The 57,671-nt window shown below is 72.5% G+C and carries 48 protein-coding genes (1 of these 48 running past the window's edge); 8 read left to right on the top strand and 40 right to left on the bottom strand.

Annotated elements, in window-relative coordinates; all coding sequences use genetic code 11:
* Both ABZ635_RS18270 and ABZ635_RS18265 read left to right on the top strand, forming a co-directional pair.
* Window positions 1-579 carry the 3' portion of a TetR/AcrR family transcriptional regulator gene (locus ABZ635_RS18270; RefSeq protein WP_357766261.1) on the top strand. It extends 15 nt beyond the left edge of the window, so the window shows 579 of its 594 coding nt (coding positions 16-594); its start codon lies beyond the left edge, outside the window; the stop codon is at window positions 577-579.
* A gap of 184 nt (window positions 580-763) precedes the next feature.
* Window positions 764-1,504: an HNH endonuclease family protein gene (locus tag ABZ635_RS18265; RefSeq protein ID WP_357766259.1), complete on the top strand. Its 741-nt coding sequence runs from the start codon at window positions 764-766 to the stop codon at window positions 1,502-1,504.
* 254 nt (window positions 1,505-1,758) lie between these two features.
* Here ABZ635_RS18265 and ABZ635_RS18260 read toward each other — a convergent pair whose 3' ends face one another.
* From ABZ635_RS18260 to ABZ635_RS18220, 9 genes are all read right to left on the bottom strand, one after another.
* Window positions 1,759-2,265, bottom strand: coding sequence for a hypothetical protein (locus tag ABZ635_RS18260; RefSeq protein ID WP_357766257.1), 507 nt, complete (start codon window positions 2,263-2,265; stop codon window positions 1,759-1,761).
* Window positions 2,266-2,465: 200 nt separating this feature from the next.
* Complete coding sequence (lhgO, locus tag ABZ635_RS18255; protein WP_357766255.1) at window positions 2,466-3,683, bottom strand: L-2-hydroxyglutarate oxidase; 1,218 nt, start codon at window positions 3,681-3,683, stop codon at window positions 2,466-2,468.
* A gap of 74 nt (window positions 3,684-3,757) precedes the next feature.
* Window positions 3,758-4,216, bottom strand: a complete 459-nt coding sequence (locus ABZ635_RS18250) for a DUF742 domain-containing protein (RefSeq protein WP_357766253.1) — start codon at window positions 4,214-4,216, stop codon at window positions 3,758-3,760.
* Window positions 4,206-6,692, bottom strand: coding sequence for a nitrate- and nitrite sensing domain-containing protein (locus tag ABZ635_RS18245; RefSeq protein WP_357766250.1), 2,487 nt, complete (start codon window positions 6,690-6,692; stop codon window positions 4,206-4,208). The genes ABZ635_RS18250 and ABZ635_RS18245 overlap by 11 nt, the downstream gene beginning before the upstream one ends.
* Before the next feature lie 267 nt (window positions 6,693-6,959).
* Entirely contained in the window at window positions 6,960-7,877 is a 918-nt protein-coding gene (locus ABZ635_RS18240) for a cobalamin biosynthesis protein CbiX (protein WP_357766247.1), read from the bottom strand.
* Between the two features lie 147 nt (window positions 7,878-8,024).
* On the bottom strand, window positions 8,025-8,645 hold the full coding sequence (locus ABZ635_RS18235; RefSeq protein ID WP_357766244.1) for an ATP/GTP-binding protein: 621 nt from the start codon (window positions 8,643-8,645) through the stop codon (window positions 8,025-8,027).
* A complete protein-coding gene (locus ABZ635_RS18230; RefSeq protein ID WP_357766286.1) occupies window positions 8,626-9,084 on the bottom strand; it encodes a DUF742 domain-containing protein in 459 nt (152 codons plus the stop codon). The genes ABZ635_RS18235 and ABZ635_RS18230 overlap by 20 nt, the downstream gene beginning before the upstream one ends.
* 47 nt (window positions 9,085-9,131) lie before the next feature.
* On the bottom strand, window positions 9,132-9,566 hold the full coding sequence (locus ABZ635_RS18225; RefSeq protein WP_357766241.1) for a roadblock/LC7 domain-containing protein: 435 nt from the start codon (window positions 9,564-9,566) through the stop codon (window positions 9,132-9,134).
* A gap of 1 nt (window position 9,567) precedes the next feature.
* Complete coding sequence (locus ABZ635_RS18220; protein WP_357766238.1) at window positions 9,568-12,219, bottom strand: nitrate- and nitrite sensing domain-containing protein; 2,652 nt, start codon at window positions 12,217-12,219, stop codon at window positions 9,568-9,570.
* Between the two features lie 285 nt (window positions 12,220-12,504).
* Here ABZ635_RS18220 and ABZ635_RS18215 point away from each other — a divergent pair, with 285 nt between their 5' ends.
* Window positions 12,505-13,092 (top strand): XRE family transcriptional regulator, encoded by a 588-nt coding sequence (locus ABZ635_RS18215; protein WP_357766235.1) that lies wholly within the window; start codon window positions 12,505-12,507, stop codon window positions 13,090-13,092.
* A gap of 104 nt (window positions 13,093-13,196) precedes the next feature.
* Window positions 13,197-14,147 carry a class I SAM-dependent methyltransferase gene (locus ABZ635_RS18210; RefSeq protein WP_357766232.1) on the top strand — a complete coding sequence of 317 codons (951 nt, stop codon included), beginning with the start codon at window positions 13,197-13,199 and terminating at the stop codon, window positions 14,145-14,147.
* Between the two features lie 21 nt (window positions 14,148-14,168).
* Here ABZ635_RS18210 and argH read toward each other — a convergent pair whose 3' ends face one another.
* The 25 genes from argH to ABZ635_RS18085 form a co-directional block, all read right to left on the bottom strand.
* The gene (argH, locus tag ABZ635_RS18205; RefSeq protein ID WP_357766229.1) at window positions 14,169-15,587 is read right to left on the bottom strand and encodes an argininosuccinate lyase; all 1,419 of its coding nucleotides are present in this window, start codon (window positions 15,585-15,587) and stop codon (window positions 14,169-14,171) included.
* A gap of 81 nt (window positions 15,588-15,668) precedes the next feature.
* Window positions 15,669-16,202 carry an arginine repressor gene (locus ABZ635_RS18200; RefSeq protein ID WP_357766226.1) on the bottom strand — a complete coding sequence of 178 codons (534 nt, stop codon included), beginning with the start codon at window positions 16,200-16,202 and terminating at the stop codon, window positions 15,669-15,671.
* Window positions 16,199-17,152: an ornithine carbamoyltransferase gene (gene argF / locus ABZ635_RS18195; protein ID WP_357766224.1), complete on the bottom strand. Its 954-nt coding sequence runs from the start codon at window positions 17,150-17,152 to the stop codon at window positions 16,199-16,201. Before argF ends, ABZ635_RS18200 begins: the two co-directional genes overlap by 4 nt.
* On the bottom strand, window positions 17,149-18,357 hold the full coding sequence (locus ABZ635_RS18190) for an acetylornithine transaminase (RefSeq protein WP_357766222.1): 1,209 nt from the start codon (window positions 18,355-18,357) through the stop codon (window positions 17,149-17,151). Before ABZ635_RS18190 ends, argF begins: the two co-directional genes overlap by 4 nt.
* Window positions 18,354-19,304 (bottom strand): acetylglutamate kinase, encoded by a 951-nt coding sequence (gene argB, locus ABZ635_RS18185; protein WP_357766284.1) that lies wholly within the window; start codon window positions 19,302-19,304, stop codon window positions 18,354-18,356. Before argB ends, ABZ635_RS18190 begins: the two co-directional genes overlap by 4 nt.
* Window positions 19,305-19,342: 38 nt before the next feature.
* Entirely contained in the window at window positions 19,343-20,146 is an 804-nt protein-coding gene (locus tag ABZ635_RS18180; protein WP_357766221.1) for a bifunctional ornithine acetyltransferase/N-acetylglutamate synthase, read from the bottom strand.
* Between the two features lie 15 nt (window positions 20,147-20,161).
* The gene (gene argC, locus ABZ635_RS18175; protein WP_357766218.1) at window positions 20,162-21,190 is read right to left on the bottom strand and encodes an N-acetyl-gamma-glutamyl-phosphate reductase; all 1,029 of its coding nucleotides are present in this window, start codon (window positions 21,188-21,190) and stop codon (window positions 20,162-20,164) included.
* A 173-nt stretch (window positions 21,191-21,363) separates the two neighbouring features.
* Entirely contained in the window at window positions 21,364-22,785 is a 1,422-nt protein-coding gene (locus tag ABZ635_RS18170; protein ID WP_357766215.1) for an FAD-binding oxidoreductase, read from the bottom strand.
* A 197-nt stretch (window positions 22,786-22,982) separates the two neighbouring features.
* Window positions 22,983-23,378 (bottom strand): MarR family transcriptional regulator, encoded by a 396-nt coding sequence (locus ABZ635_RS18165; RefSeq protein WP_357766281.1) that lies wholly within the window; start codon window positions 23,376-23,378, stop codon window positions 22,983-22,985.
* A gap of 340 nt (window positions 23,379-23,718) precedes the next feature.
* Entirely contained in the window at window positions 23,719-24,945 is a 1,227-nt protein-coding gene (locus ABZ635_RS18160) for an aminotransferase class III-fold pyridoxal phosphate-dependent enzyme (protein ID WP_357766278.1), read from the bottom strand.
* Between the two features lie 478 nt (window positions 24,946-25,423).
* Window positions 25,424-27,913 carry a phenylalanine--tRNA ligase subunit beta gene (gene pheT, locus ABZ635_RS18155; protein WP_357766212.1) on the bottom strand — a complete coding sequence of 830 codons (2,490 nt, stop codon included), beginning with the start codon at window positions 27,911-27,913 and terminating at the stop codon, window positions 25,424-25,426.
* Window positions 27,913-29,031 carry a phenylalanine--tRNA ligase subunit alpha gene (pheS, locus tag ABZ635_RS18150; protein WP_357766211.1) on the bottom strand — a complete coding sequence of 373 codons (1,119 nt, stop codon included), beginning with the start codon at window positions 29,029-29,031 and terminating at the stop codon, window positions 27,913-27,915. The genes pheT and pheS overlap by 1 nt, the downstream gene beginning before the upstream one ends.
* Before the next feature lie 184 nt (window positions 29,032-29,215).
* On the bottom strand, window positions 29,216-30,271 hold the full coding sequence (locus tag ABZ635_RS18145; protein ID WP_357766276.1) for an ATP-binding protein: 1,056 nt from the start codon (window positions 30,269-30,271) through the stop codon (window positions 29,216-29,218).
* An 850-nt stretch (window positions 30,272-31,121) separates the two neighbouring features.
* The gene (locus ABZ635_RS18140; protein ID WP_357766208.1) at window positions 31,122-31,970 is read right to left on the bottom strand and encodes an RNA methyltransferase; all 849 of its coding nucleotides are present in this window, start codon (window positions 31,968-31,970) and stop codon (window positions 31,122-31,124) included.
* 30 nt (window positions 31,971-32,000) lie between these two features.
* Complete coding sequence (gene rplT, locus ABZ635_RS18135; RefSeq protein WP_357766205.1) at window positions 32,001-32,372, bottom strand: 50S ribosomal protein L20; 372 nt, start codon at window positions 32,370-32,372, stop codon at window positions 32,001-32,003.
* 166 nt (window positions 32,373-32,538) lie between these two features.
* Window positions 32,539-32,733, bottom strand: a complete 195-nt coding sequence (gene rpmI / locus ABZ635_RS18130) for a 50S ribosomal protein L35 (protein WP_017583949.1) — start codon at window positions 32,731-32,733, stop codon at window positions 32,539-32,541.
* Window positions 32,734-32,918: 185 nt separating this feature from the next.
* The gene (gene infC / locus ABZ635_RS18125; RefSeq protein ID WP_357766274.1) at window positions 32,919-33,485 is read right to left on the bottom strand and encodes a translation initiation factor IF-3; all 567 of its coding nucleotides are present in this window, start codon (window positions 33,483-33,485) and stop codon (window positions 32,919-32,921) included.
* A 410-nt stretch (window positions 33,486-33,895) separates the two neighbouring features.
* Entirely contained in the window at window positions 33,896-34,735 is an 840-nt protein-coding gene (locus ABZ635_RS18120) for a shikimate dehydrogenase (protein WP_357766202.1), read from the bottom strand.
* Complete coding sequence (mltG, locus tag ABZ635_RS18115; protein WP_357766199.1) at window positions 34,732-37,047, bottom strand: endolytic transglycosylase MltG; 2,316 nt, start codon at window positions 37,045-37,047, stop codon at window positions 34,732-34,734. The genes ABZ635_RS18120 and mltG overlap by 4 nt, the downstream gene beginning before the upstream one ends.
* On the bottom strand, window positions 37,044-37,532 hold the full coding sequence (ruvX, locus tag ABZ635_RS18110; protein ID WP_357766196.1) for a Holliday junction resolvase RuvX: 489 nt from the start codon (window positions 37,530-37,532) through the stop codon (window positions 37,044-37,046). Before ruvX ends, mltG begins: the two co-directional genes overlap by 4 nt.
* A 528-nt stretch (window positions 37,533-38,060) precedes the next feature.
* Window positions 38,061-40,727, bottom strand: a complete 2,667-nt coding sequence (gene alaS / locus ABZ635_RS18105) for an alanine--tRNA ligase (RefSeq protein WP_357766194.1) — start codon at window positions 40,725-40,727, stop codon at window positions 38,061-38,063.
* Between the two features lie 317 nt (window positions 40,728-41,044).
* Entirely contained in the window at window positions 41,045-41,677 is a 633-nt protein-coding gene (locus tag ABZ635_RS18100; RefSeq protein ID WP_357766191.1) for a hypothetical protein, read from the bottom strand.
* A 123-nt stretch (window positions 41,678-41,800) separates the two neighbouring features.
* A complete protein-coding gene (locus ABZ635_RS18095) occupies window positions 41,801-42,358 on the bottom strand; it encodes a hypothetical protein (RefSeq protein WP_357766189.1) in 558 nt (185 codons plus the stop codon).
* A 147-nt stretch (window positions 42,359-42,505) separates the two neighbouring features.
* Complete coding sequence (locus ABZ635_RS18090; RefSeq protein ID WP_357766187.1) at window positions 42,506-42,784, bottom strand: DUF6167 family protein; 279 nt, start codon at window positions 42,782-42,784, stop codon at window positions 42,506-42,508.
* Window positions 42,781-43,173 (bottom strand): DUF948 domain-containing protein, encoded by a 393-nt coding sequence (locus ABZ635_RS18085; protein ID WP_357766184.1) that lies wholly within the window; start codon window positions 43,171-43,173, stop codon window positions 42,781-42,783. Before ABZ635_RS18085 ends, ABZ635_RS18090 begins: the two co-directional genes overlap by 4 nt.
* A 410-nt stretch (window positions 43,174-43,583) precedes the next feature.
* Between ABZ635_RS18085 and ABZ635_RS18080 the strand changes: the two genes are divergently transcribed.
* Window positions 43,584-45,155 (top strand): serine/threonine-protein kinase, encoded by a 1,572-nt coding sequence (locus ABZ635_RS18080; protein ID WP_357766181.1) that lies wholly within the window; start codon window positions 43,584-43,586, stop codon window positions 45,153-45,155.
* Window positions 45,156-45,186: 31 nt separating this feature from the next.
* Here the strand turns inward: ABZ635_RS18080 and ABZ635_RS18075 are convergent, their stop codons facing one another.
* Window positions 45,187-46,524 carry a replication-associated recombination protein A gene (locus ABZ635_RS18075; protein ID WP_357766179.1) on the bottom strand — a complete coding sequence of 446 codons (1,338 nt, stop codon included), beginning with the start codon at window positions 46,522-46,524 and terminating at the stop codon, window positions 45,187-45,189.
* A 98-nt stretch (window positions 46,525-46,622) separates the two neighbouring features.
* Window positions 46,623-48,671, bottom strand: coding sequence for a SpoIIE family protein phosphatase (locus ABZ635_RS18070; protein WP_357766177.1), 2,049 nt, complete (start codon window positions 48,669-48,671; stop codon window positions 46,623-46,625).
* 578 nt (window positions 48,672-49,249) lie between these two features.
* On the opposite strand from ABZ635_RS18070, the gene ABZ635_RS18065 reads away from it, so the two are divergent.
* Window positions 49,250-49,390 (top strand): hypothetical protein, encoded by a 141-nt coding sequence (locus ABZ635_RS18065; RefSeq protein ID WP_357766174.1) that lies wholly within the window; start codon window positions 49,250-49,252, stop codon window positions 49,388-49,390.
* Window positions 49,391-49,450: 60 nt separating this feature from the next.
* Here the strand turns inward: ABZ635_RS18065 and ABZ635_RS18060 are convergent, their stop codons facing one another.
* From ABZ635_RS18060 to ABZ635_RS18050, 3 genes are all read right to left on the bottom strand, one after another.
* The gene (locus ABZ635_RS18060) at window positions 49,451-51,094 is read right to left on the bottom strand and encodes an ABC-F family ATP-binding cassette domain-containing protein (RefSeq protein ID WP_357766271.1); all 1,644 of its coding nucleotides are present in this window, start codon (window positions 51,092-51,094) and stop codon (window positions 49,451-49,453) included.
* Window positions 51,095-51,426: 332 nt separating this feature from the next.
* Window positions 51,427-53,193: an aspartate--tRNA ligase gene (aspS, locus tag ABZ635_RS18055; protein ID WP_357766171.1), complete on the bottom strand. Its 1,767-nt coding sequence runs from the start codon at window positions 53,191-53,193 to the stop codon at window positions 51,427-51,429.
* Window positions 53,194-53,345: 152 nt separating this feature from the next.
* Entirely contained in the window at window positions 53,346-54,023 is a 678-nt protein-coding gene (locus tag ABZ635_RS18050) for an MBL fold metallo-hydrolase (protein ID WP_357766169.1), read from the bottom strand.
* Between the two features lie 460 nt (window positions 54,024-54,483).
* Between ABZ635_RS18050 and ABZ635_RS18045 the strand changes: the two genes are divergently transcribed.
* A complete protein-coding gene (locus ABZ635_RS18045; RefSeq protein ID WP_357766166.1) occupies window positions 54,484-55,716 on the top strand; it encodes a DUF349 domain-containing protein in 1,233 nt (410 codons plus the stop codon).
* Between the two features lie 128 nt (window positions 55,717-55,844).
* Window positions 55,845-56,744: a hypothetical protein gene (locus ABZ635_RS18040; RefSeq protein WP_357766163.1), complete on the top strand. Its 900-nt coding sequence runs from the start codon at window positions 55,845-55,847 to the stop codon at window positions 56,742-56,744.
* Window positions 56,745-56,798: 54 nt separating this feature from the next.
* On the opposite strand, the gene ABZ635_RS18035 is transcribed toward ABZ635_RS18040, so the two are convergent.
* Window positions 56,799-57,458: a hypothetical protein gene (locus ABZ635_RS18035; RefSeq protein WP_357766160.1), complete on the bottom strand. Its 660-nt coding sequence runs from the start codon at window positions 57,456-57,458 to the stop codon at window positions 56,799-56,801.
* Window positions 57,459-57,671 lie beyond the last annotated feature (213 nt).

Here is a 57,671-nt window from a genome sequence, read left to right as displayed (position 1 = left end):
CTGACCCCCTCGGTGGTCACCGCCGACGCCGCCGCGTTCGCCGACGAGCACGGGTTCGAGGCCCTGACCCTGGCCGCGCTGGCCAAGCGGTTGGGGGTGGCCACCCCGAGTCTGTACAAGCACGTCGACGGCTTGGACGGCCTGCGGCGGGCGGTGTCCCTGCTCGCCGTGGCCGAACTCGCCGAGCGCCTACAGGCGTCGGCGGTCGGCCGGTCCGGTCCCGAAGCCCTGCGCGCGGTGTTCGCCTCCTACCGGCGGTACGCGCTGGAGCACCCCGGGCGCTACTCCTCGATCCAACGGTCGCCGTCCCCGTCGGACACCGAGGCGCAGAGGCTCTTCGCGCGTCCCGTCGAGGTGATCACCGCGGTGCTGCGGGGGTTCGCGATCCCCGATGAGCGGATGGTGCACACGATCCGCGCCCTGCGCAGTGCCCTGCACGGGTTCGTCGACCTGGAGACCCGGGGCGGGTTCGGCCTCCCGGAGGACGTCGACGCGAGCTTCGCCCTGCTCACGGACGGCTTCCTCCGTCAGTTGGAACCCGTTCCCGACGGCGGGGGGCCGATCGGGACCGGCGCCTGAGGTCGGGGACGCCCCACGCGGACGTCCTCCCCCGGCCCCGGGGCCCGGTCGCTCGGGGCCCGGCCGCCAGGAAGAACTCACCCCGGACACCGTTACGGACCGGTTCTCCGATGGGTCAAGCTTGAGGGACCCGAACCGGACGACCCGCCCGTGTCGGCAGGCACCACAGTGTTGGAGTTCCCCGATGGCCCAGAAGTCCTCCCCCCGACCCCCCGCCAAGGGCGGGAAGAAGCCCGCCTCACGGCTGACCGCGGTCGTCAGCACCGTCATCGGCGTCGTCGTGCTGGCCGCCTTCGTGTTGCAACAGCTGGGCGTGATCGACCTGGAGTTCGGTGATCCCGCCGATCCGCAGGGCTCCCCCGGAGGGGGTTCCTCCTCGGCGGGCTCCTCCGACGTCGACCAGGCCAGGGAGCGGTTGGAGGAGATCCGGATCGAGGAGGAGGACGACCCGCCCGGGTACGACCGCGCGCTGTTCCCCCACTGGGACTCCGGAGTCCAGGACAACTGCTCCACCCGTCAGGTGGTACTGCTCCGCGACGGCGAGGACGTCCAGACCAACGACAACTGCCAGCCGGTGTCCGGTTCCTGGTACAGCCCCTACGACGGTGAGACCTTCACCGAGGCCCAGGACATCGACATCGACCACATGGTGGCGCTCAAGGAGGGGTGGCGTTCGGGCGCCCACTCCTGGTCGACCGAGGAACGGCAGAAGTTCGCCAACGACCTCGACTCGTCCCAGCTGTGGGCGGTGAGCGCGTCGACCAACCGTGCCAAGGGTGACGCGGACCCCGCGAACTGGCTGCCGCCCCTGGAGTCCTCGCACTGCGACTACGTGGTGTCCTGGATCGAGGTCAAGCACAAGTGGGACCTCACCGCGGACCCCGACGAGGAGGCCGCCCTGCGCGAGGTCCTCGCGGGCTGCTGAACCGGTTCCGACCCGACGGCGGCCCCCGTTGTCCTGGGGGCCGCCGTCTTGTCATGTCGTGCCACCAGGGTCGCCGCCGCGATCGATGGGGCGGCCCCCGCGTCCTTTCGGTCACCCGTGGCCAGGCCCTCGCGAGGGTGGCCGAACGCGGTCCCCGGTTCACGACGCGCGGGGCCCTGGACGCACCCGCCCCGGAAGCTCCCCGCCCCCGGAGGTTCCCCGACCCGGGGCGCCCGGGCACCCCGGGGCCGACCCTAGAGCGGGTTCTCGTGACGCACGCCCCGGGCCGTGGCCAGGAGTTCCTCCTCACCGAGGCGGCCGAAGGGGTCGCGGACCTCGACCGCCACTCCCGGTTCGGGGCTCCAGAAGGCCTCCGAGCCGCCGTGCAGTCCGGCGGTGCCGTTGTTGTCGAACTCCCCGAGCTCCCAGGAGTCCGGGTCGCGCTCGTGGTAGTCCGTGAGGAAGGCGCGGACCGCCTCCAGGTCCGTCAGCCCCTCACCGCGTAGGACCAGGACCTGGAGCAGCACCTCGAAGCCGCCGCCCTCCTTGGCCTGCTCCCAGGCCCTCTGGGTGAAGGAGACCTCCCCCCACTCGTAGGTGAAGTCCGAGGCCGAGGCCTGGGGGCCGACCTGGGCGGGCAGGTGGCCGATGGTGAATCCGTCCAAGGGGCCTCCTCGGGGGCCGACGGCGGACGCGGCCGCCGTGAGAACGAGTACGAGCAACGTGGCGAGGGCCACCGGGGCCCAGCTGGTCAGACGCATGGTCACCTCCGCCGGTGACCTCGGGACCCTCCCGGGTGACCGGTGATTCCATGCTCCGCCGGGCGGACGCCCGGTACCAGGGTGTCCTCGAACCTGTGGATAACTCCGCTCCGACACACCGGAGACCGTGCCCCGGCGCCCCGTGCGTCGCGGTGGCCCCCGGGGACCCCGTGCGTCCGGCTCCGCGCCGCGTCACGGGGTCAGGCCCCCTCGACGTGGTGGTCGTAGAGGAACTCGGCGATGGCCAGGGACGAGGTCGCCGCCGGTGAGGGGGCGTTGCGCACGCACACGACCCGACCGTGGGTGTCCACGTGGAAGTCGTCCAGCAGCTCGCCGTCGCGTCCCAGGGCCTGGGCGCGCACGCCGGCGGGAGCGGGGCGCAGGTCGGCGGCGGTCAGCTCGGGGAGCAGGCGTCGGGCCTGCCCCGCGAACACCGCTCGGGAGGCCGAGACCAGGGTCTCCCTCGCCCCCACCGCCCAGTGCCGCCGGGCCAGCCGCCAGAACCCCGGCCAGGCGAGCGTCTGCGCGAGCTCGCGCGAGCGCAGGTCACGGGCGCGGTATCCCTCGCGGGCCAGGGCGAGGATGGCGTTGGGGCCGGCCATGACCTCGCCGTGTACGTGACGGGTCAGGTGCACGCCCAGGAACGGGTACCGGGGGTCGGGGACCGGGTAGATCAGCCCCCGGACGAGGTCACGACGTTCGGGGACGAGCTCGTGGTAGTGGCCCCGGAAGGGGACGACCCTGGGATCGTCGCCCCCGCCCGCCATACGTGCGAGCCGGTCGCTCTGGAGCCCGCCGCACAGGACCATCCGGTCGAACCGGTGGATGACCCGCTCTCCCCGGGGATCGCCGGTGAGGGCCTCCGCGCCGTCGTGGACCTGACGGATGTCGATGACGGGGGTGTTGAGCAGGACCCGGCCGCCGGAACGGCGCACGTCGTCGGCGATCTGCTCGGCGACCGCGACGAAGTCGGTGATGGCGGTGGCGGGCGAGTGCAGGGCCGCGATCCCGGCGGCGTGGGGTTCGATCTCCCGCAGGCCGTCGGGGCCGAGCCGGGTGACCCCGGGAACACCGTTCTCCCTGGCCCGGGCCTCGATGTCGTCGAGGCGCGCCTCCTCCTCCGCGTTCACCGCGACGAGGAGCTTGCCCGCCTCCTCGTAGGGCAGGCCGTGCTCCGCGCAGTAGTCCCGGAGCAGACCGACCCCCCTGCGGCACAGGGTCGCCTTGAGCGATCCCGGCCGGTAGTAGAGCCCGGCGTGGACGACGCCGCTGTTGTGGCCGGTCTGGTGCGCGGCGACCCGGTTCTCCTTCTCCAGGACGGTGACGCGGGTGCCGGGGCGGTGGAGGGTGATGTGGCGGGCCAGGGCCAGTCCGACGATCCCCGCTCCGATGATGCCGATGTGTTCGGTGCTGCGCATGGGCGCACGCTAGCAAGCGCCCACCCGGCGCTCCGGCACCGGGTGACGAGGAACACCGAGCCCACCGGCCGGGATCACAGCGAACGCAGCCCGACCAGCACGGCGTGCAGGATGTCGTCGCGCCCCAGCGGCCGGGAGGGCCCGCACCTTTGGAGCGCGCCCTCCGCGACCATGTCCGTGACCATCGAGCGCACCTGCCCCATGGGGAGGCCGACCTCGGCGGCCAGCTCGGCCACGGTGCGGGCGCGCACGGCGTGGTGGAGGATCGCCTCGCGCTCGGGACGCAGCCATTCCCGGTGCCCGGGGGTGCGGGCCGCCACGACCAGGGTGAGCAGGTCGAGTTCGGCGGAGGCCGCCGCGGGTTCGGTGAGGGCGGCCCGCTCCGGGGTGCCGACGTCGACGGCGTAGGGACGCAGGAACCGCTCGTTCAGCGCGTCCTCCCCCTCGTCGACGTGTCCGGGACCGCGGTCGGCGGTGCGGTCGGCTGTGCCGTGCTCCGTCAGCCGACGGGCGTGGCGGCCCTCAGCGCTCACTGTGTCCTCCTGGCGGTGTCGGGAAGGGCGCGGTTCCGGGCGGAGCGGAACCGGACGGTTCCTGCTCGCCGGAGTCGCCGAACCGGACGGGCGGCCGGGCTGAGCCGTCGCGGTTCCTCGGTCCCGGGGGGAGGTGGGGGCGCTGCGCCCCGGAGGGGGTGTGCGGCCACCGCGGGTCGGTGGAACCGCCCCGGTGCTGCGGGTTGCGCTGGGGCAGGGGCCCGGCGGGGGCCTGGGGGCCGCTCCTCGGCTGCGGTCCGCTCGCCTGTTGGACGCCCTGCCGGGGCGCGACACCCGTCCGGGGCTGCGGGCCGCTCCTGGGCTGCGGTCCGGTCCGAGCCTGCGGTCCGGTCCGTGGGCTCGGGTCGTGGCGCTCGGGGACCCCCTGCGGTCCGGACCGGCCGAACGGCCCCTGGGCGCCCGTCCCCCGCCCCTGGTCGGCGAGGTGCCCCAGGGCGCCGGGGAAGGCGGGCACCCCTGAGGGGGCGCCGGTGACCGGGACGGGGTTGTCCACGGGCTCCAGCAGGCTGTCCGGGATGAGGGCGGTGGCCAGGGTCCCCCCGTACGGCGAGGGGTGCAGCCACACGCGGATGCCGTGCCGTTCGGCCAGGCGCGCCACGACGAACAGCCCCAGGCGGGGGTCGTCGGGCAGGGCCATGACGTCGAACTCCGGCGGCTGCGTGAGGGTGCGCTCGGCCGCCGCGTACCCCTGTTCGGACATGCCCAGCCCCCGGTCCTCGATCTCCACGACCAGCCCCCCGCCGACCGGGCTGCACCCGACGTCGACGGTGGTTCCGGCCGGGGAGAACTGGGTGGCGTTCTCCACCAGTTCGGCCAGGAGGTGGACGACGTCGGCGACCACCTGCCCGTGCATGAGCACCCTGGGCGCGGAGGTGAGGCGTACGCGCTCGAAGTCCTCGGTCTCGGCGACGGACGCCCGCAGTACGTCGACGAGGGGGCGGGGCTGGCGCCACCGGCGGGCGGACTGGCCGCCTCCCAGGATGATGAGGTTGTCCGCATAGCGGCGGGCCCGGGTGGCCAGGTGGTCCAGGCGGAAGAGCCGGCGCAGCGCCTCGGGGTCCTGTTCCTTGTACTCGATCTCGTCGAGGAGCCGCAGTTGGCGCTGGACCAGGGTCTGGTTGCGGAAGGCGATCCCGAGAAAGGCACGGTTGGCGCCCCGACGGATCTCCGCCTGGCGGACGGCCGCCTCCACCGCGGTGATCTGGGCGGTGTCGAAGGCGTCGGCGACCTGGCCGATCTCGTCGTCGCCCTCCTCGTCCAGGGCGGGGAGCTCGTCGACGACGTCGACCTTGTCGCCCCGCTGGGCCCGCTCGATGATGGCGGGCAGGTCGGCGTCCCGGTCGAGGATCTGTTCGCGCAGGCAGGTGAGGCGTTCGGTGAGACGGCGGGAGGAGCGGCCCACGAGCGCGATGGCAACCACGCCGCCGAGCAGGGTGACAGCCGCGGCGGCCACCCCGAGGGCGACCCGCAGCAGCGCGGCGCTCCAGGCCAGGTCGACGGTGCGTGCGATCTGGGTCCGGGCGATGTCGTCCAGGGAGCTGGCGGCGACGGCCGAGGAGGTGTCCCACTCCTGCGCCTCGATGTCGATGGCGGAGTTCCACTCGGTGAGGGGTGCCTGGCCTGGGGGCAGGTCGTCGCTCTGGGCGACCGGCGGGCGGGTGACGACCCTGCGGCTGAAGCCCTCCGCGCGGGTCCAGGTGTCGTCCTGGGTCAGGGCCTCGTGGGCGGCCCGGACGCTGGGGTGCATGGCGTGGCCGACGGTGTCCAGGGTGGCGCGGTAGGAGGCGGTGAGGAAGGTGAAGTGTGCGGTCTCCTCGTAGGTCATGCGTTCCGCCGCGATGACCCCGGCGAGCAGTGCGTCCGCCGTGGCGTAGTCCTCACGCGCGGCGAGCATCTCCCTGGTCAGGACCGCGTCGGTGAGGTTCTCGCCGCCGTCGGTGGTGTGCAGAAGCGCGATCACGGTGTCGGTGAGGGCGGACAGCAGGTCACCGTAGCCGCCGAGGGCCTCCTCCCGGTTGACGGTGCGCGCGTCGACCATGGTGCGCAGCGCGGCCAGGCGGTCGGGGGCTCCGGAGACCAGGGTGGCGTTGCGGTTCACCTCGGCGTCCCTGCCCCGCTCCATCCTCGTGGCGAGGTCGACGGCCTCGGACAGGGCCGAGTCGGTGGTCTCGCGCTGCTCCAGCAGGTCGTCGGCGCGGGTCGGCTCCCCTCCCCCGTCCTGGACTCCCAGGTGGACCATGGACAGTCGGCGTTCGGCGCGCAGTTCGGTGGCGGCCCTGGACAGGACCTCGGTGCCCTCGCGTGCCTGGCCCACGGCGTTCATGAGCTGCGCGGCCTGCGCGGTTCCCAGCGTGGCCACGATGAGCCAGAGCGCGAGGAAGCACAGGCTCGGGATGAGCACGATCCGGTTGAGCTGCCCGCGGATCGTCCGGTTGGACGCGTGAGTTCTTCGCATGGCCCCTCCAGCCCGTGCGGGTGCCGGGGCGTCCTGAGGAGGAGCCTCGGCGGCTTTCGGTCCTGCCGAGGCTATCGAAAAAACATTGCCGTACGTTGTCAAACGATCACGACTAGTTATAAGTCCTTGTGGGAACCGTGCCCACCGACCCTCCGGACCCAGCGACGCTCCCGTGTAGGAGCAGGTCACACCCGGCGTACGCGACAGGGCCGCCCGGTGGTCCGGGCGGCCCTGTGTGAAGCGGTCCTGGCGGGGCGTGTCGCGGGATCAGGACTCCGGACGGTGACGGGAGCCCACCGGCGCGGGCAGCTCCTCGGCGGTGGGCGGCTGCTCCACCCCCAGCGAGTTGAGCACCTCCGCGTAGCGCAGCGCGGCGATCTTGCCCAGCAGGCTGTCGGCGCCCAGGGGCGCGCCGGGTCGGGCGCCGTGGCGCTCGGCGAGCTCGGCCAGGTACCGGGCCCCGACCTCCGGCCCGAGAGCGCTGGGCGCGACGACGGGACGCTGGCAACCGCCCTGGCGCAGCTGGGAGACGACCTGTTCGACCGAGGCCTCGTTCTCCAGGTCCGCCGGGAGGACCGTCAGCCCGAGCCTGGCCGCGAGCAGCACCGCGGTGACACCGGCGGCGGCCACGGCTTCCTCACCGCCCACGGCACCGACGACGACGCCGTCCGCCATGGTGGTGTTGCGGGCGGTCACGCTGATCAGGCGCATGCGGTCGGCACGGACGAACCCGGCCTCGGCCAGGCGCAGGTGCAGCACCTCGGCGAGCATCGGGTGCGGTCCCAGGCCCTCGGTGACGCGGACGTCGGCGCCCGACTCGGCCACCGCGGCCCGGATCGCCGCGCTGGTGCCCGAGTGCGGCGCGGTGACCAGGGGGACCACGACGCCGGCGAGCGGTCGGCCCTCGGACTTCTCCAGGTCGGCCAGGGCCTCGCCGATACCCAGTTCGTTGCCCTCGGTGTGCCCGAACCTGATGGTGACCTCGGGGCGGTAGGCCCGGACGAGGTCGGCCATTCGGGAACCGATCAACTCACCGTCGGCGTCCCTGGCCTGTTCGGCCGTGCCCGGGACCGCCATGATCAGGGTGGGGGTACCGAACCAGTTGTCGAAGGACAGCGGGTTGCGGTGGCGTCCGGAACGCCGCTTGGGCAGTTCGCGTGGGGGAAGTCGGTCAGAGTTTCGCATACCAGGATTCAGACGAGAAGTGGATGGGGCTCGCTGTCAAAGCGGGTGGTCACTGCCGCGACATTGTAGCGTTCAACACCACATTCACGGGCGTTTCTCCCGAACGTACAACGGACCGACCCGGCTCGGACTGGCGGGGTCACCCGGTCAACCGCTGAGAACCGGACGGCGGCTGTTGATGACGTGGGTCACCAGGCGGACGAGGACGTCCTTGGACGACCCCCGCACCCTGGCGTCCGCCATCAGCAGGGGAACCTCCTCCGGGATGTCCAACGCCTCGCGCACCTCTCCCGCCTCGTAGTGGGCCGCCCCGTCGAACTGGTTGACCGCGACCACGAACGGCACCCCCCGGCGCTCGAAGAAGTCCACCGCGTGGAAGCAGGTGTCCAGTCGGCGCGTGTCGGCGAGCACCACGGCGCCCAGGGCGCCCTCCACCAGCTCGTCCCACATGAACCAGAAGCGGTCCTGTCCGGGGGTGCCGAACAGGTACAGGACGATGTCCTCGTTGATCGTGATCCGGCCGAAGTCCAGTGCCACGGTCGTGGTGGTCTTGTTCTCCACTCCCCCGAGATCGTCGACCCCCTGGCTCGCCTCGGTCATCACCTCCTCGGTGCTGAGCGGGGTGATCTCGCTGACGGAGGCCACCATCGTCGTCTTTCCTGCGCCGAACCCTCCGGCGATGATGATCTTGACCGCTTGGGGTATCGCCTCAGGCGCCTCGCGCGCCGTCTGTGCCCCCGGTCGGATCTCAGAGTCTGCGGATGCCATCGAGTACCGCCTGAAGTACTTTCTTCTCGGGTAGCTGGGTCACGGGCATCGCTGCCCGGGTGTGGACGTCCCCCTGGGCCACCAGGTCTCCGAGGAGGACCTTGACCACCGTCAGGGGGATGTCCAGGCGCGCGGAGATCTCCGCGACCGAAATGGGACGACGGCACAGTGTCAGGATCGCCTGGAGTTCGGGGTCCCGGGGCCGGTCGTCGCGTTCCCGTGCGGCCATGACGATCGTGATCAGGTCCAGCCCGCGGCCCGCGCTGCCGGGCCGCGTCCGGCCCCGCGTCATCGTGTACGGGCGCACCAGCGGGCCGGCCGGGGCGTCGCCAGGGGTGATGCCGGAGGCGGGCCCCTCGGAGGTGGGGTGTCCTCGGCCCCGGTGCCAGGTGGGGTGCGTGCGCCGCGCGGGCCCCGCGCCCTCCTGGTTCCCGGTCACCGGTGGCACGCTCGCCAGCGGCCCGCCGTACTGTTCGCCGGAGGTGTTCACGAGCTCCCTCCTCCCATGGCCGTGAGGTGGCCCGGACGCCGGGGCGGCGCGGTGAGGAACTGGCCCACCCGCTTGACCCGGAGGTTCATCTCGTAGGCGACCAGCCCGACGTCGGCGTCCTCCGTGGCCAGGACGGCCAGGCAGGCCCCGGTACCGGCCGCGGTGACGAACAGGTACGAGTGCTCCATCTCGACCACGGTCTGGCGGACGTCTCCGCCGCCGAAGTGGCGGCCGGTGCCCCGGGCCAGACTCTGGAACGCGGAGGCCACCGCGGAAAGATGCTCGGCGTCGTCCGCGACCAGCCCCCGGGAGCGCCCGAGGAGCAGTCCGTCGGCCGACAGCACGATCGCGTGGCTGGCCCCCACGACACGGTCGACCAGGTCGTCCAGGAGCCAGTCCAGGTTGTCCGCGGCCTTGCTCATGCCCACCATCTCAGTCGCTCTCTCCTGTGTGGTCGTCGGCGCCTGCACCGACCTGGTCATCACTGCTGTGCCGGGGCTTTTCGGGGCCGATCTCCTCGGCTCGGCCGCGTCGTGTTCCGGCGCTGAAGGCGTCCATCATGCGACGTGCCTGTTCGGGACTGCGTTGCGACACCGGTTCGGGTCCGCGCGGGACCGCTCCGGTCGAGGGGTCGTCGCGGAGCTGGGGCGCGAGGTTGGCCTGGCGCCTGCGCCGGGGCAGACCGGCCCGGTCCGGCCCGGCCCCGACCCCGGTGTCGTCCGCGCCGCGGCGGGGCAGGGGCGCGTGGCCGGTGCCCCGGGACCGTTGACGGGGCACCGGTTCGGGGGCGGGTTCGGGTGACAGGTCGGGCACCTGGCGCAGGAGCGGTCCGCCGGGGCCGTGGCCGCCCGAGGGGGTGCCGGGGCCGGGCTCGCCCGACACCGGGACGGGGGGCGGGTCGTCGTGTTCGGGCACCGAGCGCAGGACCGGGCGCGCGTGCCGGGAGCCGCCCTCCGTGGCCAGCAGGTCGGCGGGGTCGTCATGGTCGTGGTCCGCGGTCGGTTCGGGGCGTACGCCGTTGGACCGGGCGAGCACGGCCGCGCGGGGGCGCTCGACCGGCGTTCCCCCGCTGGAGACCACGAGTGCGCCCGGGACGAGCACCACCGCGCGGGTGCCGCCGTAGGGCGAGGGCCGGAGCTGCACGCCGATCTCGTGTTTGAGCGCGAGCCGGGCCACGACGAACAGGCCGAGCCGACCGTCCGTCCCGGGGGTCATGACGTCGAACTCGGGCGCCTCGGACAGCGTGGCGTTGTTCTCCTCCAGGACCTCCTCGGTCATGCCCAGGCCCCGGTCCTCGATCTCGATCACCACGCCCTTGGGGACGTTGTCGGTGGCGATGGTGACGTTGGTGTGGGGCGGCGAGTACGCGGTGGCGTTCTCGACCAGCTCGGCGAGCAGGTGGATGACGTCGGCGACGACCGCGCCCACCAGGGAGAGGTCGGGGACGGAGGTGAGCTCGACCCTGGCGTACTCGTCGGTCTCGGAGATGGCGCCGCGCAGGATGTCCACGAGCGGGACGGGGTGGCGCCAGCGCCGACCGGGCTGGGCACCGCCGAGGATGATGAGGTTCTCGGCGTGGCGGCGCCCCCGGGTCGCGAGGTGGTCGAGTTGGAAGAGGTTCTCCAGCAGGTCCGGGTCCTCCTCCTCGCGCTCGATCCGGTCCAGGAGCTGGAGCTGGCGTTGCACGAGCGACTGGTTGCGGTGGGCGATGCCCAGGAAGACCCGGCTGACTCCCGCGCGGATGTCGGACTGCTTGACGGCGGCTCCCACGGCGGTGCGCTGGGCGATGTTGAAGGCGTCGGCGACCTGGCCGACCTCGTCGGTGCCGTGGTCGAGCTGCTTCATCTCGGTGTCCAGGTCCACGCTCTCGCCCGCCTCCAGTCGGCGCACGATCCTGGGGAGGTCACTGCGGGCGATGCCGAGGGTCTCGGCGCGGAGCCTGGCCAGCCGGTAGGTCAGGCGGCTGGCGGAGCTGGCGGCGACCCCGTAGGCGACGGTTCCGGCGAACAGGGAGGTGATGCCGCCGCCGAGGGCCATCGTGAACATCCACGAACTCGCCTCCTCCGTGGAGGTGACGACGCTGTCCACCCGGTCGGTGGTGACCTCGGCCAACCCGGCGTTGACCTCGTCGGCCGCCGCGCGCCAGTCGCCCAGACCGCCGGGCGGGGCGGGGTCGCGGGTGATCTCCCCGGTGAGGGGGTCGACGCTCACGGGGGCCTCGTGCTGGACCAGGGTGTCGGCGATGCCCATGGCCTCCACCCAGGCGGCGCTGCGGGTGATGCGCTCCACGCGGGCGGCCTCGTCCTCGGCCTCGGTGTCCGACGCGGCCTCGGTGGGCGCGTCGGTGCCGCGGTCGTCGGAGGGCTCTCGCGGGAGCTCCTCCGCGCTCAGGCGGCGGCGCGCGTCTCCGGCGAGGGAGGCGATCTCGGCCTGGTGGGGGCGGGTGAGGTCGTTCTCGGCGAGGGCGGCGGTGATGACGGCGTCGGCGTGGCCGAAGCTCTCCTGGGCCCACAGGAGGTTGTCGGCCTCGGAGGCGGCGTCGGAGACGAGTCCGTCGTCCAGGCCCTGGACGGTGGTCGAGTAGAGGCGGATGCCCTGTTCGATCGCGCCGGAGTAGGTGTCCAGGAGGTCGGCCACCGGGCCCGGGTCGGCGAGGACGTCGGTACGCAGCGCCTGGACGTCCTCCAGTGAGCCGAAGAACGCCAGGGCGAGGGGTTCTGGCTCGTCCGCGCCCCCCTCCAGGGTGTCGCGGACCTGGCGGAGACCGACCAGGGCGGCGTCGGTGGTGCGCGCGGCGTCGACGAGTTCCTGGCGGCTGTCCCCGCCGGGGTCGGTGACGAAGTCGATCCCGAGCCGGCGCTCCTCCTGGAGGGCGGCGAGCGCCTCGGCGAGGTCGGCTCCGGCCCGTCCGTCGGTCACCGAGTGGTGCAGGGAGACCGCCTGGGCGAGGGTGGCCGTGCTGAGCAGGACGAACAACGCGAGGAAGGTGACGGTGGGGATCAGGACGATCCGGTTGAGCTGTGCCCTGATACCGGACCTGTTTCCGGCCCTGGGCCCGCGACCCGTGCTCACTGGCTGACCCACTGCGCTCCTCCCACGGACTCGACGCGGGCACCGGAGACCACGCCTGGTGCGTGCCGGTCCCCGCACGGGTCGTCACGGTACGCGCAGATGGAAACACGTGCGGTGTCCGCAGACTCAGGACGCTACCGCACTCTTCCCCCTGGCGCGTGGGGAATCGGAGATTGGATCGTGCTCGGGACGGGACCTCGGGAACTCCGGCGGCGCGGTGTGTCCTCGCATGTCAGGCGAAGGCGGTGGAAGTCCTGATCCGGAGCGGACCGCGCCCCGGGGACGTAGGGTGCTGCCATGACACAGGAGGACCGGGATCTGGACCGACTGGTGCGGGGGCGCGTCCGGGCGCTCCGACTGGCGCAGGGGTGGTCACTGGAGGAACTGGCGGCGCGGGCCCGGATGAGCCCGTCCACGCTGAGCCGCATCGAGAACGGGCGGCGTCGGCTGGCCCTCGACACCCTGGTCACCCTGGCCCGGGCCCTGGACACCACACTGGACCAGCTGGTGGAGAGCGCCGCGGACGACGTCGTCACCAGCCCGGTCGTGGAGGGCGCCCACGGGCGGCTGCGGTGGCCGGTCAAAGCCCTTCCGGGCATGACCGTCCTGCGCCAGAGGCTGACCGATCCGCCGCCGGACCACCCCTCGCGGATGCGGGCCCATCCGGGCCGGGAGTGGCTGGTGGTGCTGTCCGGTACCGCCGTGCTCCTGCTGGGCGACCGGCGCATCCGGATGGAGGCCAACCAGGCGGCGGAGTTCCCGACGATGCTCCCGCACGCGATCGGAGCCGAGGGAGGGCCGTGCGAGATCCTGGGGATCTTCGACAGTGACGCGCGCCGGGGGCACCAGCGGGGCGAGGACGACCCCGGGGGTTCCGGGGGATAGGCGCGCCCGGGTGTTCTTGCCCGGCGGGCCGCCCGCCGCCGGAGTTTCTTGCCTTGAACGCACAACACCCTGCCATCGGCGCAAGGGCCGTCTAACCTGGCCCCATGACGCACGCACACCGGCACACGCCGCTCACCACCGCGCACGAGGACCACCACGCGGGTCACGGCCAGCAGGGCCAGCAGTGCCAGCAGGGCCACGGAACGGTCCCCGGCGACCCGCACGACCACAACCACGACCACGGCTCACACGACCAGGGACTCATCCTCGATCTCGACGCGCGGGTGATGGCCCGCCGGACCGAGGACGTCATCGACTGGCTGCCGCTGCGCGACGCCCCGGAGCAGATCCTCGACCTCGGCTGCGGCACCGGCGCCGGGACCCTCCCCCTGCTGGACCGCTTCCCCGAGGCGCGCGTGACCGCCGTCGACGCCTCCGCCGAGCACCTCGACCGGCTGCGGGCCAAGGCCCGCGAGGCCGGGACACTGGACCGCGTCCGTACCGTCCTGGCCGATCTCGACGCGGCCGACTGGCCCGACCTCGGCACACCGGACCTGGTGTGGGCCTCGGCGTCCCTGCACCACATGGCCGACCCGGACCTCGCCCTGCGGCGCGTGCGCGACCTGCTCGCACCGAACGGGCTCCTGGCCCTGGTGGAGCTCTCCGGATTCCCCCGCTTCCTTCCCGAGGACGCACCGGAGCGACGCCCTGGCCTGGAGGAGGTGCTGCACTCGGTGAGCGACCGCTGGCACGCCGGACACGTACCGCACCGGGGCGCCGACTGGACCCGGAAACTGTCCGCCGCCGGGTTCGGGATCGAGGCCGAGCGCACGGTGACCGCGACGGTCGAGGGCGCCGGAAACCCGACGGTCGTCGAGTACGCCCTGGCCAGCCTGCGCCGTCTCCGGGAGGGCGTGGCCGACGAACTCTCGGCGGGGGACCTCGCCGCCCTGGACGGGCTCCTGGACACCGACGCCCCGGACGGGATCGCCCACCGGGACGACCTCACCGTGCGCACCACCCGCTCGGTGTGGGCGGCCCGCCGGGCGGACTGAGGCCGTCCGGCGGCCCCCGGGTCAGGCCGTGAAGGCCTTCCGGTGCTCCTCGACGTCGGCGCGGAGCCGGTCGAGCTGCTCGGCCACGCGCACCGGGGCGGTACCGCCCCGGCCCGCGCGGGAGGCCAGGGAGCCCGCCACGGTGAGGACCTCGCGTACGCCCGGGGTGAGGTGCTCGGAGATCCGCGCGAACTCGGCGTCGGAGAGGTCGGGCAGGTCGACGCCGCGCTCCTCGCAGACCCGCACGCAGGTACCGGCGATCTCGTGGGCCTCACGGAAGGGAACCCGCTCGCGGACCAGCCACTCGGCGATGTCGGTGGCCAGGGAGAAGCCCTGCGGCGCCAGCTCGGCCATGCGGTCGGTGTGGAACGTGAGCGTGGCGACCATGCCGGTCATGGCGGGCAACAGCAGGTGCAGGCTGTCGACCGCGTCGAAGACCGGCTCCTTGTCCTCCTGGAGGTCGCGGTTGTAGGCCAGCGGGAGGCCCTTGAGTGTCGTGAGCAGACCGGTGAGGTCGCCCACCAGCCGCCCCGCCTTGCCCCGGGCGAGTTCGGCCACGTCGGGGTTCTTCTTCTGCGGCATGATCGAGGAGCCGGTGGAGAAGGCGTCGTCCAGGGTGATGAAGGAGAACTCCTTCGTCGCCCACAGGATGACCTCCTCGGACAGCCGGGACAGGTCCACACCGATCATGGCGGTGACGAAGGCGAACTCGGCGACCACGTCGCGGGCGGCGGTGCCGTCGATGGAGTTCTCCGAGGAGGCCGGGAAGCCGAGCTCGGCCGCGACCGCCTCGGGGTCCAGCCCCAGTGAGGACCCGGCCAGGGCACCGGACCCGTACGGGGAGACGGCGGCGCGGCGGTCCCAGTCGCGGAGCCGTTCGACGTCGCGGAGCAGCGGCCAGGCGTGCGCCATCAGGTGGTGGGCGAGCAGGACCGGCTGGGCGTGCTGGAGGTGGGTGCGGCCCGGCATGGCGGCGTCCGGGTGGGCCCCGGCCTGGTCGGCGAGGGCGCGCACGAGGTCGAGGAGCTGGTCCGCGATGGCGCGGGCCTCCTCGCGCAGGTACATGCGGACCAGGGTGGCGATCTGGTCGTTGCGGGACCGCCCGGCGCGCAGACGGCCGCCCAGTTCGGGTCCGACCCGCTCGATGAACCCGCGCTCCAGCGCGGTGTGCACGTCCTCGTCCTCCAGGACGGGGGTGAAGTCGCCGGAGGCCACGTCGGTCTCCAGCCGATCCAGCCCCGCGATCATGCGGTCGAGTTCGTCGGCCGTGAGCAGACCGGCCCGGTGGAGGGCGCGGGCGTGGGCGCGCGACCCCGCGATGTCGTGGCGGGCCAGGCGCCAGTCGAAGTGCGTGCTGAGCGAGAGGCGGGCCAGGGCCTGGTCCGGTCCTCCCTCGAAGCGGCCGCCCCACAGGCGCAGGGCCTCGGGCTGGTCGGCCATCGTGGTCTCCTTCGTGACGTTTCGGGTGGTGCGGGACGGCGTCGGTCGCCGTCCGGCGTCGGGTGCGACGGCCCCGGGCCGTCAGGGTCTGCGGTCGGCCAGCCGCAGCAGCGCCGCGGCCAGGTCCTCCCCGCCCTCGGGGTCGCGGGAGATCACCAGAATGGTGTCGTCCCCGGCGATGGTGCCCAGGATGGCGTGGAAGTCCGTGTGGTCGATGGCCGAGGCCAGGTACTGCGCGGCCCCGGGCGGGGTGCGCACGATGACCATGTTGGCGGAGGCCTCGGCGGAGACGAGCAGGTCCTCGGCCAGCCGGGTGAGGCGGGCCCCGGAGACCTGTTCGAGGCTGAGGGTGTCGGGGCGGGTGCGCTGGAGGCGTTCGCCGCCCTCCCCGGGCAGCACGTAGGCCAGGTGACCGTCCGCGGTACGGAGTTTGACCGCGCCCAGCTCGTCCAGGTCCCGGGAGAGGGTGGCCTGGGTGACCTGCACCCCGGCCTGGGAGAGGCGCTTGGCCAGCTCCCCCTGGGACCGGACGTCCTCACGGGTGAGGACGTCCGTGATGCGGGCGTGCCGGGCGGCCTTGGTCATCGGTGCCGGGCCGCTGAGGTCCTGGCTCATCGCGCCACGGGCCCGGAGTCGGGGTCGTCACTGCTCTCCAGCAGGAAGGTGAGCAGGGCCTTCTGGGCGTGGCGTCGGTTCTCGGCCTCGTCCCAGACCAGGCTCTGGGGGCCGTCGGCGACCTCGGCGCTGATCTCCTTGCCCCGGTACGCGGGCAGGCAGTGCAGGACGACGGCCTCGGGGTGCGCGGCCGACATGAGCGCCGCGTCCACGATGTACGGGCGGAAGGGGGCCTCGCGGTCCTCCTTCTGGTCCTCCTGGCCCATGGAGACCCAGGTGTCGGTGGCCACGACGTCGGCGCCCTCGGCCGCCCCGCGCGGGTCGGTGGTGACGGTGACCGAGCCGCCCGTGCCCTCGGCGATCTCCCGGGCCCGGTCCAGCACGGCCGGGTCCGGGTGGAACCCCTCGGGCGCGCCGATCCGCACGTGCATTCCGGCGGTGGCGCAGCCCAGCAGGTAGGAGTGGGACATGTTGTTGGCGCCGTCACCGAGGTAGGCGAGGGTGAGCCCCGACAGCGCGCCCTTGGCCTCGCGGACGGTCTGGAGGTCGGCCAGGATCTGGCAGGGGTGGAACTCGTCGGTGAGCGCGTTGACGACCGGGACGTTCATGTTCCGGGCCAGGTCCTCCACGTCGGACTGAGCGAAGGTGCGCCAGGCGACGGCCGCGACCTGGCGCTCCAGGACGCGGGCGGTGTCGGCCAGGGGCTCGCCCCGGCCCATCTGGGTGCTGCCGGAGTCCAGGACCAGCGGGCTGCCGCCGAGGTCGGCGACGCCCACGGAGAAGGACAGCCGGGTGCGGGTGGAGGGCTTGTCGAAGAGGAGTGCGACGGTGCGCGGCCCGGCCAGGGGGCGGTACGCGAACCGGTCCCGCTTCATCTCGTCGGCCAGGTCCAGGACGCGGGCCTGCTCCTGGGGCGTGAGGTCGTCGTCACGCAGGAAGTGGCGGGTCATGACTGCTGCTCCTTCGCGGCGGCGGCCTCGGCGGCGTCCAGGACGGTGGGTAGGGCCTCGATGAACACGCCGATCTGCTCGGGGGTGATCACCAGGGGCGGGGCGATGCGGATCGCGTCGGGGGCGACCGCGTTGACCAGGAAGCCGCGGACCGCGGCCTGCTCCTGGACGTGCGCGGCGTGCGGCCCGGTGAGCAGGAGCGCGCGCCACAGGCCGCTGCCGCGCTGCCCGGCCAGGAGGGGGTGGTCGATGCCCTCGATCTGTTCGGCCAGCAGGTCGCCCATCACCTTGGTGTGGGCGAGCAGGCCCTCGGACTCGATGGTGTCGATGACGGCGAGCGCGGCGGCGCAGGCCACCGGGTTTCCGCCGAAGGTGGAGCCGTGGTCGCCCTTGTGGAAGGCGTCCGCGAAACGGCCGAAGCCGACGCACGCGCCGATCGGCAGACCTCCGCCCAGTCCCTTGGCGAGGGTGAGCACGTCGGGGCGCACTCCCTCCTCCTGGTGGGCGAACCACTGGCCGGTGCGGCCGATGCCGCTCTGGATCTCGTCGAGCACGAAGGCGGCGCCGGTGCGGTCGCACAGGGCCCGGACCCCGGCGAGGTAGCCCTCGGGGGCGGGGACCACACCGGCCTCGCCCTGGGTGGGCTCGACGAACACGGCCACGCAGTGCTCGTCGACGGCCTCGGTGAGGGCGTCGATGTCCCCGTGGGGCACGAAGCGCACGTCGGTGCCGTAGGGGCCGAAGGGTTCGCGGATGGCGTCCTTGCCGGTGAGGGAGAGGGCTCCGGCGGAACGGCCGTGGAAGCCGCGCTCGGCGGCCACGAAGTAGTGGCGGCCGGTCCCCGCCGCCCGCTTGACGAGCTTGAGCGCGGCCTCGTTGGCCTCGGTTCCGGAGTTGGCGAAGAACACCTTGGCGTCACCGCCGACCAGGTCCACGAGGCGTTCGGCGAGCTGGACCTCGCGTTCGTGCACGAAGAGGTTGCTGGTGTGGGCGAGGGTGGCGGCCTGGTGGGCGACCGCCTTGACCAGGGCCGGGTGCCCGTGTCCGAGGCTGGACACGGCGATGCCCGCGATGAGGTCGAGGTACTGGCGGCCGTCGGCGTCGTAGACCTCGCAGCCGCGCCCGAGGGCCAGGGCCACCGGCGGGACGCCGTAGTTGGGCATGAGCGAGGCGGCGAAGCGCTCCCTCAGGTCGCTGCTGGTCACTGGTGGGCTCCCGGGTTCTGTTCGTGGGTGTACGTGGGGCGCCAGGGGCGCGGGTAGTGGCCGTTCCCGGAGAGGAGTTCGGCCTCCAGCTCCTCGTCGGCGACCATCGTGCCGACGCCGAGGTCGGTGAAGACCTCCAGGAGCAGGGAGTGCGGCACGCGGCCGTCGATGATGTGCGCCTGGGGCACTCCGCCCTCGACCGCCGTCAGGCAGGCCTCCATCTTGGGGAGCATGCCCGAGGAGAGGGAGGGCAGCAGGGCCCGCAGCTCGTCCACGTTGAGGCGGCGGATGAGGTCGGTGTTGGCGGGGAAGTCGGCGAACAGCCCCTCGACGTCGGTGAGCATGATCAGCTTGCTGGCGCCCAGGGCGACGGCGAGCGCGGAGGCCGCGGTGTCGGCGTTGACGTTGTAGACGCCGCCGTCGTCGGCGCGGGCGACGCTGGAGACCACGGGGATGCGGCCGTCCGCGATGAGCGCGGAGACCGCCCCGGGGTTGACCTCGCTGACCTCCCCGACCCGGCCGATGTCGACGGGCTCGCCGTCCACCTCGACGCTCTTGCGTTCGGCGTAGAGGAGGTTGGCGTCCTCGCCCGACATCCCGACCGCGAAGGGGCCGTGCTGGTTGACCAGACCGACGATCTCGCGGTTGACCTGGCCGGTGAGGACCATCCGGACGATGTCCATGGCCTCGTCGGTGGTCACCCGCAGCCCGGCGGTGAAGCTGGACTCCACGCCGGAGCGGTCCAGCATGGCGCTGATCTGCGGTCCGCCGCCGTGGACGACGACGGGGCGCAGCCCCGCGTAGTAGAGGAAGACGATCGACTCCGCGAAGCGGACCCGCAGCTCCTCGCTGACCATCGCGTTGCCGCCGTACTTGACCACGACGGTGCGGCCGTGGAAGCGGGAGAGCCAGGGCAGCGCCTCGATGAGGTGGGCCGCCTTGTCCATGGCCTGGGCCTGGTCCCGGGTGGTGGGTGTGGAGGAGTTCACGAGTGGGCCTGCCTGTCCTGGGGGGCGCCGGTTGCGGAGGTGGGGGGTGCGGGTGCGTCCGCCGCGATCTGCGCGGCGAGTTCCTCGCAGACCCGGGCGAGCAGGAGGGCGACCTCCGGCTCGTCCGCGGTGGCGGGGGCCGCGCCGCTGGCCATCAGCAGGACGGCGTCGTTGGTTCCGGTGAGCGGGGACAGCTCGGTAGCGGCGTCGGCGACCAGGCGCTGGCACTGGGCCGCGCTGAGGTCGGCGTCCGTGGTCAGGACGCACAGGGCTCCGCCCACGGAGGTGTCGGGCCCCTTGGCCATGCCGCCGACGGTGACGCCGCCGCCTCTCCGGAAGGCGAACTTGGCGACGGTGTCGTCGGTGCGGATGGCGTCGGCGGCGGAGAGCCCGCCGCCGCGTGCCGCTTCGGCGAGCGCGTTCGCCACGCCGGTGGAGAGCGCTTCGGCCGGTGGGACCGTGCCGGTGGCGCCCGCGGCGCAGAACACGATCTCGGCGGCGGAGTCGGAGAGCAGGTCGGCGGTGTGCTCGGCCCCGGCGTGGACGGCCAGGAAGTCGGCCGGGCCGGGGGCGGTGTCGGTGTCCCCGGTGGTCAGGACGACGGCGCGGACGCGCCCGCCCGAGACGACCTGCCGGGACCACAGGACGGCGGCGGCGGGTTCGGGGTGGTCGGTGAAGACGGCCCCGGCCGCGCGCGAGGGGCCGTCGTTGACGACGACGGCGGTGTCGCGGACGCGGTCCGCGCCGGTTCCCGCGGTGACTCCGGCGGCGCGGAACCCCTGGGGTGCGGTGACGCTCATGTGGGTCCCCTCCCCCTAGGGCGCGACCGCGGCGAGCGGGAGGCCGGTGGTCTCGGGCAGGCCGAGGGCGAGGTTCGTGCTCTGGACGGCGCCGCCCGCGGTGCCCTTGGTGAGGTTGTCGAGGGCGGCGACCGCGACCATGCGGCCCGCGTCGGCGTCCACGGTGACCTGCACGAGGGTGGTGTTGGCGGCGAGGGTCATGGCGGTGTTGGGCCAGGTGCCCTCGGGGAGCAGGTGGACGAAGGGTTCGTCGGCGTAGGCGGTCTCGTAGGCGGCGCGTACCCGCTCCGCGGTGACTCCCGGCTTCAGGGGCGCGGTGCAGGTGGCGAGGATGCCCCGGGGCAGGGGCGCGAGGACGGGGGTGAAGGAGAGCCGCACGGGTTCGCCGGTGACGGAGGTGAGGTTCTGGATGATCTCGGGGTTGTGCCGGTGGGCGCCGCCGACGCCGTAGGGGCTGAGGGCGCCCATGATCTCGCTGCTGACGAGATGGGGTTTGGCGGCCTTGCCCGCACCCGAGGTGCCGGTGACAGCGACGACGGTGAGGTCGGGCTCGACCAGCTGCTGTGCCAGGCCGGGGAAGAGGCCGAGGGTGGCGACGGTGACGTGGCAGCCGGGAACGGCGACGCGGCGCGCCCCGGTGAGGCGCTCGCGCTGTCCGGGGAGTTCGGGCAGGCCGTAGGGCCAGGTCCCGGCGTGGGGGGTTCCGTAGAAGCGTTCCCAGGCGGCGGCGTCGTCGAGGCGGAAGTCCGCGCCGCAGTCCACGACGAGGACGTCGTCGCCGAGCTGCTGGGCGATGTCGGCGGACTGCCCGTGGGGGAGGGCGAGGAAGACGACGTCGTGGCCGCGCAGCTCCTCGACGGTGGTGGGCGCGAGGACGCGGTCGGCCAGGGGCAGCAGGTGGGGCTGGTGCTGGATCAACGGGGTCCCAGCGTTGCCGCCCGCGGTGACGGCGCCGATCCCGATGTCGGGATGTCCCAGGAGCAGACGCAGCAGCTCGCCCCCGGCGTAGCCGCTGGCTCCGGCGATGGCCGCTGTGTATCCCATGGTGAGACCCTCTCTTCGCGCTTGGACTGAACCATCATGCATGCCAGTGTAATTTTATGCAACTGAGGGCGGAGAGGGAACGGGGCCTCGGCGGCACGGAGGACAGGGGGGAACGGAGCGGGGACGGCGGGGTGCGGGGGCGGCGGGGGCTCGGTCGGAACGCGGTGACCGGGTCAGTTGCCGGGCATACGGGTGGCCAGGTCCGCCAGGCGGGAGGTGTGCCCCTTGCCCTCGGTGCGTGACTCGCGGCGGTCGGCGGTGCGGTACAGCCCGCGCACGACCTGGGTGCCCATCCAGCGCAGCGGCTCGGGCTCCCAACCGCGCACCTCGTGCCCCACCCACGGCAGACGGGTGAGGTCGGTGGTGCGCCCCAGGACCAGGTCGCGCAGAGTGCGCCCGGCCAGGTTGCTGGTGGAGACCCCGCTGCTGGAGTAGCCGCCCGCCCAGCCCAGGCCGGACTCGGCGTCCAGGTTCACGGTCGGGGACCAGTCCCGGGGCACCCCGAGCACACCCGACCACGCGTGCTCGATCGGCGCGTCCGCGACGTCGGGGAAGAGCCCGGTCAGGGAACGCCAGAGCTCGGCGATGGCCTGCGGCGCGGTGGCGCCCTCGTTGTCCTCGGAGGCACCGAAGCGGTGCGGCGCGCCGCGCCCGCCGATGGCGATGCGGTCGTCGGCGGTGCGCTGGGCGTAGACATAGGAGTGGGCGGAGTCGCGCAGGAGCTCGCGACCCTCCCAGCCGATGCGTTCCCACAGGTCCGCGGGGATCGGCTCGGTGACGATCATGGAGGAGTACATCGGGCGCCAGCGACGCCGCTGTCCGCGCAGGGTGGAGGTGAAGCCCTCGGTGGCGCGCAGGACGTGGTCGGCGCGGACGGTGCCGTGCTCGGTGACCACGGACGGCCGCTCGGAACCGGTGCGCGGCCGGATCTCGGTGACCGGGGTGTCCTCGAACAGGTCCACGCCCATCGCTTCGACCACACGGGCCAGGCCGGTGACCAGTTTGGCGGGCTGGACACGGGCGGCGTGCGGGGAGTAGGCGGCCGCGACGGCGCCGTCCACCGCGATCGGGGGCTCGTGGTCCGGGTCCACCATGTGGATGTCGTCCGGCCAGTACCCCCAGTCCTGGAGGTAGTCGATGTGCGCCTGGAGGCGCTCGCGCTGGGCGGCGTTGCCGGCGACCAGCCGCATGCCGCCCTTGACCACGTCCGCCTCGATGCCCTCGGCCTCGGCGACGGAGACCACCTCGTCGACGGTGCTCATCAACGTGCGTTGGAGCGCGATCATGGCGGGCTTGCCGTGTGACCGAGCGTAGTCCTCCTGGGAGCCGGAGAACTCGGCGGACAACCACCCTCCGTTACGCCCGGAGGCGCCGAACCCGGCGAACTCCCGCTCGACCACACAGACACGCAGGTCGGGCTGGTCCTTCTTGAGGTAGTAGGCGGTCCACAGTCCCGTGTAACCGGCCCCGACCACGCAGACGTCGTAGTCGGCGTCGCCCGGCAGGGGGGATCTGCGCTCCGGCAGACCCTCCTCGCGGAACCAGAAGGAGACTCCGCCGTTGGCGAAGCGGGAGGATCGGGGAATGGGCCTCATCTGGGCAGCAGTGGTGAACAGCCTCATTCATTCCCCCCGGAACCTCGGTGCTCCCGACCCACCCCGCGTTGGGTCCCCGAACTCTGGCCAACCTACATGGGAACGAAGGCGCATGGGATGTTTTCAGCACATTCACGTGGATCGGGCCGACGCCGGAGTGGGGATTCGACTACGCAGAGTCCCCACCGGGGCGCGTATCAGTCGCAAGCACTGTCACGGAGCGTACGCGCGATGGTGGCGAGTTGTCGAACCCCCGCCTCCCCCAGCGGCGCGAGCACGTGCTCCCGCAGCCGTTCGACGTGCCGGACCCGGGCCGCGCCGATGAACTCCAGCCCCTGGTCGGTGAGGGTGGCGTAGACGACCCGGCGGTCGGTGGAACAGTTGTGCCGTTCCAGGTAGCCCTCTTTCTCCAGGCGGTCGGCCAGCTTGGTGAACCCGCCCGTGCTGAGACTGACCTCGCGCGCGAGGCGGCTCATCGGCAACTGGTGCCCGGGAGTGCGCTGGAGGCGGATCAACACCTCGAACCAGGGCCCCGCCATGTCCCTGCCGTCCGGGGTGATGCCGTGCAGCAGGCGAGGCTGGATCGCGTTCATCGCCTCGTGCACCAGACCCCAGGCGGTGATCAGGTCGTCGCCGCTGGGTCCGGAGCCACCGGAACCGGCGACCTCGGAGCCGTCCCGTACCGTCGCGTGCTCGTCCCGTGCCGTCATGGTCGTCCCCCGTCGAGTGGTCCGGGGGCACCCACCACACGCACCCCCGAAGAAGTATCTTCCCAGTAAATATTACTGCACGATACCAGCACTCGACAGAGGTTTCCTAGGAAAATAATCAACCCACCGGCGCGTGACGTCCACCGGTGGGTCCTGCCGTACTGCCGTACTGCTGTTGTTCCCTTTTCCGGGGGGAGCCCGGCGGGGCCGGGCTCCCCCCTCGTCAGTGCCGCGCCATGACCGCGTCCAGGGCTCCCCACAGGGTCGAGGTCAGGTGCTCGACCTGCTCCCAGGTGATCACCAGGGGCGGCGACACCAGCAGCGCCCTCGGGATCGGACGGACGATGACACCCCGCATACGGGCCTCGGCGAAGACCTCCGCCGTGGTGACCCCGCGTTCCGCGAGCGCCTCCTCGGTGAGCTCCACCGCGCCCATCACGCCCACCCCGGAGCGGACCTCGGCCACCAGCGGGTGGTCGGCCAACCCCCGCAGCGCGGAGTCCAGGTGGGTCTCCACCTCACGCGAGACCGTGAACAGGTCCTCGCGCTCCAGGATGTCGAGGTTGGCCATGGCCGCGGCGCAGGCCGACGGGTGTCCGGCGTAGGTGGTGCCGTGCAGGAACGGGTTGCCCTCCTGGTTCCAGAAGGGATCGGCCACACGACCGTTGACCATGACCCCGCCCAGCGGCAGGTACCCGCTGGAGACGCCCTTGGCGAACACGATCATGTCCGGGCTCACCCCGAACCGCTCGATCCCGAACCAGTTCCCCAGACGGGCGAACCCGCAGATCACGCTGTCGACGACGAACAGGACTCCGTACTTGCGACAGATCCGTGCCACGTCGGCGAAGTAGTCCTGCTCCGGCAGGAAGACACCGCCCGCCCCGATCACCGGCTCGGCGAAGAAGGCGGCCACCCGGTCCGCCCCGACCCTCAGGATCTCCGCCTCCAGAGCGGCGGCGGAGTCGTGCGGAACCACCGAGGTGTCCTCGATGAGCCTGCCGTAACCGGAGCGGAAGCGCTCCATGCCGATGATGCTCGTGCCGAACCCGTTGAGGCCGTGGTAGCCCCCGGTCCGGCTGATCAGGTGCTGCCGCTCCGGCTGGCCCTGTGTCGCCCAGTACGAGCGCGCCAGCTTCGCGGCGGTGTCGATCGACTCCCCTCCCCCGCAGGTGAGGATGACGCGCGGGTCGTCCATCGGGGCGTGAGCGGCCAGGCGCTCGCTCAGCTCCATCGCGGGTGCGTTGGCGAAGTCCCCGTAGACGGTGTAGGCCTCCAGGGTGCTCATCTGTCGGTGGACCGCGTCCGCGATCTCCGCCCGGCCGTGCCCGACGTTGCAGTACCAGAGACTGGCCGTGCCGTCGAGGTAGCGGTCACCGGACCGGTCCCAGAGCCACACGCCCTCGGCGCGGGCCACCACGAACTCCGGGCCCTTGGCCACGGCGTTCATGTCACAGAAGGTATGCCAGAGGCGGCTGGGCTCCCGGTATTCCTTGGGAGTGAGCGCGGACGAGACAACCGTTTCGGTCATATGGCGACCTCCGAGCCGTGACATGCGCGAGAACGCGCAGCGGAAAACGGATCTGACCCCTCCCTGGGGCGCCCAGGTCGTGGCAGGTACTCGCAGGCTAAGTTCTCAGGCCGCTCCACAGCAAGAGCCAAAACGAGCTTTCATGCCCCGAAACCCAAACTTCATTCCGGCTACCCCCGGCACCTCGCGCTAAAACCCTTACTACGCTGGAAAGACATCCTTCCAATTTTCTTGAAATCCGAACCGTGACACCGCACGTTTCACAACAGCGGTCCTGCCGGCCATGATTCCTGTTCGGCAGTGGTCCGGTTCTCTCCCCCGTGGTAACACACGAAGGCGGGGCGCGTCCTCCCCCTCAGGGAGTACCCGCCCCGCCCTCGCCGTGGCGCCGGCCGGATCAGCCGCGCAGCACCGCGCCCGTGCGCTCGGTGGCCAGGGCGACGGCGGCGTCCCGTGCGGCGCCGGCCTCCTCAGCCGTCAGCGTGCGGTCCTCGGCGCGGAACCGCAGGGCGAAGGCGACGGACCTGCGCCCCTCACCGACCTGCTCGCCCGTGTACACGTCGAACAGCCGCACGCTCTCCAACAGGGGGCCGGCCCCCTCGGCCAGCGCCTCGGTGATCCGGCCCACCGGCACCGAGGCGTCCACGACCAGGGCGACGTCCTGCGTGGCCACCGGGTAGGTCGACACCGTCGGCGCGGGAACCCCGGTGCGGGCGCGCTCGACGCCGTCGAGGTCGATCTCCATGGCGGCGGTGCGCTCCGGAAGACCGAACGCCTTGACGACCCTGGGGTGCAGTTCACCCGCGTGGCCGACGAGCACCCGCTCACCCTCCACCTCCACGAACAGGGCCGCGCAGCGACCGGGGTGCCACGGGGCACGGGCGTCGGCCTCGATCCCGAGGTCCACCCCGGCCACCCGGGCCACGTCGCGGGCGGCCTGGATCGCGTCGGCCCAGGTGGCGGCGCGCCCCTCCCCCCACCAGCCCGCACGCTCGGCGTGACCGGTCAGGACCGCGCCGACCCGGCGCGGCTGCTCGGGCAGGGCGGCGTCGACGAGAGCGAGCTCCTCGACGCTCGGCCCGCGGTCGACCGGCAGGATCGGCGCGCGGGTGGCGCCGGGGACCGGCAGGTAGACCAGACCCGACTCGAACAGGGCGACGTCGGTCATGCCCCGGCCCACGTTGCGGGCCAGCGCCTTGAAGAGCCCCGGCAGGAGGGTGGTCCGCAGCAGCGGCTCCTCCTCGTTGAGCGGGTTGGCCAGGCGCAGACCGGCACGGCGCGGGTCGTCGGCGGCCAGCTGGAGGCCGTCGAGGTCGCGCTCGGCCGTGAACGGGTACGACAGCACCTCGTTGAAGCCGGTGTCGGCCAGGACGCGGCCGACCGCGCGGCGCAGACGCTGGCTGGAGGTCAGGCCCCGCCCGGAGCCGCTGGGACGGATCGAGGGGATGTTCTCGTACCCCTCGAAGCGGATGATCTCCTCGGCGAGGTCGTTGGGGTCGGTGATGTCGGGACGCCAGGTGGGCGGTGTGACCCGCAGCAGGTCCCCGTCGGTCTCGACGTCGCAGCCGACGGCGCGCAGCCACCGCTCGCTGGTGCCCTCCGGGTAGTCCACCCCGGCCACGCTCGCGGCGTGGGAGGCCCGGACGACGATCGGCTGACGTGACACGGCGGCGTCGACGACCGTGTAGGCGGTCTCCACCGAGGCTCCTCCGAGCTCGGCGAGCAGGTTCACGGCACGGGTGGCCGCGACCAGCTGGGCGGCGGAGTCGATACCGCGCTCGAAGCGCCGCGAGGCCTCCGAGGACAGCTGGTGGCGGCGGGAGGCGCGGGCCACGCTCATGGCGTCGAAGTGCGCGGCCTCCACCAGCACGTTGGTGGACTCCGGCCCGATCTCGGTGTCGAGGCCACCCATCACTCCGGCGACCGCCTGGGCGCCGGAGTCGTCGGCGATGACGATGTCGTCAGCGTCCAGGGAGCGCTGGACGTGGTCGAGGGTCTCCAGCTTCTCCCCCGCCTCGGCCTGCCGGACACGGATCGCGCCGTTCACGCGGTCGCGGTCCCAGGCGTGCAGCGGCTGACCGAGTTCGAGCATCACGTAGTTGGTGACGTCCACGGCCAGGGAGACGGGGCGGACCCCGCTCTGGTGCAGGCGGCGCCGCATCCACAGCGGCGTGGGAGCCTGCGGGTCGAAGCCGGTGGCGCCGCGCAGCACGAGGCGGTCGCAGCGCTGCGGGTCCTCGATCGAACCGGGGTGACCGGGGCCGGAGGGCGCGGCCACGGCGGCGTCGGCGGGGTCGAGCAGGGCGACCCCGTACAGGGCGGCGACGTCGCGTGCCACGCCCCGCATGGACAACGCGTACCCGCGGTCCGGGGTGACGGCGATGTCGAGGACGTCCTCACGCAGGCCGAGCACGCCGATGGCGTCGGTACCGGTCGCTGCGAAGCCCTCCGGGAGCACGACGATTCCGTCGTGGTCCTCCCACAGGCCGAGCTCGGTGGCCGAGCAGATCATGCCCGCCGACATCTTCCCGTAGGTCTTGCGGGCACCGATGCGGAACCCGCCGGGGAGTTCGGCTCCGGGCAGGGAGACGACGACGAGGTCGCCCTCGGAGAAGTTGCGGGCGCCGCAGACGATCTCCTGCGGCTCACCGGTGCCGTTGGCCTCCCCCACGTCCACGCGGCAGTGGCGGATGGGCTTCTTGAAGCCGGTCAGCTCCTCGATCTCCAGCACGCGGCCGAAGACGATGGGGCCGGTCAGGTCGGAGCCGAGCTCGTCGACGGTCTCGACCTCCAGCCCGGCCAGGGTCAGCCGGGAGGCGAGGTCACGGGCGGAGACGTCGGCCGGAAGCTCGACGTACTCACGCAGCCAGGTCAGGGGGACGCGCATCAGTTCTCACTCCCGAAGGCCGAGGTGAAGCGGATGTCGCCCTCGACCATGTCGTGCATGTCGCGCACTCCGTGCGCGAACATCAGTGTCCGTTCGATTCCCAGGCCGAAGGCCCAGCCGCTGTACACCTGCGGGTCCACCCCGGCGGCGGTGAGCACGCGCGGGTTGACCACACCGCAGCCGCCGATCTCGATCCAGCCCTCGCTGGAGCAGGTGCGGCAGGGCCGGTCGGGGTCGCCCACCGAGGCGCCCCGGCACACGAAGCACTCGATGTCCACCTCGGCGGAGGGTTCGGTGAACGGGAAGTAGGAGGCCCGGAACCGGGTCCGCAGGCCCTCGCCGAAGACCGACTCGACGAAGGCGTCGATGGCGCCGCGCAGGTGCGCCAGGGTGATTCCCTTGTCGACGACCAGGCCCTCCAGCTGGTGGAAGACCGGGCTGTGGGTGGCGTCGAGCTCGTCCGTGCGGAAGGTCTTGCCGGGAGCGACCACGTACACCGGCAGTTCGCGTGAGAGCAGCGCGCGGATCTGGACCGGGGAGGTGTGGGTACGCATGACCAGGCCGGACTCGCCGCCGTCGGGGCCCTCGACGAAGAAGGTGTCCTGCATGCTGCGCGCCGGGTGGTCGGGCTGGAAGTTGAGGGCGTCGAAGTTGAACCACTCCGCCTCCACCTCCGGGCCCTCCGCGACCTCGAAGCCCATGCCGACGAAGACGTCGGTCATGCGCTCGGCGACGGTGGTCAGCGGGTGGCGGGCGCCCCGGGGCGTACGGTCCCAGGGCAGGGTGACGTCCACGCGCTCCTCCACCAGGACGCGCTCGTCGCGCTCGGCCTCCAGGACCGCCTGGCGGGCCTTGAGGGCCTGACCGACGTCGCGCCGGGCGCCGCCGACGCGCTTGCCCGCGTCGGCCTTGGCGGCCGGGGGGAGAGCGCCGATCTCCCGGTTGGCCAGGGCCAGCGGGGAGCGGTCCGAGGCGTGCGCGAGCCGGACCTCCTTGAGTTCGGCGAGGTCGGCGGCGGCCTCGATCGCGGCCAGCGCCTCCTCGCGCATGCGGGCGACCTCGTCGGGGTGCAGGGAGGTCACCTCGACGGGGTCGAAGGAATTGTTCGGTGCAGACATGGTTGGTTGCCTCGCCGTCACCGGTCCCCCGCGGAGCGGGGACCGGCACGGCAGTCACGGTCCGCACAGGGGCGGACGAAGCCGACAGGAAATGCACAGGCGGTGTCGGGCAGCCCGGGAAGGTCCGTCGCGGGGTCCGGGACGTGCCGCGTGCGCCCACCGGAGGGCCGAGGGGTCTGAGGGCTCAGACGAACTCGGGGGTCCCGGCGGGCACGGTAAATCGGAACTCGGCGCCGCCGTTGGGGGCGCGTCCGACGGTGATCGTGCCGCCGTGGGCCTCGACGAGACCCTTGACGATGAACAGTCCGAGGCCGGTTCCGCCACGGCGCTTCCCGCGCCAGAACTGACGGAAGACGCGCGGAACGGTCTCGGGTGCTATGCCCTGGCCCTCGTCGCGCACCGACACCGCTGCTCCTCCTTCACACGGCTCGATCACGACACTGACAGTACCAGCGCCGTGCCGCACCCCGTTTTCCACGAGGTTGCCGAGGATCTGCTCCAGCTTGTCGGCGTCCAGCCACATCTGCGGAAGCTCGCCGCGCGTCTCGACGCGGAAGCGGTCCTCGGCGTAGCCCGAGGCCACCCGGCCCGCGACCATGCGGCGCACCGTGGTGGGCAGGTCGACGACCTGGCGGCGCACCTCCAGCCGTCCGGACTCGATCCGGGAGACGTCCAGGAGGTCGTGGATGAGCCGGGTGACGCGGTCGGCGTCGGCGTTGACGGTCTCCAGCATGAACAGCTTCTGCTTGTCGGTGAGCCGTTCCCACTTGCTGAGGAGGGTGGAGGTGAAGCCCTTGACGCTGGTGAGCGGCGAGCGCAGTTCGTGCGCGACCTCCGAGACGAGGTCGGCCCGGGAGCGCTCGGCCCGCGCCGAGGCGTCCCTGAGGGTGAGGACCAGGCGGACGAGGTCACCGCCGGGGCGGGCGCGCACGTAGCGGGCGGAGACGAGGATCTCCCGGTCGTCGGGCAGGCAGAGCATGCGCTCGGGCTGTCGGGTGCGTTCGCGGTCCCCGCCGTAGGGGTCGCTGGACTCCCACCAGTTGTTGCCGTCGAGCCCGTTCAGCGGAAGGGCGAGGCGGAAGTCGCGGCCGATCGCGGAGGTCGCGGGGACCCCGGTCAGCTGCGCGGCGAGCGAGTTGAACAGGACGACCCTGCCGCCGGCGTCGGCGACGACGACCCCGTCAGGCAGGTCGTCGGCGCGCAGCGGCGGACCGTCCGCCCCGGCCGACGCGGTGTCCACGTCCCTGAGGGCCGACGCGGTGGGGCGCCGTCGCCCGGGACGCGCGTCCGGCTCCGGAGCGGCCTCCCGTCCGACGGTGGAGTCCACGGGTGGTTCGGACCCGGGTACCGGGCCCTCGGGGGGTCGCGCCGCCGCACCGTCGGAGTCCTCCGCCGGTTGGCCCACCTGTCGGCCGCTGCCCACGCCTCTCCCCGCTCCCCTCCGAAGGTCCGCGACCACAGGACTCCTGGGTCGGGATCGCTGTCCGGTCGTGTCCGCTGTCGCGCTCCCCCGGACACCACCGCAGATCTACCCTGCACTCCCACCCGATACGCCTGGTGACCCGGGATACGGCGTCACCCGGAGCCCGCGGGGCGGCGGTCCGTCCGCTTCCGGCACCGTCCGGCGGTCGGCCGGGTGTCGGTCTCGGGGCCGACCGTCGACGTGTCCGAGCCTCGCGTGCTCACACCCTGTCGTCGGACCGACCGTGTCATCGCGGACACGCACACCGCCCCACCCGTGGCACGGGTCGGATGGGGGTGGGCCAGCGGGATGCGCGTGAACCACCGTCGTACTGGCCCGACCCTATCGACACTCGAACCCCGTGCACGTGCATTTCGGGTGGTTGGGAGAACCTGTTACCGAGCGTGTACACCACCGGTCGCTCCACCCCGGGTCAGCCGCCTGATCATGACGCGGAGTGACGACCCGAGGGTGCGGACGCCACGCCGGAGGGCGCCGACGACCCGCGGCAGGGGACGGTCCCGGCCCGGCTCGGCCACCCGAGGGGAGGCCGCTGCGGTCGTGGCCGGATACGGGCTTTCGGGCCCGCCGTAGGAGGCGCGGGCCGTCCGGTCGGCCCGGGACGCGCTCAGGCGCGGCGCTGCTGGCGCGCGGTGGTGTACAGGCACACCGCCGCCGCCGTGGCCAGGTTCAGGCTCTCGGCCGCGCCGTAGATCGGGACGCTGACCGCGCCGTCGGTCAGCTGCACGATCTCCTCCGGCAGGCCCCAGGCCTCGTTGCCGAAGACCCAGCCCACGGGGCCGTCCAGGTCGCCGTCGTCGGCCAGCTGGTGCAGGTCGCGCTCACCGCCGCCGTCCGCGGCCCAGGCCCGGGCCCCGGCGCCGTGCAGGAAGTCCACCGCACGGGCCACCGGCACCCCCACCACCACGGGCAGGTGGAACAGGCTTCCGGCGGAGGCGCGCACGCACTTGCCGTTGTAGGGGTCCACCGAGGCGTCGGTGAAGATGACGACGTCGGCACCGGCCGCGTCGGCGGTGCGCAGGACCGTCCCGGCGTTGCCGGGGTCGCGCACGTGGGAGAGGACGACGGCCAGTCGCACGTCGGAGACGCTCTCCAAGGGGACGTCGACGAACTCGCAGACCGCGATGACCCCCTGCGGGGTGATGGTCTGCGCCAGTTCGGACATCACGTCGAGACTGACCCGGTGGGTGGGCACGCCCGCGGTGTGGGCGGCGTCCATCAGGTCGATGTGGCGCTGCATGGCCTCCGCCGTGGCGTAGACCTCGACGACGCCGTGGGCGGTCCCGTTGTAGGGGGACCGCCCGTCGCCGCCGTTGACGGCGGCCAGGGCCTCCCGTACGGCCTGCGGCCCCTCCGCGAGGAAGCGCCGTTCACGCTGACGGAAGGTGCGCTTGGCGAGCCGCCGAACCCCCTTGATCCTGGGTGACCGGACACTCGTGAACTCGTGGCTCGCCATCGCTACCCGTCTGCTTCTTCCGGCTGCCCGTTAGGCCGCGGCGGTGGCGGGGAGGGCCTGCTTGGCCTTCTCCACGAGCACGGCGAAGGCGGCCTCGTCGTTGACGGCCAGCTCGGCCAGCATGCGACGGTCGACCTCGATCTCGGCCAGCTTCAGACCCTGGATGAGACGGTTGTAGGTCAGGCCGTGCGCGCGGGAGGCGGCGTTGATGCGCTGAATCCACAGACGACGGAACTGCCCCTTGCGGTCCTTGCGGTCCCGGTAGGAGTAGGTCATCGAGTGGAGCATCTGCTCCTTGGCCTTGCGGTACAGGCGCGAGCGCTGCCCGCGGTAACCACTGGCCCGGTCGAGAACGACCTTGCGCTTCTTCTTGGCGTTGAGAGCCCGCTTCACGCGTGCCACAGTGACTCCCTCATTGGTTCTTCCGGCGCGCACGGCGCGCCGACCGGTCCGGCCAGGACGCACCCAGCGACCGTGTTCGCTTCAGGTGGTGGTCCCCCTGGCGCCTCAGCGCGCCGACGGGGTCGGGCGCACGGGCTGGCCGAGGAGGACGGAAGGTGCTCCGGTGCTACATGCCCAGGAGCTTCTTGATGTTCTTGGTGTCGGCCGGAGCGAGCTCGGCCTCCGTGCCCAGCTTGCGCTTGCGCTTGGAGGTCTTGTGCTCAAGGATGTGGTTCTTGTTGGCACGGCGGCGCATGATCTTGCCGGAACCGGTGACCTTGAAACGGTCCTTGGCTCCACTGTGGGACTTGTTCTTCGGCATGTCGCCGTCGTCTCCTACTCCGTCGGCGCGGTACCCGCACAGGATGCGGACACCGCGAATGTTCCGCCACTACGGCGGGGTCCCGTCGCACACCGGTGCATCACGGACTGGTCGGGCGCAGCCCACCCCACCACCCGGTCGTCGCCTTGACGGCGCCCGGGCGGTGGGGGACTTCCCCTGGCGCCTTACGCCTGGTCGCGCTCGTCGCGGCGGGTCTTGTCCCCCGCCGCCGCACGGGCCTCGGCCTTGTGCTCGGAACGCCGCTTGTGCGGACCGATCACCATGACCATGTTGCGGCCGTCCTGCTTGGGCTGGGACTCGACCGTGCCGAGATCCCGGACGTCCTCGGCAAGACGCGCCAGCAGCCTGCGCCCGAGCTCGGGCCTGGACTGCTCGCGGCCACGGAACATGATCGTCACCTTGACCTTGTCCCCGCTCTTGAGGAACCGGACGACGTGACCCTTCTTGGTCTCGTAGTCGTGCGGGTCGATCTTCGGGCGGAGCTTGATCTCCTTGATGATCGTGTTCGACTGGTTCTTGCGCGACTCACGGGCCTTGACCGCGGACTCGTACTTGAACTTGCCGTAGTCCATCAGCTTCGCGACCGGCGGGCGCGCGGTCGGCGCGACCTCGACGAGGTCGAGGTCCGACTCCTGGGCCAGACGCAGCGCGTCCTGCACGGAGACGATTCCGACCTGCTCACCGTTGGGTCCGACGAGTCGGACCTCGGGCACCCGGATACGGTCATTGATGCGGGGCTCTGTGCTGATGAGACCCCTCCCTAGCTTTCTCGGATTACCTGGGACCGGCCGTCCACCCTGGGGTGGTCGGCCTGTTCGACCGGGTCGCCCGTGCTTGTTCAGGCCACCCGCCCGCGTTGGGGTCTCACCAGAAACGAGAAACCCCGCCAGCGTGTGCAAGCGGGGCGATCCGACCGGATGTTCACGACGGAGCCGCACACCGGGCCGCCGGAACCCGTACACGGGTGCCCGACGATCACGGGGCGGTGTGCCCGTCGTCTGACCGGAACCCACACGGACGGAGTCCGGTAGGTGGGAGGATCATCTCCGCTTGCGGCTCCGGTGTGTCGGACACACCGGACCAAGTCGATGGCTCCCACTATACAGGGCCCGGCGACCACACGGCCACCGCGCCCCGTGCGTCAGCTCCCGGGGCGGGCGGAGCGCCGGAGCAGCTCCGCCTCCCCGGCTGCCCGCATGGCCTCCACCGGGGCCTTGTCGACCCCCGTCATCAGCCGGACCTGCGCCGCGGCCTGGTGCAGGAGCATGGGGAACCCGCCGACCACGCGCCCGCCACGGCGGGCGACCGCCGCGGCGACGGCGGTGGGCCAGGGGTCGTAGACCACGTCGAACAGGTCGGCGCGAGAGGCCGCGACGCGCTCGGCCCACCCGTCCGTGGCCCCCGAGGGCAGGGTGGAGACCACCAGGTCGACGTCCAGGTGGCGGTCGATCTCCGCCAGCGGGGCCACACGGACCGGCCTGCGGAGCCGCTCGGCGGCGGACGTGACCTCACCGGTCCGCCCGGTGTCACGGGCCAGGACGGTGACCGGACCGGTCGCACCCAGTTCCCTCAGGGCGGCCAGGGCCGAGGCCGCGGTGGCCCCGGCGCCCAGCACGACCGTGCTCGCGGGGACCGGCACGCCCGCCTCGGTCAGCGCGGTCGCGATCCCTTCGACGTCGGTGTTGGCGGCCGCCCACCCCGCCGCGCTCCGGACCAGCGTGTTGGCTCCGCCGACCTCCCTGGCGAGGGAGGAGACCTCCCCGGCCAGGTCCATGGCCCGGCGCTTGAGCGGCATGGTCAGGGACAGCCCGGCCCACTCGGACCGGTCCAGACCCTTGAGGAAGGGCGCGAGCCCCTCCTCGTCGCACTCGAACCGGCCGTAGGACCACTCCCCGAGGCCCAGGGCCGCGTAGGCGGCCGTGTGCAGGACCGGCGAGAGGGAGTGGGCCACCGGCGAGCCCAGGACCGCGGCGCGTGTCACTCGCCGTCCCCTCCGCTGCCGCCGCCCCAGGTCTCCTGGAAGCGCTCCTTGAGGACCTCGAACTCCGCGTGGGTCTCGGCGAACTCGGTGACGCCGTTGTCCGGGTCGGTGGCCACGAAGTACAGCCACTCGCCCTCCTCCGGGTCCAGGGCCGCCTCGATGGCCTCCTGGCCGGGGGCCACGAACGGTCCGGGGATGAGACCGGTGCTGAAGTAGGTGTCGAACCCGCTGGTGTCGTCCCGGCACCGGGCCAGCTGATCGTTGTTGAGCGCGATGCCGTACTCGCCGATGGCGAAGAAGCAGGTGCTGTCCATCTGGAGCGGCATGTCGATGTCCAGGCGGTTGTGCACCACCCGCGAGATCTTCGGCATGTCCTCGCTGCGGCCGCTCTCGGCCTGCACGATGGACGCGATCGCCATGATCTCGTTCGCGTCGTAGCCGATGTCCGCGGCCCGTTCCTCCAGGTTCGACTCCTCGGCGACCCGCTTGTGCTGGGTGATCATCGTGCGCAGCATCGACAGGGCGTCGGTGTCCGGCTCGAAGCGGTAGGTGGAGGGGAACAGGTACCCGGCCGGTCCCTCGGTCGCGTAGTCGGGGAGGTTGAGGTCCTCGGTACTGCCGTAGGCCTCCTCCAGCTCCTCCAACGGAACGCCCAGTTCCTCGGAGACCATCTGGAGCACCTGTTCGGAACGCAGGCCCTCGCGGATGGTCACCCGCCCGCCGAGCCGGTTGTCCGGGTCGAACAGGGCGGCGACCGCGCTCTCACCGCTCATGCCCTCGGCAAGGGAGTAGGTGCCGGGCACCAGGCCCTCCGAGCCGAGGGCATTGGTGAAGGCCCGCACACTGGCGACCACGCCCTGGTCCACGAGGCTCTGCGCGATGGCGGTACCGCTCTCGCCCTCGGCGATACGGAAGACGACCTCGCCCTCGCCGTCGCCGGAGAAGTCCGGCGGGAAGACGTAGGCGCGCGCGACCCCGTAGCCTCCGCCCGCCACGACGAGCAGCAGGACGAGGGCGAGCACGACCACCATGCCCTTGCTCTTCCGGCGCTTCTTCGGTTTGCCCTTGTTGAGCCGGGCCGCCTGCGCGGCCTTGGCACGTTTGGCGCGCTTGCGGTTGGCGCGGCTGTTGCCGTAGGTGGCGGCGATGTCCTCGAGGCTGTCCTCTTCGTAGAGGTCCTCCTCGGGCTCCTCCTCCACCTCGGGTTCGGGTTCGGGCTCGGCGCGGCGGCCGCGCCTGGACCTGCGGCGGCCGCGACGTCCCTTGGGCTCCTCGTCCTCGGGTTCCTGTGCGAGGAAGGAGCCGGTGTCCGTGAGGTGTTCCTCGTCCTCGTCCAGGTGGGAGAGCTCCGCGAAGGCCCCGGTGTCGGTGACCGGTGCGGTCGCGAACGCGCCGGTGTCCTCGGGCTCCTCCTCGACGCGCGAACGACGGCGGCCCCGACGCCCCGACGGCGCCTCCGGCTCCGGCTCCGGCTCGGGCTCGGGTTCCGGGGCCCGGAAGGCACCGGTGTCCTCCGGCTCCGGCTCCGCCCGACGCGAACGACGGCGGCCGCGACGCCCCGCGGGCTCCTCCGGCTCGGGCTCCCGGGACCGGAACGCACCGGTGTCGCCCTGGGGCTCGGGCGGGGTCTCCTGGGCACGCCGACGCCGGCCCCGACGGCTCTGCGGTTCCTCTACGGGGGGCTCGGCGCCGAAGGCGTCGGACTCCTCGGCGTCGTCGCCCCAGAAGGCGGAACGCGGTTCCTCGGGCTGCTCCGCGCGGGCGCGCCGGGCCCGGCGCGGGGGCTGTTCCCGGGCGGGCGGTTCGGCGTCGGCAGGGGCGCCCGCAGGAGCGCGCGAGGCGCTCTGGGCACCGCCGAGGTTGGCCAGGGCCGCCAGGGCGTCCTGCGTCGCGTCGGGACCCGGGCGCTGCTGGCCTCCGGTGTCGGGCGGTGACGCCTGGGCGGGCCGCCCCGGGGCCTGGCCGCCGCGCGCGGCGCGCCCCCCTCGCAGGGCGTCGGCCGCGCCGAACCGGCGTGGAGGGGCCGCGTGCGGGTCGTCGTTCCACGGGGTCTCGTCGGCGGGCGGCTCGGCCCTGCGTCGGCGTCCCGGGGCGGGCCGCCCCGGGGCCTGGCCGCCGTACCCGCCGGTGTGCCCGAACTCACCCGTCCCCGGCTCCTCGGCCCGGGTGTTGGGTCCGGGTTCGGGGCGTGCGCGGCGACCGCGCGAGGGCGGTTGCGCGGGAAGGGGGTCGGACAGCGGGTCGTAGTCGTAGCCGCCCTCGCGGTCGGCGCGTCCACGGCGGGGATCGGGGTAGTCATCCCTGTCGGTCATGAATCTCCCTGGCTTGCACGGACGATCTCGCCCGGGGGATGGCCTGTCGACCGTTCCTGGTCCAAGGCGCTCTGCAAGAGCACGGTGGCGGCCGCCTGGTCGATGACCGAGCGGCGGGCCCTGCCGCCCCTGGCCCCCTTCTTCCCGAAGGAGGCGCCCGAGAGCAACTGCCCCTGCGCGGTCACCGTGGTGAGGCGTTCGTCCACGAGCCGGACGGGGACCGGGTCGAGGAGTCGGGCGAGGGTGTTCGCGAACTCGCGGGCGGAGCGGGCCGCCGGTCCCTCCTGGCCGGACAGGGAGGCGGGGTAGCCCACGACGACCTCGCGGGCCTCCTTCTCCAGCACGAGGAGGGCGATGCGCTGGACGTCGCCCCTGCCCCTCGGGACCGTTTCGACCGGGCTGGCCAGTACGCCGCTCGGGTCGCTGGCGGCGACGCCGATACGCGCGTTGCCCGGATCGATGGCCAGGCGCACACCGTGTCTCACGAGGTCGCCTCCTCCTGTGTGGGGGCGCTGCTCGCACGGGCCGTACCGTCGACGGCACAGCACCGTTGTCGGGAAATCCTCAACACGGTGGTCCTGTTCATCAGCTGGATCGCGGGAATCTCCGCGCAGACAGCCATGTGATCGGCTGTGACGCGCCACAGTATGCCCGATTCGCAGACGGTACGCAGCTTCACCCGGGCAACCCGCACCGGCTCGTCCGGTCCCGGTGTCCGGGGCCCCGCGCGGGTCGTGCCGGTGGGTGGCGGTGGACGCCCCCGCGATCCGAGTCTAGGTCACCGTGGTCGCGCGAGGCGTGTGGACGGACGGTGTCGGGCCCTCGCGCCCACGGTGCGGCGGCGCGCCCCCGCACCGGTCGGCGGCGCGACGTCGGCTTGGTCACACGCGAGGCACCGTCGGAACGGTGCGCCGCAGGGGGCGGACGACGCGGTCCTGTGTGCGGGGGGCGGGCGGACCGCGCTCCGTGTCCACCAGAGGCACGGAGCGCGGTCGGACGGCCGTCGCGGGTACCTAGGCGCCCGCGACACGCGCCTCCACGGCGCGCAGGGCCTCGTCCACCCTGGTCGCGTCGGTACCGCCGCCCTGGGCGATGTCGGGCTTGCCGCCGCCACCGCCGCCGAGGGCGCGGGCCGCGACGCCCACGAGTTCGCCCGCCTTGATCCCGGCCTTCTGCGCCGCCTTGTTCGCGGCGATGACGACGACCGGCCGGTCCTTGGGCACGGCGGTCATCGCGACGACCACGGGCTCGTCCTCGCCGAGGCGCCCGCGCACGTCCAGGACCAGCTTGCGCAGGTCGTCGCCGCTGGCACCCTCGGGCGCCTCGGTCGCGACGACCAGCGCCGAGCCGTGGCGGCGGGCACCGGCCGCGAGGGCGCCCGCGGCCTGGAGTACCTGGGCCGCGCGCAGCTTCTCGATCTCCTTCTCGGCGGCGCGCAGCCGCGAGACCATGGTGTCGATGCGCTCGGGCAGTTCCTCACGCGGGGTCTTGAGCTGCTCCGAGAGCTGGCCGACCAGGGCCGACTCCTTGGACAGGCGCCGGAACGCGTCCACGCCCACGGCGGCCTCGACACGACGCACACCCGAGCCGATGGAGGACTCCCCCAGGAGCTTGACGATGCCGAGCCGCGCGGTGGAGCCGACGTGCGTGCCGCCGCAGAGCTCGACCGAGTAGTCGCTCATCTCCACGACCCGCACGCGGTCGCCGTACTTCTCCCCGAACATGGCCAGGGCACCCATCTTCAGCGCCTCGTCCAGGCTCTTCTCCTCGGTCCGGACCGCGATGTCACCGGCGAGGACGGTGTTGACCTCCTCCTCGACCTCGGCCAGGCGTTCGCCGCCCAGCGCGTTGTCGGCGGTGAAGTCGAACCGCAGCTGGCCGGGGCGGTTCTCCGAACCGGCCTGACCGGCGGAGGGGCCGATCGCGTTGCGCAGCGCCGAGTGGATCAGGTGGGTGGCCGAGTGGGAGCGCTCGATGGCGTGACGACGGCCGGTGTCGATCCGCGCGTGCACGGAGTCGTCCAGGACGACCTCACCGGAACGCACGGTGCCCCGGTGCACGAACAGGCCGGGGAGCGGCTTCTGGACGTCCTCGACGTCCACCACGCCGCGCCCGTCGACGGTGAGGGTGCCGGTGTCGGCGAGCTGGCCGCCGCTCTCCCCGTAGAACGGGGTGCGGTCCAGGACGATCTCGACCTTGTCGCCCGCCCGCGCCGCCGGGACTCCCTCGCCGTCCACCACGATGCCCTTGACGCTGGCGTCGCTCTCGGACTCGGTGTAGCCGAGGAACTCGGTGTTCCCGGCGTTCTCGTGCATACGCGCGTAGAGCGAGATGTCGGCGTTGCCGAGCTTCTTCGCCTTGGCGTCGGCCTTGGCGGTGTCCTTCTGGCGCTGCATGAGCTCCCGGAAGGCACCCTCGTCGACGCTGAGGCCCTGTTCGGCCGCCATCTCCAGGGTGAGGTCGATGGGGAAGCCGTAGGTGTCGTGGAGCTGGAAGGCGTCCACACCCGAGAACACGGTGCCGCCCTCGGCGCGGGTGCGCTCGGCGGCGCGGCCGAACAGGGTCGTGCCCGCGCGGAGGGTGTCCGCGAAGTTGCGCTCCTCGTTGTCGATGACACCGTGGACGACGTCGGCCTTGTCGAGCAGGTCCGGGTAGATGTCCTTCATCGCGTCGATGCTGACACCGGTCAGCTCGTGCAGGAAGAAGGAGTCGGTGCCCGAGAGCAGGCGCAGGTTGCGGATCGAGCGGCGCAGGATACGGCGCAGGACGTACCCGGCCTTCTCGTTGCCGGGCTTGACCCCGTCGCCGACGAGCATGACGGCGCTGCGCACGTGGTCGGCGACGACGCGGAGCATGACGTCCTGGTCGTGGTCGTCGCCGTAGGAGGTACCGGTCAGCTCCGCGGCGCGGTGCAGCACGCGGCCGATGATGTCGGTCTCGTAGATGTTGTCGACGCCCTGGAGGACCGCCGCCAGGCGCTCCAGGCCCAGGCCGGTGTCGATGTTCTTCTTGGGCAGTTCACCGAGGATCGGGTACTCCTTGCCGGAGCCCTCACCCCGCTCGTACTGCATGAAGACGAGGTTCCAGATCTCGATGTAGCGGTTCTCGTCCGCCTCGGGGCCGCCCTCGACCCCGTACTCGGGGCCGCGGTCGTAGAAGATCTCGGAGCAGGGGCCGCAGGGACCCGGCACGCCCATGTCCCAGTAGTTCTCCTCCTTGCCCATGCGCTGGATGCGCTCGGGCCGGACCCCGACCACGTCGCGCCAGATGGTCGCGGCCTCGTCGTCGTCCAGGTAGACGGTCACCCACAGCTTCTCGGGGTCGATCCCGAAGCCGCCCTCGGCCACCGGGGTGGTGACGAGCTCCCACGCCAGCGGGATCGCCCGCTCCTTGAAGTAGTCCCCGAAAGAGAAGTTGCCCAGCATCTGGAAGAACGTGGCGTGCCGGGAGGTCTTGCCGACCTCCTCGATGTCCTTGGTGCGGATGCACTTCTGGACGCTGGTGGCCGTGCTGTAGGACGGTGTGCGCTGACCCAGGAAGTAGGGCTTGAAGGGGACCATGCCTGCGGGCACCAGCAGCAGCGTGGGGTCCTCGGCGATCAGGCTTGCCGAGGGCACCACGGTGTGTCCGTTCTTCTCGAAGAAACTGAGGAAGCGGCGCGCGATCTCTGCCGTCTCCATTGATGCCCTCCTGTGCTTGGCTCCGCCGCTGCGTGGCGGCGGGGTTGTCCCTGGGTGGGACCGTGGTCACGCGTGGTCGGTAGGGGCCCATCGTAGAGGGGACCGCCACGTCTGCGCGCATGGTCTGCGGTGGCCGCCGAGGACCCGCGCCATCGATGACGACGGCGTCGGCCCGGCCGTTCCCAGGCTATCGCCGCTGGCCACCGGCGCATCCCCGAACGGGGACGGGAACGCCGAGGGGCCCGGCGGTCTCCCGCCGGGCCCCTCACCGGTCGTTCCGGCTCCGCCGCCGGTGCGACCGGCGGCGACGCGCGCGCCTAGACGCCGTAGAACCGGCGCACGGACGGGGCGAACATCAACCCGGTCATGGTGGCGTGGAACGCCAGCGGAACCACGTTGGACGGGGCGGTCTCCATGGCCAGCGCGGAGATGACGCCGAGCACCAGGAACAGCGAGGCGACGATGTTGAAGGCGACGACGCCCCAGTAGACGCCCTTCTTCTGCTGACCCATCTTCGTGGCGAGCACCGTGGAGATGATGCCGTAGGTGAGCGGGATCAGCGCGAAGAGGAAGCCGAGGGCGCCCAGGGCACCCACCATCCCCATGATGTCGGCGCCGCCCGTCTCGCTGGCGCTGTTGGCCGCCACGCCCACCCCCACGCCGAGCATGACCACCACGGCCAGGATCAGGCCGAGGAGGATGCCCACGGGGCCGCCGATGAACATGAGCACGCGCACGGTGACGCCCGGGCCCGGAAGGGTCGCGGGGGCGCCGGGGGCACCGTTGAAGTGCGGGGGCGGCACGGGGCCACCGGGGGCGCCGTAGGGCTGGGCGGGGCCGTGACCGTGGGGCACGGGCTGCTGGGGATAGCCGTAGCCGCCCTGCTGGGGCTGGGGCGGCTGCCCCTGGCCGTAGGGCTGCTGGGGGCCTGAGGGAGGCGTGGAATACACCTTGGTCCTCTCTGAGGAATCGTGTGGACAGCGGGAAGATCTCGACAGAGACAGACCCTGGAGGGGAGTCCCGCCGGGGCAGGGGCGGGTGACCGCGCTGTGCGGCTCAGTAAGCTGTGCGGCTCAGTAACCGGGGTGGTGGCCGGTCGGCGCGGGCTTGTAGTAGGCGCGGGTGACCGGGACCACCATCAGCACGATCATGCCGATCGCGAAGAACAGCGGGATGACCGATGCGATCGCTCCGGTGAACAGGTTGACGAGCAGCACGAGCGCGGCCAGGGCCTGGAAGACGACGATCGACCACAGGACACCGCCGCCGCGCCGCCCCATGACCGAGGCCAGGACGGTGGAGGCAATGCCGTACACCAACATGATGCCACCCATGATCGCCATGAAGGCGACGACGTCGGCCGGGTCCATGTAGACGCCCGACTCCCCGACGCCCTCGGCGAAGCCCTGGCTGAACTCGTTGTCACCGCCGGCGAGGAGGGCCATCAGGAGGACGAGACCGCCGAAGAGCAGGCCGAACACACCGCCGATGAACATCAGCACGCGCACCGTGATGGCGGTACCGGGCATCTTGGCCGGACCCTGCGGGACGCCGGGGTAGCCCGGCTGGCCCTGGTTGTAGGGGTCGTGACCACCGGGGTACGGGCCCTGGGGCGGTTGTGGCGGGTACATGGCGCTTCCTCCGTCTTGCACTGGTGCGACAACCCTACAGACGCACGTCACAGGGCTGTGGTTCGCGAACGCGACATAACGATCCGACGGATCGCGCCCCCGCCCGGTTCCCTCGTTGTCCCAGGTTGTTCCCGTGACGGCTGGTGGCTACTCCCGCCCGGGCAGACCCCGGCGGGGAGGGTCCTCGGACCGCTCCAGGCGCGGCGAGGGAGCGTAGCGCCGCAGCAGCTGCGCCTCCTCCTCGCGCACGGCCTCCGCGAGATCCTCGTTGAGCTCCTGGAGGGCGCCCCGGTACTCGACCACCCGGTCCTCCACCCGGTCGGCGATGCCCCCGGGTGTCATGGCCCGGCGCGCCCGGTGGGCCCGGTGGACGGCGTAGCCGCCGATCGCGGCCCCCGCGGCCAGGTAGAACAGGCGGCCGATCACCGGTTCTCCCTCCTCTTGCGTCCCCGTACGACGGCCAGGGCCTTACGGCGGCCCAGGACCCGGCGGACGGCGTAGGTGAACGAGGCGACCCGCACCAGGGGGCCGGTGAACACCGAACGGGTGAGCGCGGTCATCGTGGACACGTCCTCCGAGGAGGCCTGCACGTTGGCGGTGATCTCCTCGACCCGCTCCAGCGAGGTGTTCGTGCGCTCCACCGTGGAGGCCACGTCGTCCAGTAGGGGCGGGGTCCGCTCCCCGAGGTCGGAGACGACCTTGGTGGTCGCGTTGATGAGCTTGATCAGTTTGACGAGCGCCACGCACAGGAACGTGGCCAGCACCGCCCAGACCACCGCTGCGACCAGCGCGGCGACCTCTCCTCCGGTCAGCATGAAGGCTCCGTAGGGCAGATAGAGGGTTGCTTCGAGGGTGTGTGAACGGTCCCCGCGCGCGCTCGGGCGCGCACCGGACACCGAGGACGGGTCCGGGGGCCAGCGATCGCGCCGGGTCGGGGCACCCGTTCCGCGCCCCGCCGCCGTGGCCTCGGCGGGCCGGGCGGCTGGTTTCGGCTGACCCTATCGCGTCCGGTACCGGGGCGTGTGGGCGCGCCACGGTGTGGCTCGCGACGAGAACGGCCGCACGCCCGACTCGTCCCGGTTCGAGAGGGCCGGTTCCGAGGCGGGATCGACGCGACGGCGGGCTTCGGCGAGAATCCTCGCCGGGACGGTTCTTGACTACGATGTCCGGAACCAGGGCACGCCCCGCAGCCGCTCGCTGGCCCAGAAGCACCGACAGGACACCCATGAGCCCCCGTTCTCCACGCGAGATCTCCGTACTGGTACCCCCGGACCTGGCACCCCTCTACCCGGACGACCCGGCGCGGATCGGTCCCTACCTCGTCCTCGGACGGCTGGGGCAGGGTTCCACCGGCACGGTCTACGCCGCCGTGGACGCCACCTCCGCCACGGCCGGGGACCGCCTGGTCGCCGTCAAGCTCCTCGGTTCGCCCGACCTCGACTCCCCCGACGCCTACCCGGCGCTCGCCCGGAGGCTGCGCAACCTGTCGCAGGTCGACTCCGCGCGGGTGGTCACCCCCCTGGCCTTCGACGCGGACGCCAACCCCCCGTGGATGTCCATGCCCTATCTCGCCGGTCAGCGGCTGTCCCACTACGTGACCAGGCGCGGCGGTATCGGGACGGGCAAGCTGATCGCCCTGTCGACCGCGCTGGCGGAGGGCCTGTCGGCGCTGCACGCCCGGGGGGTGGCCCACGGTTCCCTGCGTCCCAGCGAGGTCCTGCTGGAGTCACACGGACCGCACATCATGGAGTGCGCGCTCGCGCCCAGGGCGGAGCGCCTGCGCGGTTCGGGGGCCACCTGGCTGAGCCCCGAACGGTACTCGGGCGGGGCACCGTCACCCGCCGCGGACGTGTTCGCCTGGGGCGCCGTGGTGGCGTTCGCCGGAACCGGACGTCTGCCGTTCGGCCCGGGGGAGCCCGAGGAGATCGCCGAGCGGGTGGCCTCCGGGGAGTTCGCCCTGGACGGCCTGCCGAAGGGGCTGCGCCCCGTCGTGGGGCGTGCGCTGGACCCCGACCCGGACCGGCGGCCCGGTCTGCGCGAGGTGACCGGAGCGGTGATCGCGGTATGGCAGACGGAGGGCGGCGACGGCACGGGAGGGGAGACGGGCTCGGCCGGGGGCCGCGAGGCGGTGGGGCGCCTGCTCGAACGCGAGTGGCACGCCGTGGAGCCGCCCGCTCGTGTGCCCGAGGTGATCCGGTTGGAAGGGCGGATGGGCCGCCGCCGTCCCGCGCGCGCACTGGTGCTGACGGGCGCGCTGTCGGTGGCGGCGCTCCTGGTGGGCGGAGGCGTGTGGGGGGTCGCGCAGGTGGTCGGCGACGGCGCGGAGGCGGACCCCGTCGCCGACGGGACCTCGGAGGCGCCCGAGGACGAGCCGGTCCCCGACGAGGAGCCGGGTACCCTGCTGGTCCGCATCGATCCCGCCGACCAGGCGGAGCCCGAGCCCGGCCAGGAGGAGCGGACCTGGGTGTACACGCCGGTGACGCGCGACGACGAGATCCCGCGCGGCCAGGGCATCCCGAGCCACGAGGCGTGGGCGGAGCAGTGGCGGGAGGCCGGCGAGCCCGGCGAGGTGGTGATCCGGCCCGACGCCGAGGTCAGGTGCGCGCGGTTCTGCGCCGCCCCCGAACACGTCTTCCTGGACGAGGAGGCGCGCGGCACCTGGGACCAGACCGGTCGTGACCTGATCGACCACCTGGCCTGGGGGCCGGTGATGATCGTGGAGCTGACCTTCGCCGAGGACCACGAGGGCGAGGGGCCCCGGGAGGCGGTGGAGGTCGTGGAGCTGTTCTCCGACTGAGCGGGGCCGGGCCGCGCCGCGGGGACCGCGGTCAGCCCCCGCTCTTGAGGACACTCCTGATCCGCTGGAGGACCTCGGTGAACCGCCGCTCCGCCCCGTGTTGGGTGGGCCGGTAGTACTCGCGTTCGGTGAGCCCTTCGGGGGCGTGCTGCTGCGGGGCCACGCCGCCGGGGTGGTCGTGGGCGTAGCGGTACCCCTTGCCGTGTCCGAGGTCGGCGGCGCCCTTGTAGTGGGCGTCGCGCAGGTGGGACGGGACCGGTCCGGCACGGCCGGCGCGGACGTCGGACAGGGCCTCGTCGATGGCGGTGATCACCGCGTTGGACTTGGGGGCGAGGCTGATGTGGATGACCGCCTGGGCGAGGTTGATCCGGGCTTCGGGAAGCCCGATGAGCTCCACCGCCTGGGCCGCGGCCACGGCGGTCTGGAGGGCGGTGGGGTCGGCCATGCCGACGTCCTCGCTGGCGTGCACGACCAGGCGGCGGGCGATGAAGCGCGGGTCCTCACCGGCCTCGACCATGCGCGCCAGGTAGTGCAGCGCCGCGTCGGGGTCGGAGCCGCGCATGCTCTTGATGAAGGCGCTGATCACGTCGTAGTGCTGGTCGCCGGAGCGGTCGTAGCGCACGGCGTGCCGGTCGACGGCCCTTTCGACGTGCTCGGCGGTGATCTCCACCGGGCCCTCGGCGGAGGGCGGCCCCGCGACGAGGGCGCCCGCCTCCAGGTAGGTGAGGGAGCGCCGACCGTCTCCCCCGGCCAACCGGACCAGGTGCTCGGCCCCCTCCTCGCTGAGGGTGTACCTGCCGTCCAGGCCGCGCTCCTCGGCCAGGGCCCGGTCGACCAGGGCCCGCACGTCGGAGTCGTCCAGGGACTCCAGGGAGAGCAGCAGGGACCGGGAGAGCAGCGGACTGACGACGGAGAAGAAGGGGTTCTCGGTGGTGGCTCCGATGAAGCTCACCCACCGGTTCTCCACGGCGGGCAGCAGCGCGTCCTGCTGGGTCTTGTTGAAGCGGTGCACCTCGTCCACGAACAGCAGGGTGCGGGTGCCGTTCATGCCCATGCGGCGCTTGGCCTCGTCCACGACCGCGCGCACGTCCCGCACTCCGGCGTTGACCGCCGAGAGCTCCACGAACCTGCGCCGCGTGACCCGGCTGACCACGGTCGCCAGGGTGGTCTTGCCGGTCCCCGGCGGGCCCCAAAGGAACACGGACATGGGCGCGTCGTCCTCGACCAGGCGGCGCAGCGGACTGCCCTCGCCCAGGAGGTGGCGCTGTCCCACGACCTCGTCGAGGGTGCGCGGCCGCATACGTACGGCCAGCGGCTCCTGTCCCTTGGCCGCCTCGGCCCCGGCATCGTCGAACAGTGTTTCGGACACGGTCCCAGAGTAGGCGACCCGCGGACGGGCGCGGCCGATGCTCGCGGTGGCGCCCGGGGGGGGGCGACCTCGGGTCCGGCCCCTGCGAACGGAGCGGCTCAGCCCTGCTGGACGGAGAGGTTCTCGGGGCTCTCGGCCTGTTCCGGCGGGGCGGAGGCGCGCGGGGTCATGCGGGTGATGAGCAGGGCGATGTCGTCACCACGGCCCGCCGGAGCCATCTCCGCCAGGACCTGGGCGGCGGCGTTGGGGTCCTCCCCGTGCTCGGCGAGCGCCTCCCCCACCTGGGACAGGCCGTCCTGCATGGTGACCTCGGAGCTCTCCACGAGCCCGTCGGAGCACAGCAGCAGGGTCGTGCCGGGCGCCAGGACGCGGGTGGTGACCGTGTACTCGGTGTCGGCGAGCACGCCCAGGGGCGGACCGGTCTCGGGAGACCAGAGCTCGTAGGCGCCGCGGGTGGCGAGCACGGCCGGGGGCTGGCCCGCCCACGCCGCCTGCATGACCCCGCTCCCCCGGTCCACCACGAGGTAGCCGCAGGTGGCGAAGACGATCTCGCCGGTCTCGGTGAGCAGGCGGTTGGTCTCGCCCAGGACGACGCCGGGGTCGGACTGGTTGCTGGCGTAGGCGCGGAAGGCCACGCGGATCTGGCCCATGGCCGCGGCCGCCTCCACGCCGTGGCCCTGGACGTCGCCGACCAGGAGTCCCACCTTGTTGTCGGGAAGCTCGATGACGTCGTAGAAGTCGCCGCAGATCCGCCACTCCGCACGCGAGGGCAGGTACTTGGTGGCGATGTCCATGTCGGGGAAGCTGGCCACCTGGCGGGGGAGCATCCGGCGCTGAACGGCGTCGGCGAGCTCCAGCTCCGCCTGCTGCGCCTTGATGCGCTGGAGCGCCTGTCCGGCCAGTCCGGCGAAGGTGAGCATGAGGGCGCGCTCGTCGCGGCTGGCGTGGTGGGGGCGGTCCCACACCATCTGCCAGGCGCCGAGGGCGATCTTGCCGTCGCCGAAGATCGGCACGGTGGCCCAGGCCTGCCCCTGGGCCGAGCGCATGAGGTCGATGGCGGCCGGGAAACGGCTGGCGATCTCGGCCCGGCTCTCGAAGAACCGGGGCTGGCGGTCCTGGATGACGGCGCCCATGGGGAAGTCGGTGTCGTCGGCGCGGCGGCCGTCTATGCGGTGGTTGTGTCCGCGCTTGCGGGCGCTGGGCGAGGTGCGCAGCAGCCCGTCCTCGACGTACAGCGCCAGGGCGTAGACACCGCCGAAGATCGGCAGGAACTCCTCGCTGAGCAGGTCCATCACCTTGTCGACGGTGGTGGCGGAGACGAGCTTGGAGGAGAGTTCGGTGACCAGGCGACCGTGTTCGGCCTCGGTGCGGCGGCGGTCGGCCAGACGGCGCACCAACTGGACGTGCTCGGTGACGTCGTCGATGATCCCGACCAGCCGGTCGGGCTGGCCGGGTACGAAGCGGGCCCGCACGTGCAGGGACCGTTCGTCGCCGAGGCGATCGAAGATGCGGAAGCGCTGTTCGTAGTCCCGCCCGGCGAAGGAGGAGGCCATCGCGTCGCGCACGCGCGCGTTGTCGTCGGGGTGGACGCGTTCGAGGATGCGCTCCAGGTCGCGGTCGTTCCCGGCCAGGAGCCCTCCCAGCGGGGTGGGACCGAAGAGTTCGCGCAGGCGCCCGTTGCTGAGGTCGAGGCTCCACAGGACGGAGTCGGAGTTGTCGGTGCGCAGGTCGCCGACCACCCGCAGATCGGTCTCCTCGGTGGAGAGCACGTGCAGGAGCACCACCACAGCGGGCGCGGAGGGGTCCTCGGGGACGGGAGCGTCGTCGACGGGGCGGAGTCTGATCTCGGCCAGGCGGGAGGCCTTGTCGTTCACGGCCAGTCGCAGCCGTGAACGGCGGTGCCAGCTGCCGGAGAGCGCGTCCTCGTGGGCACTGGCCCCGTGGTCGACGTCAGCGGCGTCCAGGAGTTCGAACCAGGCGCTCCCGGTGAGCTCGGCCTCCTCGCGGCCGAAGAGTTCGGTCAGCGCGCGGTTGGCGTGCTGGATCGCGCCGTCGGTCCCGGTGACCGCCATGGGCTCGGGCGCATGCCGGAACGCCTCCGCGAGAGCGTCCTCGGAGCCACCGCCTGAAGCGCGTTTTCCGTTCACGTATGACTCATCCTCATGTCGGCTCGGACGTCACACCCGCGTCAGGCGCGGTCACCCCTGGAACGTACCGATACGGCTCATTGTAGTGTCCGGAAACGGGACCGGCCCGGGCGGGAACCGAGGCGGGTTCACCGGCACCCATCTCCCGTCGACTGCGCCGCCTCGTCGGACGCGGACCCTCATGGTCCATCAACGTGGCGGGGGCACGGCCGGTTCCACTCCGGGGGGCCGAACCCTACCGGCCCCGGGGCGTGAATCGTTACGCTCGTGTGACTCGGTGGCGCACGAATGCACTCCGCTCCCAGCCGCCCCCGAAGGGGACGGGCCCCGTCGACGCTACGTGTTCTCTCCCGGACACGTGCGATCCTCGGCGTGGGAGGGTGATTCGCCCCCAACGGTAGGGGATGACGGGCGCGACCGCATCCGCGTGTCGTCCTCTTCCGTAGGACGGGCGGGGTTTTTGACCTGATAATCACCTGATTTCACTTTGTGGCCGGATGTGGCACGTTCAAAGCGGGGGCTTTACGGGCACCGAACAGGTCAGTCGAGAACTCGTCACCCCACCCCGAGGACTCACCATGCACCGAGAACGCGTCCGCGCCCTCACGGGAACGGCCCTCCACGACGCCATCTGCGACTGGACCTGTCGACTGTGCACCCACAGCAACCCCGAGGACGAGGACATCTGCTGCCAGCGCTGCGGCGCGTCCAAGCCCTGATGACCCAGGCCGGACGGGGCGGGCGCGGTCGGCCGCGCCCGCCCCCTCACACCCGCCCGCTCACCGCCCCTCCGGCCCGCCCCCGCCGAGGGCGAGCCGGTCCCAACCGGCCGTGTCACGCCGCAACCGACGGTCGTGGGTGGCCAGCACCACCGCGGCCCCGGTCGCGCCCAGCCCCTCGGTGAGCTCGTCCACCAACGGGATCGACAGGTGGTTGGTCGGCTCGTCGAGCAACAGAACATGGGGCCGTGACGCCAGGGCCAACGCCAGGTCGAGTCTGCGCCGCTGCCCCGTCGACAGCTCGCGCACGGACCTGCCCGCGTCGGCGGTCGAGAGCAGCCCCAGGGCGCTCAGGGAGACGGTCTCGCCCTCCCCGAGCACGCCCCGGCCGACGAGACGGCCCACGTGTTCGGCGAACACCTCGTGGGCCCGTCCCCTCGCCGGGGGCGCGGACTCCTGTTCCAGGAGCCGCACCCGGGCGGTCGACGCGGTCCGTACGAGGCCGTCGGTCGGTGCGGTCCGACCGGCCAGCACCGACAGCAGGGTCGACTTGCCCGCGCCATTGGGGCCGGTGACCACCAGCCTGGTCCCCGACTCCAGGGAGAGGGTGACCGGCCGGTCCAACCGCCCCTTCACACGGGCGCCCTCGGCCCGGACCAGGGTCAGCCCCGGGCGTACGGGCAGCTCCGGCAGGCGGAGGACGGTCGGAGGCGGCGGCATGGTGAGCGCGTGCGCCTCCAGGTCCTCGCGGCGACGGTGGACCGAGCGGACCAGGGCGGGCGCCCGTGTCGCCCGCTGGTGCTTGCCGGTGCCCTTGGCCGGGCGCCAACCGCCGACCAGCCGGTTCCGGGCCGCGGACAGGTCCTGGGCGAGCCGGACGTGCTCGGCGCGCTGGCGTTCGTACTCCTGCTCCCAGCGCTCCCGCTCGGCCCGCCGCCCCTCCAGGTACCCGGCCAGGCCTCCCCCGTACACACGGGGCGCCCCGTCCCGGCTCGGATCGAGGTCCAGCACGCTCGTGGCCACGTCCGACAACAACGCGCGGTCGTGGCTGACCAGCACCACTCCGCCCGGGTGGGCCCGCAGGCGCTCGGTGAGGAAGTCGAGCCCGGCGGCGTCCAGGTGGTTGGTGGGCTCGTCCAGAAGCAGGAAGTCGCGGGCGGCGCCGAGCAGGCAGGCGAGCCTGACCCGGTAGCGCTGCCCCACGGACAGCTCCGCCAAGGGCCGCGAGCGGTCGGTGACCGCGCCGAGGTGCTCCAGTGCGAGGTCGACACGGCGGTCGGCGTCCCAGGCGTCCAGGGCCTCGGCCGCCTCCAGCGCGGCGGCGTAGCGCTCGGCGGCGCGGGGGTCCCCGGACGCCATTCCGGCGGCGCCGGCGTCCAACCCGGCCAGGGCGGCGCGGGAGTCGGCCAGTTCGGCGTCGACCACGTCACCGACGGTGCGGCCGTCAGCCGAGGCCATCTCCTGGTCGGCCGCGCCGAACGTGCCGATCCGCCGCACGGTACCGGTGTCGGCGTCGAGCGCGCCGGTCAGTACGTGCAGCAGGGTCGACTTGCCCCGGCCGTTCTCACCGACCACCCCCCACCGGGAGCGCGGTGTGACGGTCAGGTCGACGCCGGACAGGACGGCGCGGCCGCCCCGGGCGAGGTGGATGCCCTCAGCGGTGAGCTGGGCCCGCTCTCCGGCGGGAGCCCCGGTCACGGGCAGGGGCGATGGATGGGTGGCGTTCACGGTTCCTCCGAACCGGGCTCCGCCCGGCCGGAACGCGCGCGTTCGACGGCGGGGTGCGGGGAGCTCGGCGAGCAGACGGGATGACCCGGAAGGGGTCAGGGCACACGTCCGGCACCCGCGGCCACTGGAGGGCTGGCGGGCGCCCCGGCTCGTCCTACAGGAAGTAGAGGTGACACATGCGTCGAGGCTAACCGTGGAGGGCGGGCCCGGTCCAGCCCATAACGACGAGGCGTCGGCCACCGGGTCACCCCGGTCACCGACGCCTCGTGTTCGGTCCGTCCGCCCCCGTGTCCGGGACCGGCCGACCGCTACTTCTTCTTCTCCTCGGGGAGCACCGTGCGGATGTGGACGTCACGCAGCTGCTGCTCGGAGACGACCGCGGGGGCGCCCATCATGAGGTCCTGGGCGTTCTGGTTCAACGGGAACGCGATGGTCTCACGGATGTTGGGCTCGTCCGCGAGAAGCATGACGATCCGGTCGACGCCCGGGGCGATGCCGCCGTGGGGCGGGGCGCCGAACTTCAGGGCCTTGAGCATGCCGCCGAACTCGGCCTCGACCGCGTCCTTGTCGTAACCGGCGATCGCGAAGGCCTTGTACATGATCTCGGGCGAGTGGTTCCGGATGGCGCCGGAGGACAGCTCCACACCGTTGCAGACGATGTCGTACTGCCAGGCGAGGATGTCCAGCGGGTCCTGGTTCTCCAGCGCCTCCATCCCGCCCTGGGGCATGGAGAAGGGGTTGTGGCTGAACTCGATGTGGCCGTCGTCGGAGCGCTCGAACATCGGGAAGTCCACGATCCAGCAGAACCGGTAGACCTTCTCCTCGGCCAGGCCGGCGCGGCGGCCGACCTCGACCCGGACCGGGGCCATGATCCGGTTGATCTCCGCCTCGTCCTCGCTGGCGCAGAAGAACAGGCCGTACCCGGGGTCGGCGTCCAGCGTCCGGAGCAGTTCGTCGGAGATCTCGGTGACGAACTTGGCGATGGGGCCGGTCAGCTCGCCGTTCTCCCCGACCTTGAGCCAGGCCAGGCCCTTGGCGCCCTGCTCGACGGCGTAGTCGCCGATCCCGTCGAAGAACTTGCGCGGCTTGTCGCCCACCTGGGGGACGGCCAGCGCACGGACCCTCTTGCCCGCGAAGGCGCGGAAGTCGGTCTTGTCGAAGAGCTCGGTGACGTCGAGCATCTTCATGGGCACGCGCAGGTCGGGCTTGTCGGTGCCGTACCACTCCAGGGCGTCGCGGTAGGCCACGCGCGGGAAGGGCGAGGTGATCTCCCAGTCCGTGGAGAACTCGCGGAAGACGTCGGTCATGACCTTCTCGATGACCTCGAAGACGTCCTCCTGCTCGACGAAGCTCATCTCGACGTCGAGCTGGTAGAACTCCCCGGGCGAGCGGTCGGCGCGGCTGTCCTCGTCGCGGAAGCACGGCGCGATCTGGAAGTAGCGGTCGAATCCGGCGATCATCAGCAGCTGCTTGAACTGCTGGGGGGCCTGCGGGAGGGCGAAGAACTCACCCGGGTGCAGGCGGGAGGGCACCAGGAAGTCGCGGGCGCCCTCGGGGCTGGAGCTGGTGAGGATGGGGGTCTGGAACTCGTTGAAGCCCAGGTCCGTCATCGTCTGGCGGATGAAGGCCACCACCTGGGACCGCAGCATGACGTTGCGGTGCATGCGCTCGCGGCGCAGGTCCAGGAAGCGGTAGGTGAGACGGCGCTCCTCGGAGGTGTTGTCCTCGGGGAAGACCGTCAGCGGCAGCTCCTCGGTGGTGCCGAGGACCTCCACCTCCGACGCCTCGATCTCGATCTCGCCGGTGGGCAGGTTCGGGTTGACGTTCTCCGCGCTGCGGGCCGCCACCGTGCCCGTGACCTGGATGACCGACTCCTTGGAGATGCGGCTGAGCACCTCGAACACCGGGGACTCGGGGCGGGCCATGAGCTGCGTGACACCGTAGTGGTCGCGCAGGTCGACGAAGAGCAGGCCACCGAGATCCCGGCGGTTGTGCACCCAGCCAGAGAGGCGCACCTGCTGCCCGACGTGCTCCTTACGGAGCTGACCACACGAATGAGTCCTGTAACGATGCATGAGTTACCAAGTCCACTAACTACGCGGCTGAGCGAGGATGCCGGGAGGCCCGGGACCGGGTCCGGCGGGGGCGGGGCGTCGCCCCTTGAACAACTGGAATCCTACCGCCAACGGCACCGGCCGGTCCCCTGGACGGCGACGGCGGGCGGCGCCTAACCCGCGACCCCCCGCAGGTACGGGTTGGTGGCGCGCTCGCGCTCCACCGTGGTCGCGGGCCCGTGGCCGGGCAGGATCTGGGTGCGGTCGTCCCGGCCCAGGACGGAGCGGGCCAGGCTGGCGTTCATCGCATCGCCGTCGCCGCCGGGGAAGTCGGTGCGCCCGACGGAACCCGCGAAGACCAGGTCTCCGGCGAACATCACCTGGACCCCGTCGCCGGTGCGCGTCAGGTAGACGACCGACCCGGGCGTGTGACCGGGGGTGTGCTCGACGGTGAACTCCATGCCGCCGAGGGTGAGGGTCTGGCCGTCGGTCACCCCGGCCAGCAGCTCCGGCTCGGGGTGGGGTCCGGGGCCCAGGAGCATCTGGAGCTGCGCCGCGAATCCCGCGTCGACCCCGGCGGCGGGTTCGGTGAGCAGGCCGCGGTCGGCCTCGTGCAGGTGGACCGGGACGTCGTGCAGCCCGCAGAGCTCGGCCGCCGACCAGACGTGGTCGAAGTGGCCGTGCGTGAGCAGGATCGCCGCGGGGGTGAGGTCGTGTTCGGCCAGGGCCTTGGCGACCTGCGGGGTGGCGCCCTGTCCAGGGTCGACGATGACGCACGCTCCGCCCGGGGCGGGTGCCAGCACGTAGCAGTTCGCGTTGAGGGGCCCGGTGGGAAGCGCGGCGATGAGCACGGGGGCGGTCGTCCTGTCTGGTGGCCTCTGGTGGTCCGGGAACCCTCCGACCTCGGCCGGAGCACGGGTTCCCCAGGCGCAGAGCCTACCGAGCCCGCTCGGGGCGGGCGAACCGGCGGGGGCGCGCCGGTACGCGTTTGATCACCATTCGATCACCGCGCGCGCCCCGGCTCTTTGCCTGGGCGCGCCGGAGTGCCATATTGGTCAGCGTCGTCGTGTTGATCGAGGCCCTCGACCTGCGCCTCCTCTTCCGAGGCGGGTGACGGGCCCGGCCGACGGCACGGCGGCGGGAGCAGGACTCCCGGACCGCGCGGATCTGAGACACGGCGCGTCGTTGTCCGCCGAAACGTATGGATATCGTGCTGGTGCACGGTGGTTCCCATCACGAACAGGCGCGGTACCGCCGCGACGACCCGAACCCGACCCCGACCGGACGGGTTCACGACAGCAGGAGGACACGGTGACCACGGACCCTTGGGGCCGCGTAGACGATGACGGCACGGTCTACGTGCGCACAGGCGAAGGCGAACGGGTCGTCGGATCGTGGCAGGCGGGCGCCCCGGAGGAGGCCCTGGCCTTCTTCCGGCGCAAGTACGACTCTCTGGTCACCGAGGTGGAGCTGCTGGAGAAGCGCCTCCGCAGCACCGACCTGTCCGCCGCCGCCGCGATGACCGCCATCGAGAAGCTGCGCTCCGCGATCACGGACGCGAACGCCGTCGGTGACCTGGAATCGCTGATCGGCCGCCTGGACGCGCTGTCCGGGCGCGCCGAGGAGCGCAAGGTCGAGCAGAAGCAGGCGCAGGAGGAGGCCCGGGGGCAGGCTCGCGAGGTCAAGGAGCGCATCGTCGCCGAGGCCGAGCGGGTCGCGGCCGAGACCACGCACTGGAAGTCCGGCGGCGAGCGCATGCTCCAGCTCATCGAGGAGTGGAAGAAGGCCCCCCGGGCCGACCGCCCCACCGAGCAGGCCCTGTGGAAGCGCATGTCGGCCGCGCGCAACTCCTTCTCCAAGCGGCGCAAGGCCTACTTCGCCAACCTGGACCAGCAGCGGGAGGGTGTGCGCGCCGACAAGGAGCGCATCGTCGCCGAGGCCGAGGCCCTGTCGAACTCCACGGACTGGGGGCCCACGGCCCGCGCCTACCGGGACCTGATGCAGCGGTGGAAGGCCACCGGTCGCGCCGACCGGGCCAGCGAGGACAAGCTGTGGACGCGTTTCAAGGCCGCGCAGGACACGTTCTTCGACGCCCGGAACGCGACCTTCGCCGAGCGTGACGCGGAGCTGCGGGTGAACGCGGACGCCAAGGAGCGCATCCTGGCGGAGGCCCGGGCCGAGATCCCCGGTATCACCGACCCGCGTCGCGCCCGCGCCCGGCTGCGCGACTTCCAGGAGGCCTGGGAGGAGGCGGGCGACCTGCCGCGCGACGTGCGCGACCAGCTGGAGGGCGCCTTCCGCCAGATCGAGGACGGCGTGCGCCGCGCCGAGGACGCCGAGTGGGAGCGCACCAACCCGGAGGCCCGGGCCCGCGCGAAGGACACGGTGGACCAGTTGTCGGCGGCCATCGCCGGTCTGGAGGCCAAGCTGGAGAAGGCCCGGGCCAACGACGACGCCCGTCGGGTCAAGGAGCACGAGGCCGCACTGGAGGCCCGCCGCTCCTGGCTGGCCGAGGCCGAGAAGGCGCTTGACGAGCTGAGCTGAGGTTTCTCTCGTTCCACGGGGGTCGTGTCCTTCGGGACACGGCCCTTTCGTGTGGCCGCGTCCGGATTTTCTCTCCTCGATTCGCGCCGTTTTGGACTTTCACCACCCGAGTTGACCACAATGTGTGTATGGATGATTACGTAGAGAAGTCACGACGGCGTGGCGGCGCACGGCGCGGTTCCACCGGCAAGGGCGCGTGGTGCGCGCTGGGGGCCGCGACGGTGGTGGCGGTGCCCCTCGCCTGGGGCGCGGGTACGGCCGTGGCCGCCGACGGGGCCGCCGCCTCCCAGGAGACCGGCCTGATCGCCGCCGAGGGGACCGTCACGGAGCACGCGCGGGAGGCGTCGCCTCCGACCGGGGTGTCGGCACCGGCCGGGCCCCAGGTCGGCCCCGAGGCCGACGACGGCTACGGCTACGAACCGTCCGACGGGGGAGGAAGCCAGGACGCGGCCTCGGCGGCCACCGGGGGGTACCACGGGTACGGGGGGTACGGCGGGTACACGGAGGAGGGCGTCCTCCCGGAGACCGTAGAGGACTCCCTTCCGGGCGAGGCGGGGCCCGTCCACGAGGAACCGCATCCCCTCCCCGAGCCCGGGGGCGTCACACCCCCGCACGAGGAGGACCCCCTCCCCGATGAGGGGCCGGTGCCGGGCGGGGCGGAGCTTCCCGAGGAGGCCACCGCCCCGCAGGAGGAACACCTTCCCCTGCCCGAACCCGCTGGGGTCACACCCCCGCGCCCGGACGGGGCGGACAGCGCTCCGGACGAGGACGGGTCCGACACGCCACCCGCCCCCGTCGGCCAGACGCCCGCGCCCGGCGCGCCGGAGCCGCCGAGCCCGCCGCCCAGCGGAGGCGACGGCGCACCGGTCAAGGAGACGGCACAGGGCCACTCGGCACGGCCCTCCCAGCCGGAACTGGCCGTCACCGGCATGGTGGCGGCCGTCCCGGCTCTCGCCGGTCTGGCGTCCGTCTCGGCCGGGGCCATGGCCCTGTTCCTGGGGCGGCGCCGCCGGAGCGAACGCGACTGACCGAAAGCGCGGAGCGGGGCCGGGGTCGTCTCCCCGGCCCCGCTCCGGCACGGATCACCTTCGCGAGTCCAGGTGGTAGACGGGCGCGCGGCCGGGAAAGGTGCGCAGGTTGGGCACCGACCCCGGGCTGTGGTTGCTCTGCGCCTCCGGCTCCGGCCGGGGCCCCCGCGTGCCCCGGTAGCGCAGGTAGCCGCCCACGGCGATCGCGACCGCGGCGATCGCGAGCAGCGCCGCCACCACCCAGACCACCGGCAGCACGCGCTGGACCTGGTGGACGGCGGAGGCGCAGGAGGCGGGGGCCGCGTCGGCGGCCGGTCTCAGGCACACGGTGGCGACCGGCCGCGCGGCACCCTCCGGTACCTCGCTGAGCTCGCCGACCACGGTGATGACGGCACGCTCCCCCGGTTCCAGGGGCCGTTCCCATTCGGCCCGCCCCCGCTCCACACCCTCGGGGGCGCCGGAGACGTAGCGCATGGACGCGGGCAGGAACTGCTCCACTCGCGCGTCCGGCAGCGCCTCGCGTCCGGAGTTGCGCACCCTGATGGTGTACTCCACGCGGTCTCCCGGACGCAGGCGCTCCTCCGAACGCTCCTGGACGGTGACGTGCAGGCTCTCGGCGCCGGGAACCGGCCCCTCGTCCGCCTCGACAGGCTGACCGGGCAGCCAGACCAACGCCGCCAGCCCCAACGCCGACACCGCAGCTGTCACGGCCATGGTGTTCCCCTTCCGCACGGCGGTACGAATAGTGACTTTCTGAGCACAATTAATAACACAGAGTAGTCAAACGGGGCGTAAGGCGTGCGGAGGTGACATGGACAGCACCGAGGGCGGGCGTCGGAGCAGAAGGGGAACGGGACGATCGGGTACGCGCCCCACCTCGCGGCGAGCACGTCCACCATCAACAGGCCCCGGCCACGTTCGGCGGTC

Origin of the sequence: Nocardiopsis sp. NPDC007018, assembly GCF_040635075.1 — a bacterium.
In the GTDB taxonomy this organism is placed as follows: domain Bacteria; phylum Actinomycetota; class Actinomycetes; order Streptosporangiales; family Streptosporangiaceae; genus Nocardiopsis.
Note: the sequence above shows the minus strand (reverse complement) of the source record. Positions and strands in the feature narration are given on the sequence as shown.

Bases quoted from the DNA above. Each gene is read 5' to 3' on its own strand.
- ABZ635_RS18040 (WP_357766163.1), top strand. From the start codon at position 55,845: ATGGATGATTACGTAGAGAAGTCACGACGGCGTGGCGGCGCACGGCGC.
- ABZ635_RS18095 (WP_357766189.1), bottom strand. From the start codon at position 42,358: ATGTACCCGCCACAACCGCCCCAGGGCCCGTACCCCGGTGGTCACGAC.
- aspS (WP_357766171.1), bottom strand. From the start codon at position 53,193: ATGCATCGTTACAGGACTCATTCGTGTGGTCAGCTCCGTAAGGAGCAC.
- ABZ635_RS18240 (WP_357766247.1), bottom strand. From the start codon at position 7,877: ATGCGAAACTCTGACCGACTTCCCCCACGCGAACTGCCCAAGCGGCGT.
- ABZ635_RS18200 (WP_357766226.1), bottom strand. From the start codon at position 16,202: ATGAGCCAGGACCTCAGCGGCCCGGCACCGATGACCAAGGCCGCCCGG.
- ABZ635_RS18265 (WP_357766259.1), top strand. From the start codon at position 764: ATGGCCCAGAAGTCCTCCCCCCGACCCCCCGCCAAGGGCGGGAAGAAG.
- ABZ635_RS18245 (WP_357766250.1), bottom strand. From the start codon at position 6,692: ATGCGAAGAACTCACGCGTCCAACCGGACGATCCGCGGGCAGCTCAAC.
- ABZ635_RS18035 (WP_357766160.1), bottom strand. From the start codon at position 57,458: ATGGCCGTGACAGCTGCGGTGTCGGCGTTGGGGCTGGCGGCGTTGGTC.
- lhgO (WP_357766255.1), bottom strand. From the start codon at position 3,683: ATGCGCAGCACCGAACACATCGGCATCATCGGAGCGGGGATCGTCGGA.
- ABZ635_RS18225 (WP_357766241.1), bottom strand. From the start codon at position 9,566: ATGGTGGGCATGAGCAAGGCCGCGGACAACCTGGACTGGCTCCTGGAC.
- ABZ635_RS18170 (WP_357766215.1), bottom strand. From the start codon at position 22,785: ATGAGGCCCATTCCCCGATCCTCCCGCTTCGCCAACGGCGGAGTCTCC.
- pheS (WP_357766211.1), bottom strand. From the start codon at position 29,031: ATGTCTGCACCGAACAATTCCTTCGACCCCGTCGAGGTGACCTCCCTG.
- argB (WP_357766284.1), bottom strand. From the start codon at position 19,304: ATGGACAAGGCGGCCCACCTCATCGAGGCGCTGCCCTGGCTCTCCCGC.
- ABZ635_RS18080 (WP_357766181.1), top strand. From the start codon at position 43,584: ATGAGCCCCCGTTCTCCACGCGAGATCTCCGTACTGGTACCCCCGGAC.
- alaS (WP_357766194.1), bottom strand. From the start codon at position 40,727: ATGGAGACGGCAGAGATCGCGCGCCGCTTCCTCAGTTTCTTCGAGAAG.
- ABZ635_RS18065 (WP_357766174.1), top strand. From the start codon at position 49,250: ATGCACCGAGAACGCGTCCGCGCCCTCACGGGAACGGCCCTCCACGAC.
- ABZ635_RS18210 (WP_357766232.1), top strand. From the start codon at position 13,197: ATGACGCACGCACACCGGCACACGCCGCTCACCACCGCGCACGAGGAC.
- ABZ635_RS18235 (WP_357766244.1), bottom strand. From the start codon at position 8,645: ATGGCATCCGCAGACTCTGAGATCCGACCGGGGGCACAGACGGCGCGC.
- pheT (WP_357766212.1), bottom strand. From the start codon at position 27,913: ATGCGCGTCCCCCTGACCTGGCTGCGTGAGTACGTCGAGCTTCCGGCC.
- ABZ635_RS18140 (WP_357766208.1), bottom strand. From the start codon at position 31,970: ATGGCGAGCCACGAGTTCACGAGTGTCCGGTCACCCAGGATCAAGGGG.
- ABZ635_RS18160 (WP_357766278.1), bottom strand. From the start codon at position 24,945: ATGAACGCCGTGGCCAAGGGCCCGGAGTTCGTGGTGGCCCGCGCCGAG.
- ABZ635_RS18165 (WP_357766281.1), bottom strand. From the start codon at position 23,378: ATGAACGCGATCCAGCCTCGCCTGCTGCACGGCATCACCCCGGACGGC.
- ABZ635_RS18085 (WP_357766184.1), bottom strand. From the start codon at position 43,173: ATGCTGACCGGAGGAGAGGTCGCCGCGCTGGTCGCAGCGGTGGTCTGG.
- rpmI (WP_017583949.1), bottom strand. From the start codon at position 32,733: ATGCCGAAGAACAAGTCCCACAGTGGAGCCAAGGACCGTTTCAAGGTC.
- argF (WP_357766224.1), bottom strand. From the start codon at position 17,152: ATGACCCGCCACTTCCTGCGTGACGACGACCTCACGCCCCAGGAGCAG.
- argC (WP_357766218.1), bottom strand. From the start codon at position 21,190: ATGGGATACACAGCGGCCATCGCCGGAGCCAGCGGCTACGCCGGGGGC.
- mltG (WP_357766199.1), bottom strand. From the start codon at position 37,047: ATGACCGACAGGGATGACTACCCCGATCCCCGCCGTGGACGCGCCGAC.
- ABZ635_RS18180 (WP_357766221.1), bottom strand. From the start codon at position 20,146: ATGAGCGTCACCGCACCCCAGGGGTTCCGCGCCGCCGGAGTCACCGCG.
- argH (WP_357766229.1), bottom strand. From the start codon at position 15,587: ATGGCCGACCAGCCCGAGGCCCTGCGCCTGTGGGGCGGCCGCTTCGAG.
- ABZ635_RS18215 (WP_357766235.1), top strand. From the start codon at position 12,505: ATGACACAGGAGGACCGGGATCTGGACCGACTGGTGCGGGGGCGCGTC.
- ABZ635_RS18260 (WP_357766257.1), bottom strand. From the start codon at position 2,265: ATGCGTCTGACCAGCTGGGCCCCGGTGGCCCTCGCCACGTTGCTCGTA.